Below are 57,671 nucleotides of genomic sequence, written 5' to 3' on the forward strand. Positions count from 1 at the left end.
GGTTTTTATCGTCGTAATGGTCAGGCATTACAACTAAAATTTATCACTGACAGCCTTTCAGCCGAACAAGACACCGTACTGTTAGAAATGTCTGCAGCGCCCTGGCAAAACACAGAGCAATACGACACATTAGCCACCTTGCCGACCATATCCGGTCAACGCGAATTTATTTTTGACGGAGTATTAGCACAACAAGCACTGGCAAAAATGCAGGATGGCCGTTTCCCGATCATCCGTTATCAATCTCAATCTTATAATGGCGATACCACGGTGAAGTTATCCACGGTGAAGTTCAATGATTCCTTACCCGCATTTCAACAGTGTTTAAGCAATCTATATCCAGATAGCTTTGATGAAATCAGAAAACTCACCGTTTATTTTGAATCAGAAAAAGCTAATCTGGACAAAGCCTCTATAAATGCGCTCACACGGGTAGCTGAGTATGTAAAAGTGGATGACAGTGTGAATCAAATCATCATCACCAGTCATACCGACAGCTTTGGTCGTAAACGCTTAAATGTGCCGTTATCAGAAGCACGGGCTAAAACCATTCGTGACTTTTTTGTTAGCAAATATGAAGTTCCAGCAGAGAAAATCGTACTGCGTTCCTTTGTTGATCATGATCCCGCTGCAACGAATAAAACCCCAAAAGGACGAGCCTATAATCGCCGGGCTGAAATTGAATTAGTCAGGTAAAAGTCTTTTCGACAAAGCTAATTAGTGTCACCATTACATACCGTTTATTACTGCTCCATTGAGCTAAAGGAAGAGAATGAATCAAGAAGCAGTCATGGCACTGTCAGTTATTGGAATTATCGCCATCGTATGTCAGTGGCTGGCCTGGTGGATTAAATTACCCGCCATCGTTCTGCTATTAATCGCAGGTATTATTCTTGGTCCGGTAACCGGCTGGTTAGACCCTGAAGGCTTATTTGGTGACTTACTATTCCCTACAGTGTCTCTGGCCGTTGCTGTCATTCTGTTTGAAGGAAGTTTGACACTTAAATTTGAAGAAATACGCGGTTTACAAAAAGTTGTTCGTAATATTTTAACTCTTGGTGTGCTCATCACCTGGTCCGCCATCGCGGTTGCCACACATATTCTGTTGGATTTCCCCTGGGCTCTGGCCATTTTATTTGGTGCCATTATGGTGGTAACCGGTCCTACCGTTATCGTCCCCATGCTGAGAACCGTTCGGCCAAATGCCAAAATTTCGAATGTGTTGCGTTGGGAAGGTATTGTTATTGATCCACTCGGTGCCATTCTTGCCGTTTTGGTGTTCGAAGTGCTTTTATCCATACAACTTCAAGGACATGCAGAAGTTGGTCATACCCTTTATATGTTCGCTAAAACCATTGCTGTGGGTTTGGTAATTGGTGCGACGGCAGGTTATGGTTTTGGTCTGTTACTGCGCCGACATTTATTACCTGAATACTTGCACAATGTGGCGGCTCTGGCACTAGTCTTTGGCACCTTTGCCGTATCGAACGAAATTTCGGAAGAATCGGGTTTGCTTACCGTTACCGTGCTCGGTATCTGGTTGGCCAATATGAAAAACGTGCAAGTTGAAAACATCCTCGACTTTAAAGAAGATCTGAGTATCTTTCTGATTTCCGGCTTATTTATCTTACTTGCTGCACGCCTTAACCTTGACTCATTTACCCAGCTTGGTCTGGGTGCGGTCATCCTGTTCTTATTTATTCAGTTTGTCGTACGTCCAGTGAAAGTGTTTCTCTGCTCGATTGGTTCAGACTTAACATGGCAAGAAAAAGCGATGATCAGTTGGATTGGGCCACGCGGTATTGTTGCCGCAGCGGTGACTGCATTATTTGCTCTTCGTTTACAGGACATTGGTTACGATAAGGCCGACCTGCTAGTACCGTTATCGTTTGCCATTATTATCGGTACCGTTCTTGTACAAGGTGCTACCGCTAAATTTATTGCAAAACGTCTGGGTGTTGCCGAACCTGATGACAGTGGTTTTCTTATTGTTGGTGCTAATTCAGTTGCCCGTGTGGTGGCTCAGGCATTAAACGATAATGGCTTTAGAACCCGTCTCACCGATGGTAGCTGGAGCAATGTCAAAGAAGCCCGTATGAAAGGCATGGATACTTACTATGGTAATGCGGTGTCTGAACATGCTGACCGTCACCTGGATCTTATTGGACTGGGCCAAATACTGGCACTAACGCCACAGAGCGAACTCAATGCACTGGCGTGTATGCGCTATAAATCGGAATTTGGCAGTAACCGCGTTTACTTTTTATCAACTGATAAAGAAAAAGATAAAGAACGCAGCATCGTCAAATCGCGAAAAGCTATCAGTCATGACTCGCATGTGCTCTTCGGCAATGAAATTACCTATGCCAAAATGGCCAGCCTGATTTCAAAAGGCGCCAAAATAAAACAAACCAAGTTGACTGAAAACTTTAGTTTTGCCGATTACTTGCGTGAACATGGTCGCCGCGTCACACCATTGTTTGCATTTAACCCCCGCAAACGTCTGCGCTTTTTTACCGCTGCAGAATCATTGCAACCAGAAATGGGCTGGACCATTGTCGCTCTGGTGCAAGATGAAGGCGATCTGACCCCAGCTGAAATGAGTGGACCTGAAGTCGATGGCAGTCTTGATGAAAATCGTTTGCCTTCATAACAAAAGATTTCATGATCAAAGCCGATATATCAACTAGGAATAAATGGTTGAGGTAGATGCAACACCATGGCTGAAGACAATAACGACATTATCGAAGAGGCGACTGATGAAAGCCCTAGTCCCGAACCGGAGCAAAGGTCAGAGCGCGATAACGATAGTAAAGACAAAGGCGATAGCAAACAGAAGCCAAAATTACTTGGCCTATCGACATCGCTACTGATAAAAATCGGGATTGGTCTGGCAGCTTTATCGCTCATCGGTGGTTTAGCGGCTTTTTTTCTGATGGGTTCAAATGATACTGCTGAGGAAGCCGATCCTATGCTCATTGAAGACGGTGATGCCGTTTCGGAGTCAGATGTTACAGATCCTGTCTCTGCAGATAACGAGGAAGAAACAGCCTTACCTCCCGTTGATATCGATATGGAAAGTGACGAAGAAGAAAGTGTCACACTTCCCACCGTGGTAAAAAAACAAACCGATGAAAATGGCAATATTATCCCATCGGATAACCTGATCGATCCTCTGCCAGATGTCGATAATTCAATGGCGGCCACAGATACAGCGCCCGAGTCAGCTCCGACAGTCAATGATACATCAACGGGAACCGATGCCTCGCCCACTAACAGCTCAGGAACAAATACAGCAAGTACAGATACAACTTCGCCGGACAAATTGCTAAAAGAAGTCATGGCATTACAGCAGCAATTGAATAAACAACAATCGACAAACCAGGAGCTGATTAAACAAATCCAACAATTGTCGAATGAAAATAAACATCTCAAAAATGAAGATCTGACAGCCAGTGACTATGTTGCTCCTGAGACACCCTCATTTACTGATGATAAGCAAGCCGAGTCCAGCGGCGATAAACTTATTCAGTATCAGGAATACCGCTACAGTCAGCAGCATAAACTGGATATCGGACCACAGTGGGGAGAGGTTAAACCTGATCTGGGTAAGAACTGATCTCTTGCCACAAATCCAATAATTGTCGCGTGACTTTTTTGTAATCATTCGCTTGCGTAATAGCTGTAATCATCGCGACCGAGCCGACGCCAGTGGCCTTGAGTTGCTCTGCTCGTTCAAGGGTAATGCCGCCGATAGCCACAACTGGATAGTGACTTTTTAATAAATCGACCCATTGTTGTAAGCGCTCTATGCCCTGAGGAGAAAACGGCATCTGCTTACTGGTAGTTTCATAAATGGGCCCCAAAGCAATATAGCTTGGATTCACGGCAAGAGCTCGAGCAAGCTCCCAATAAGAGTGCGTAGAAATACCCAATCTCAGTCCTGCCTCAGCCAATGTTTTTAAATTGGCATCATGCAGATCTTCCTGCCCCAGGTGCACACCATAGGCACCCAATTCGATCGCTGTTTGCCAATGGTCATTGACAAAAAACCGTACCGATTTATCGTTTAAATAAGCTAGAGCAGATACGATTTGTTGTTTTGTCGACTCATCATCCAAATCTTTTACCCGCAGTTGTATGGTATTAATCCCCTCATCAATAAGCTTTTCCACCCAATCTGCTTTATCTACCACCGGATAAATACCTAATTCCGGGCAATTGGGGAAATTAAAGGTCTGCCCAATCAGTTCAGGCTGATAACAAAGCTTAGGAAAATCCACTAAGGCAATATCTTGCTGACTATGACTGATGACCTGATACGGCCCAGCCTTTGCTGAAAGCCGTATGCCACGACTCACATAAGCCTTGGCAAGCACAACGGCATCACGTATGTCTTGTCCACAGGCAAGCTGTGAGGCCAATGCAGAGGCTAATACACAACCTGTGCCACGAACCTGGCTTACTGTTTTATCGTTATAAAGATAAAAATCCGCTAACTCAGATGAAAAATAATCTATTGCTAAGGCGCTCTCAGCATGTCCTCCTTTAATCAAACACGCTGACACACCTTTTTGACGTAATGATTTCGCCCCGTCTTCCACACTGAGATTCGTTCGTGTCAACGCCGCCAACTCAGGCAGGTTAGGTGTGACTATGGTCACTAAGGGAATAATCTCATCACGGATGAACGCTTTCACCTCATCAGGTACGGTCACACCACCACTGGTACTCGCAAGCACCGGATCTAAAATGACTGGCCCGCTAAAATCCAACAGCATTTCTTTGATGTATTGTGCTGTGATGATATGTGGAATCAGCCCGATCTTTATCGCTTTGATATCAAAATCGTTAATACAGTTTTCATACTGCGCCATCATCTTTGATGGACTCACCAGACCCAACTCTGTCAGCCCTTGTGAACTCTGCTCCGTTAACGCAGTGATTAATGGCAAAGGGTGACAACCGTGATTCTGCACCGTCATGATATCAGCGCTAATGCCAGCACAACCTTGCGGATCCAACCCTCCGATTAAAAGCACGGCAGGCTTTTGAACAGGATTATCCATGTTGTTGCCAGATTGGCTGATCTAAGGTCGGTGTACTGGGTTTGGCGTTATCACGTTTAGGCATCACCCCTGCTTCATAGGCCAAACGCCCCGCATTAATGGCATCCGCAAAAGCATAAGCCATTTTCTCTGGCTCCAGTGCTTCGGCAATTGCGGTATTGAGTAAAATTCCGTCATAACCTAACTCCAGTGCCTGAACAGCATCAGAGGGTTTGCCTATCCCCGCATCAACCAATAATGTGATGTCTGGCAAACGTTCACGAAGTGTCTTTAAGGCATAAGGGTTGAGCAATCCCTGCCCGCTACCAATAGGTGCTCCCCACGGCATCAAAACTTCACAGCCTAGATCCACCAGCTTCTGACATAACACCAGATCATCTGTGCAATAAGGAAACACTTTAAAGCCATCTTCAATCAATATTTTAGTGGCTTCAACCAAGGCAAACGGATCGGGTTGTAAGTTGTAACTGTCTCCCAATACTTCTAGTTTGACCCAGTCGGTATCAAATAACTCTCTGGCCATATATGCGGTGTTAACGGCTTCTTTTACACTGTAGCAACCTGCAGTATTCGGTAATAGGTGGCAGTTTAGCGACTCTATCATTTGCCAGAACTGGCCACCGCTTTGTTTATCTGCGGATGTTTGTCGTCGCAATGACACGGTAATCACTTCCGCCTTTGACGCTCTGATGGCGTCCACCATCACTTTCGGCGAAGGATAGAGTGCAGTCCCAATAAAGAGTCGACTACTCAGCGTTTGCCCATACACTTGCCAATTGGATGCTTTCATCTCAACCTCCACTAATCGGAGACACGATATCGATGCGATCTCCCGCTTGAATGACCACATCTTGCCAGCGTGATTTCGCTACCATTTCATCATTAATGACAATGACAAAGCGGCCACTAAAACCCTGCTTAGCTACAAATTCTGATACGGTCTGCTCGTGATTAATATCTAGCGGTTCCCCATTCAACTGAACCTGTAACATAAGGTTAGATGTCATATAACGCTCCAAACTTTATCTGTTCTTTATTCCCAGCCAGCACCTGACATAAATCATCAACGACAGCAGGTGCAAACAAATAACCATGCCGATAAAAACCATTAATGATGTAGCCCCAGTCAGTACGTTTTATGGTTGGCAGATTATCGGGAAGACCGGGTCGACAATGTGCCGCCATTTCCAGAATACGTGCTTCGGCAAAGCCTTTATGCAGGCTATACAAGGCCGACATTAACTCCAGGCCACTTCGGACAGTAAGCTGAGAACGATCATCACTTTCGATCACCGTCGCACCCAGTACATATTCATTATTTGGTCGTGGCGCCAGATAAAAAGGGTAACGTGGATGCATCAGCCGAATGGCATGTTTAAAATCGACCTCAGGTGCCTGTACTCTTATCACTTCACCACGCACACTGCGTAATTCAGCTAAGTTCGCTCTCCCGCCATTACCACGGCAATCCAGTACCGCATCAAACTCATCTGCTGAGCGCTTTAAATAAGCTTGTGTCAAACGTTCGATTTCAATGTGATTTAATTCACCAATATCAGCGGTTTTCACCCACTCAGCATGCGTTTCAATAAACGTTGTCAGCTGTTTATATAGCTGACGATTATCAATACAGGACTCTTGCTCAAACAACAGGGCTTGCTCAAAACGCTCAGCAAGCTCTGGCTCACGTTCGGCCAGCGAGGTTTTATCAAGACGCTGAAAATCTCCTGCTTCCAGCACATGATTCGCTCGCTGCTCAAAACGCCCCATTTCAGCTTTATCGCCCTGATGAGCGACCACCAACGTGCCATGATTCTGATAAAAAACCGGCTCGTCTAATTCACTCAACCACTGCGGCCAAAGCGCATACGAACGAAGCCCGATTGTTTTCACCAAAGGCTCTGATGTCACCGCTTCGGTTGCCGGTGCGACCATAGATGCTGCAATGAAACCAGCACTGTCTGTGCCGGTTTTATCGTCTTTAGATAACAAGCTTACTCGATAGCCTGCCTGAATCAGACGCCAAGCTGTCAGGCGTCCGATCAGGCCACTACCGATGATGAGATAATGGCTCATCAAACTTGGCGATAAATTTTGCTACCACCTTCCTTGAATTCCTGAGATTTCTCAGCAAAGGCGGCTTTCACATCATGCGAAATCTTCATTGAGCAGAACTTAGGTCCACACATTGAACAGAAATGCGCTACTTTCGCTTTTGGTTGCGGCAACGTTTCATCGTGGTATTCACGGGCGGTGTCAGGGTCCAAACCAAGATTAAACTGATCTTCCCAGCGGAATTCAAAACGGGCTTTAGAAATCGCATCATCTCGAATTTGTGCACCCGGATGACCTTTACCTAAGTCCGCTGCATGAGCAGCAATTTTGTAGGTAATGATGCCGGTTTTCACATCATCTTTATTCGGCAAACCCAAATGTTCTTTGGGTGTGACATAACAGAGCATTGCGGTGCCAAACCAACCAATCATCGCCGCACCAATACCGGAAGTAATGTGGTCATAACCAGGCGCGATATCCGTCACCAATGGACCTAAGGTGTAGAACGGCGCTTCATGACACCATTCCAACTGCAGATCCATATTTTCTTTGATCTTGTGCATCGGCACATGACCCGGACCTTCGATCATGACTTGCACATCATGTTTCCAGGCAATGGTCGTCAACTCACCTAAGGTTTTTAATTCAGCAAGTTGGGCTTCATCATTGGCATCCGCCTGCGAGCCTGGACGTAAACCATCACCCAGTGAGAATGACACGTCATAAGCTTTCATGATTTCGCAGATATCTTCGAAATGCGTATACAGGAAACTTTCTTCATGATGCGCCAAACACCATGCCGCCATAATCGAACCACCACGCGAAACAATACCCGTTGTACGGTTTACCGTCAGTGGAATATGCGCCAATCGTACACCGGCATGAATCGTGAAATAATCCACTCCCTGCTCAGCTTGTTCAATCAAGGTATCTCTGAACACTTCCCAAGTCAGATCTTCAGCAACACCATTCACCTTTTCCAGTGCCTGATAAATCGGCACCGTGCCTACTGGTACAGGTGAGTTACGGATGATCCATTCTCGGGTCTGATGAATATGTTTACCGGTAGATAAATCCATAATGGTGTCACCGCCCCAGCGGGTACTCCATACCATTTTTTCGACTTCTTCTTCAATCGACGAAGTGGTCGCAGAGTTACCAATATTGGCATTAATTTTTACCAGAAAATTACGGCCAATGATCATCGGCTCGGTTTCTGGATGATTGATATTGGCAGGAATAATGGCACGACCTTCAGCCACTTCTTTTCGTACAAACTCGGCTGTAATGTAGTGATCCATATTCTCAGGCAGCTCACCACGCTGTGCTAAGGCTTCGCGCCCCATACTTTCACGAATAGCAATGTATTCCATTTCTGGGGTAATGATGCCCTGACGTGCGTAATGCATTTGGCTGACATTCTTGCCCGCTTTTGCTTTACGAGGTAAACGACGGTGATTAAACAGTGGAATATCAAAATCCTGAGCATCTTGCTCACGGGTATATTCTGAACTGAACTGTGCTAACTGTTCAGTGTCATCCCGCTCATCGATCCAGTTTTGACGTATTAATGGCAGCCCTTTTTCAATATCAATGGTCGCTTTTGGATCGGTGTATAGACCCGAAGTGTCATACACAACAACAGGTTCGTTAGGAATAGCAGGCAAATCAGGATTGGCGTTGGGTGTATCGGTTAAATGAATCTGACGGAATGGCACCAGTAAATCGTCGCGGCTGCCTTTGATGTAGAACTTCTCACTCCCCGCCAAAGGCTCAGTCGTAATGCCGCTACGGTCTTTAATGTTAATAACTTTATTGGATTGTGTAGACACGTCTCTTCCCCTAAATGAAAACCACGACGGGGAAGATGAGATCGTTGCGCGAAAGCGAACAAGAAGACAGACACCAAACGAAAATGGATCTCGAGTGTAAAACAGGTGTCCTGCTTGTTTCCTACGGAGGTTCTAGCCTCTTCAGGTTCAACGGGTTTCATCTCAGCCTTTCCGGATTATTCCGGGCGGGCACCCCGACAAGTGATTCGCATGGTAAATCAAAAAGGATTTTTTGCACAAGCCTCATCTGGCACAATAGTCGCCAACTTTGACTTAAATCCTTAGGCAGCCGCACGCTCATGGCAAATAAAAATGACGATACCGATGAGGACGAATTTGCATTATTTCGCCAAGAAATGCGCGATGCTACCCGTATCCGCCAAAACCGTCTGATTCATAACAAACCCAAACCTGTTGCAAAAGCTATCCGGCAAAAAATTATTGATGATGAATATCAGGGTGAACCATTCTCTGATATGTTTTCTCCAGAAACCGTAGGCAATGAGGAATACCTCGAATACCGTGGCCCCGGTATTCAGCACAAACTATTCGGCAAGCTGCGTAATGGCAAGGTGCATATTGAAGCAGAATTAGACTTACACGGTATGACCATTGCCAAAGCCGAACCGACACTGTCCGAGTTTTTAGAGTTCTGCCAGCAGCAACAAATTCGTTGCGTGCGTATCATCCATGGTAAAGGCTGGGGCTCGCGTGATAACAAGCCTGTACTAAAGAGCAAACTCAATCACTGGTTAAGACAAAGTCAGAGCGTGCTCGCATTTTGCAGTGCGACGGTAGATGATGGCGGCACAGGTGCGTTATACGTGCTCCTTAAAAGATTATTTCATGAATAATGGCTGTTTTTATCGTTTAGGTTAGAGTTAATGAATCCAATACTGGTTAGTGTGTCCTTGCTGGTTTGCAGCAATATTTTTATGACGTTTGCCTGGTACGCTCACCTAAAAGAACTCAACAATAAACCCTGGATTATTGCCGCATTGATAAGCTGGGGAATCGCATTATTCGAATACTTATTACAAGTACCCGCCAACCGCATTGGCTTTACCATACTCAATGTGGGCCAGTTAAAAATTCTTCAGGAAGTCATCACCTTAATGGTGTTTATTCCCTTTTCCGTGTTCTACCTGAAAGACCCCCTTAAACTCGACTATCTATGGGCTGGCCTGTGTTTAGTTGGTGCGGTTTATTTTGTGTTTCGAAGTAAACTTACCTAAGTTACCGTGGCAAAAAACGGTTAAAACATATCAAGCACTCAGTCTAAATCTGTCTGGCAGCTTTAGTGCATCGTGCACGTCACGGTTGCTTAGCAACGGTGGTTTTTTGCATTTTATCTGCGGTGACCACAAAGCATGCTTGTTTGTTTTCAGCAAGATGCCGACACAAGGTTGTCGCTTCAGATTTTGCTGCGAAATTACCCAGCTGGAGGCGATAAAAATCCGGTTTTTCTGTATTTTCGACAGGTTCAGTAATCGTTGTCTCATATTTCTGAACGATAGCGGCTGATTTTTTTGTTAGCTGCGTTAATGCGATATCTACCTGCTGTCTTGACCTAAACGCCCCGACTTGTACACGGTAGACAGTAGTCATCACTGACTTTGGTTTTGTCTCTGGTTTTGTTTGTGTAGGCTTGGCAGGTTCATCAAGCTTTTCTGATAGCGGTTTTTCTCTTGTTTCTAACAACGAAGTGTCGACTGAAGATTGTTCTGCAAGAAGCTGATTTTCTTTATTTTTTACATTCACCTCATTCACTAAATCCGGCAAACCAGGTGGTTTATCCGTTATCAAATGGTTGTCGCGATTAGTCAGCATTAAGGCATTGGCTTTTTCAATCTGACTGCGGCTTAACTCGGTTTTCAGTTGTGCCTGCTTCACAATCGCCTGAGGCTGATTTTGTTCACTGGCCAGACTAAACCAGGAATAGGCAGCGACTTTATCCTGTTTAACGCCTTCACCATTCAGTAACATTTCACCCAGTTGATATTGAGCCTGAGGGTCCCCTTGTTTGGCTGCCTTTTCAAACCAATGAAAAGCCTTTTCTTTTTGATGATTAATGGCTGTTTTTGCCATTTGTTTGTCTCTGAATGCCTTAGTTAAGGTATCAGCATTCATCAATTCTTCTGCACTTAATCTGTCTCTTATGGCCATGCGGTCAATCATGGCTTGTTTGTGCTGTTTTTCGCTAGCTAACGTTAACCATGAATAGGCAGCGACTTTATCTTGTTTTACGCCCTGACCGTTTAATAACAAAATAGCTAACATCCACTGTGCTTCAGCGACATTGTTTTCTGCAGCTTGATGCCATGCCTGATAGGCGGTCTGAAAATCACCTTGTTTGTAGGCAGCAATGCCATCCTGAACGTCATCGGCAAACACATCTACAGTGAACAGAGTAAAGAAAAACAGTAAAGCGAGAATCGACAGCCATTGTATATGCAGAGATATTTTCATTATTGTGCGAACCTTTTCAACGCGCTGATGATCATCGATAGCGTAAATACTTTTTCACAAACAGAGAAGACGTTATCATTTTAAAAACACTTTTTGATATAAAAACTTATGACACCTGAACAGCTTCAGCAATATCTTTATCAACACATTCCTTTATCGGCGGCCATGGAGGTCTCTGTTGATCATGTCAGCCATGATAAAGTCGTGCTAAGAGCCCCTCTAACACCGAATATTAATTATCATGAAACCGTGTTTGGCGGCAGCGCATCAACATTGGCGATTCTGTCTGCCTGGTCATTATTAAATACTCGGTTACATCAGGCTGCTATCGAGTCTACGCTCGTCATACAACGTAATACGATGGAGTATGAAAAACCAATTAGCGGTGAATTTACCGCCACAGCGCAACTTGAATCAACACAAGACTGGGCTAAATTTCTACGCCATTTTTCACGTATGGGTAAAGCACGGACAACGGTTATCTCCATTTTGCATTACGAACAGCAACGCGCAGGATTCTTTCGCGGTGAATTTGTTGCCTTGACCAAATAATCCATTTTCAACCATCAGCAGATAGATACAGTACAATCGTCGTCTTTTTATTCATCCAGCGACGTATAAAACAGAAATTATCATGGCTGACGCAAGATCTATTGGCATATTCGACTCTGGTATTGGTGGCTTACCGATCGCTAAACAAGTCCGCTCTTTTATGCCAAATGAGAACCTTATCTACCTTGCGGATACCTTACATGCCCCCTATGGCGAGAAAACAGAAGCATATATTCTGGAGCGTTCGCTCAAAATTACTGACTATCTATTACAACGTAAGGTAAAAGCCATTGTTGTCGCCTGTAATACTGCCACTCTTGTCAGTATCAAAGCCTTACGTGAACGCTACCCTATTCCTTTTATTGGCGTAGAACCAGGCTTAAGACCGGCGGCTTTAAATACAAAAACTGGCGTGATCGGTGTACTAGCCACAGCAAAAACCCTGACCAGTCAATCGTTTCATGATCTTGCTCAACGCGTTGCCATGGGCGCAACCGTCGAAATTCAGCCTTGCCCAGACTTAGTGTTATTAGTAGAGGCCTTAAAGCTAAGTTATGAAGAAGCTTCCGCTACAGTACATGCGTATGTACAGCCGTTACTGGATAAAGGCGCCGATACCATTATTCTCGGTTGTACACATTTCACTCACCTCAAAACGGTGATCCAAAAAGTGGTTGGAGAAACCGTCAATGTCATCAGTACGGAAGAAGCCGTCGCCCGAGAAGTCAACAGACGACTTCAGCAAGAGAATTTACTCTCTGCTCAGCAGACACCTGGCTCGACCTTATTGTTAACTAACAGTGAACGAAGCAGATTCGAGCAGCAAGTTGAGACTCTTTGGGGCGAAGCCGCTATTGATACTTTCTGAACCTTTGGCCTTAAAGCTCTGGCAACGTTAGATCCGTAAAAACGGTTTCAGCTTTCGTTGTCATAAAGACCTGGGCATCATATTGCTGGACAAAACAAGCATTTAAGGTGACATCTTCATAAAGCCAATAGATAAACCCACCCTGTTCAACGCGCCGACGCCAGTTATAACGGCATTGCACCCAGCCATCAGCTAATTGAGAAATCAGCCTGGGCTCTGATTGAGCTGTTTTATATTCCAGTGTTTTGTTAGGCAAGGAAATACGGAAGCGGTCAATCATAAAATCCACTTGTTCATGGACAAGGTACTGAATCCGTTTCCCTTCAATATCATCACCGTGCTGATCAAGCAGAACTTGATTATCTAGCACCCACTCCGCAGGGGGAATATCGACCCGATATCGGTCAGGTAAATTCATACGCAACTGTTGATGCTGCTCACTTTGCTGACTTTTATCCCACTGCTTCACAATGGTTTGAACGATTAACATGGGCATTTTAAGTATTTTTGGACAAATCCATCTCCGTTAGATGCCCTTTTTGACCATGCGGTTCAGAACGCAAATACTGAGCAGGAGCTTCAACCATACCGTCCAGCTCAACTGCAGCCTGCCAGGCCCAGTGAGGGTTATATAAAATGCCTCTCGCCATAGCGATGGCATCCGCTCGTTCATCAGCCAATATTTGTTCAGCTTGATGTGGTTCAGTAATCAAGCCCACAGCAATCACTGGCATCGATATATATGGCTTAATCGCTTCAGCCAGTGGCACCTGATAACCTGCTTCGACGGGTATTTCTTGCTGTGGTGATAAACCTCCACTACTCACATGCAAGTAATGACAATTGAGCTTGTCCAGTTCAATAGCCAGTGTCGTGCTCTGCTCAACATCCCAACCACCAGGAACCCAGTCGGTCGCTGAGATTCTAACACCGACAACTATGTTCTCGGGAACACAGGCGCGTACAGCGCTAAAGACATCCAGAGTCAGACGCATTCTGTTTTCCAGACTGCCACCAAACTCATCCTGCCGTTGATTGCTCAATGGCGATAAAAACTCATGTAATAAATAACCATGAGCAGCATGAACTTCAATGACCTCAAATCCCAAATCTGCAGCACGTTTTGCAGCCTCAACAAACTGTTGCACAATGGCGGCAATATCATCCTGACTGGCAGCGAGAGGAACAGTTCCATCTTCATGAAAAGGCAATGCCGACGGAGCAATGACTTGCCAACCGTTCTTATCCTCAGGCGATATCGGTGCCCCGCCATGCCATGGTTTTTGTGTGGAAGCTTTCCTGCCAGCATGGGCCAGTTGGATACCCATAGGAATATTTGAATATTTTCTAATGGCAGTAAGCGTCTTCGCTAAGGCAGACGCTGTAGTGTCATCCCATAAACCTAAATCACCGTAGGTTATTCGACCCTCAGCGCAAACGGCTGCGGCTTCAAGGATAAGCAATCCGGCACCAGATAAAGCCAATTGCCCTAAGTGGATAGTATGCCAATCCTGGGCTTGTCCATCCTCGGCTGAATACTGACACATCGGTGCGATGATCAATCGATTCTTCAATTTCAATGGTCCGATGTCGATCGGCGAAAATAACACACTCACTCCACGTTCCCCATAAATTTATTACAACACGCCAAAAACTAAGGTTGTTCTTGTACGGATGTATCATGCAAACTTCTTGGCCAGGCGGTTATCAGCGCTTTTAATAAAGTCGCCAGCGGAATGGCAAAGAACACGCCCCATACTCCCCATATTCCACCAAAAAACAGTACGGCAAGAATGATAGAAACAGGATGCAAATTGACGGCTTCAGAAAATAAAATCGGCACCAACACATTGCCATCAAGCGCCTGGATAATGCCATAAGCAATCAGGATATAGGCAAACTGTTCTGTGAGGCCAAACTGAAAACCTGCTACCGCGGCAACAGGTAGTGTGGCCACAGCGGCGCCAATAAATGGAATTAACACTGAGAAGCCAACTAAAACGGCTAACAGTGCAGTGTATTGCAAGCCAAAGAATGTGAAAGTAGCGTAGCTGACACCACCAACGATGATAATTTCAACCACTTTGCCACGCACATAATTGGCAATCTGATCGTCCATCTCATTCCAGATACGGTTCATCAAACCTCGTTTTTCCGGCATGAACGACAGCACAAAACTCACTAGTTTTTCCCGATCTTTCAGCATAAAAAAGACAAGAATGGGCACTAACACTAGATAAATAATTAAGCCAATCACATTTCCCAGTGAGGCAATAGACAAAGAAACAGCCCGTTGACCATAGACTGTGAATTGTTTTGCGGTGCTGGAAATCCAGCTTTGTATCTCATCAGGTTTGATTAAGTTCGGGTAATGGGTATGCAGGTTCATCAACCAGTCTTCACCATTTGACAGCATTTTTGGTGTTTCCTGGACCAAATTAACCAGCTGATTCCATAATAATGGCATTAATAAAAAGCCCATGGCTAACATCAAGCTGACAAATCCAAGAAAGACAATGGCCACCGCTACCATATTGGGCACGCGGCGTCGGGTCAGCATATTCACTACACCTTGTAATAAAAACGCGATGACCAGTGCAGTAAAAAACGGCGCCAGCATTCCGCCCAGCCAGATTACAACGGCAAAACCGAGTACTAATACAATCAGCAGTATGACGGCTTCTTCATCAGAGAAATAACGTTCTGTCCATTTGCGTAGAATTGATCGCAGTGTCATTAGCCTGTTTATCCTCAGCTATAATTGATTGGCAACGCTGATATTCTGTCACATCCCATCTGTCTATGCTGATAAGAAATTACCAATAACAGTGTGAATGCTTTTATCGTAAACGAAGGAGTCGGAATGAAAAGCTTAGGGAACAATATCTGGTATGTTGATGGAGATAGTGTGCCTTTTTATAGCCTTCCATACAGCACACGTATGGTGATCGTTCGCTTAAGTGATAATACCTTATGGATTCACAGCCCAATCAAACTCACACCGGAGTTAGCGACGCAAATCGACGCTCTCGGTGAAGTACATTTTTTAATTGCACCCAATAAGTTACACCATCTGTTTCTGAAAGACTGGCAACAACATTACCCTTCAGCAGCCATTTTTGGTACAGAACAAGTCGCTGAAAAACGATCAGATATCGAATTTAACGGTATCCTCAGTTCTGATTTCATACCGCCCTGGCAAGACAACATACAACAGCGCCTATTTACTGGCTCAAAAGCGATGCAGGAATGTGTGTTTTTTCATCGTGAGAGTAGAACACTGATCGTCACTGATTTGATTGAAAACTTCCCGGCAGATGCCTTCCCACCCTTCAAACGTTTTCTGGCAAAAATAAGTGGCATACTTGCCCCAAACGGCAAAATGCCTATCGACTGGCGCCTCAGTTTTAACAAAGATACTGCCAGAGAACACATACAACACATTATTGGTTGGCAACCTGAAAAAATTGTAATGGCACATGGTTTAATTATTGATGACCAGGCCGTGTCCTTTTTAGAAAAGGCATTTAGCTGGGTAAAACTGCCACGCCGTACAGAGTGAGCAAGATGTTTTTTAGCGGTGCTTTAGCTATTTTTTTGCTGACCTCCGTCCTGCTCGCAATGACACCAGGCCCGGACAATCTATACGTACTCACACAATCTGCACTTTATGGCAGCAAAACGGGGGTGATTATTACCTTGGGATTATGTAGCGGTCTGATTGTCCATATCTTGGCAGTGGTCATAGGCATAGCAACATTATTAACGACCAGCCCCGCTGCCTTTTTATTGCTAAAAGTCATCGGCGCCAGTTATTTACTCTATTTAGCTTGGCGCGCATTTAAAGCCGCTCCTATATCAACTTTAAAAGATGGAGTGTCGTTGCATAATTCAATAGCCTTATTAAGAACCGGCTTTTTGATGAATGTCAGCAACCCCAAAGTAGCGATATTTTTTCTGGCTTTTTTACCGCAATTTGTTGAAGCCGATAAAGGCTATGTGTCAGTACAGATTTTATGTTTAGGACTTATTTTTATGGCAAGTGCGCTGTTAGTATTTTTTGTAATAGCAATGAGCGCAGCTAAGTTGGGGAAATGGTTATTACGGTCAGCCTATGCACAAAATATTCTCCATACCTTCACCGCCGTCATATTTATACTTCTGGCCAGCCGACTATTATTTATTCAACCATAGCTATCAATATGATTACCCAGTTTGCTGCGAGTATCTTCGTCGGCAATCGATATAGGCTCTGCTGGCACAACCTCTGCCACCTGGGTTTTCTGTTCTGCTTTCTCTTGCTGCCGTTTTAACGCTTCCAATTGCTGTATCTGTGCCTGCAGTAATTCGATCTGTTTTTGAATGGCTTCAGCTTGTTTTAGCGAATCTTCGCTGGGCTCCTGCCCTAGTTCTTTGAGCTTATTAAATAAATCGACCATTTTTTTCTTTAATGCAGCAATACGTGAATCAAGCGATGTGCCACTAGGCGCTTGTTGTTTTGTTGTACCGCTGCTGCGAACTGATGAGAGATCGACATTCATAATAGATATCCAAACAAGTAAGTAAGAAAGTCCTTTTCTATACACATCGTCATAGAGCCGCTTTTCTTTAATGGTTATTAGCGTCGGTTTTTTCTACTACACTATTTTTATTACAAAATCAGGACTTCATAACTTAATTTTTTTACTCTATATTGATAGCTGTCACACCTTAAATAGTTTAATAAAGACGCATATCGACCACGCAAGAATACCTTTTCCGCTGAATGTCGTGCCTTATCGAATCACCGATGATTTCATATTGATAATCAATATGTTGATATGGTTATTCTCTATTTTAGTGTTACATCAATTAAGACGATTAGATGTGCGTATCGTTATTTAGCATAGTTGCTAACCCTACCTGCGTATGCGCAAGCAATCATATTGTTTGCCACAGAGACGAATACGTTTATCAAATTAACAATTAATCATCAGCGATTAAGGGATAGAAAAATGAGTGGAAATGAATCACGTCTGCAAGCGATTTCAAACATCATAAACCGCCAGAAAACAGTCGTTCACAAACCTGAACCTCTAGATAAAATCTGGGCGACGGATGTTTTCAATCTGGCCAAAATGGAAGAAGCATTAAACAAGTCAGCCTTCAAGGCGGTTAAGCAAACTGTTCAAACAGGTGCGCCATTAGATCCCGCCGTTGCAGATGTTGTGGCTGCAGCGATGAAAAACTGGGCCTTATCAAAAGGCGTGAAGTTCTTCTCACATATTTTCTACCCCATGACCAATATCACCGCGGAAAAACACGATGGTTTTATTGTGACCAATGCTGAAGGCAATGCCATCACAGAATTCTCAGGCAGCTTATTGATTAAAGGCGAACCAGATGGCTCGTCTTTCCCTAACGGCAGTTTACGAATGACTAATGCCGCGCGTGGATATACCGCTTGGGACCCTACTAGTCCGGCTTTCATTATGCATACTGAAAATGGCTCAACACTGATGATCCCGAGTGTTTTCATGTCATGGACTGGTGAAGCACTTGATAAGAAAATCCCTTTACTGCGATCAATTTCAGCCATGGATCGTGCAGCCAAGAAAGTCCTGACCTTAATGGGCGAGACAGATATTGCCCCACTTAATTCGAGCTGTGGTGCTGAGCAAGAATACTTTTTGGTAGACAGTAATTTTGCACTGGCTCGTCCTGATTTATTGTTAGCGGGCCGTACATTATTTGGAGCAGCTCCAGCAAAAGGTCAGCAGTTTGATGATCATTATTTCGGTGCTATTCCTGAACGTGTTCAGGTCTTTATGCAGGACTTTGAAGATCAGCTTTATCGTTTAGGTATTCCTGCGAAAACACATCACAATGAAGTAGCTCCAGGCCAATTTGAAATTGCACCTTATTTCGAGTCAGCCAACATCGCTGCTGATCATCAGCAATTAATGATGACCTTGATGAAAGCTACGGCAAAAAAACATGGCTTTATGTGTTTGCTGCATGAAAAACCTTTTGCCGGTGTCAATGGTTCTGGAAAACATGTTAACTGGTCTGTTGGCAATGCCACACAAGGAAACTTGTTGGACCCAGGTAAAACACCTCATGATAATCTGAATTTCTTATTATTCTGTGGCGCCGTTATTCGTGGTGTGCATCAATATGGTCCCTTGCTTCGTGCCGTAATTGCATCTGCATCTAATGATCACCGCCTGGGAGCTAATGAAGCGCCTCCAGCCATTTTATCTGTGTATCTTGGCGACCAATTAGAAAAAGTATTTCAAGATATTAAAGCAGGCAATATTGCGACCTCGAAAAAAGGTGGCGAAATGGATCTGGGTCTATCACAAATTCTAAAATTTGAACGTGATCCAGGTGACCGTAATCGTACTTCACCTTTTGCTTTCACAGGTAATCGCTTCGAATTCCGCGCTGTAGGTTCGTCACAATCCGTTTCCGGGCCATTAGTTGCAATGAACACCATGTTGGCTGATTCCCTTGAATGGATTGCTGATAAGCTTAAAACGGAATTAGACAGTGGCAAAGACCAAACTAATGCTGTCCTTGCTGTATTAAAACAGTTAATGGAACAACACGGTAACGTCGTTTTTGGCGGCAATGGTTATTCAGAAGAATGGCATAAAGCTGCTGTGGAAGAACGTGGTTTGAAAAACCTGCCTACTTCTGCTGACGCTCTTCCGTATCTTCGTGATGACGCCATTCGTGAATTATTTGCTCGTACCGGCGTGTTCACACCTGTTGAACTGGAAAGCCGCTTTGAGGTCTATGCCGAGCAATATATTCTTTCTATTGAGGTGGAAGCCAAGCTTGTCATTGAGATGGCAAAAACGTTGATTTACCCATCTGCCTCACAATATCTAGCAGAACTATCTGTCACGCACACCAGCATGGCGGATCTAGGTATTGAGATGAATAATGCCGTTGTCAGTACTATCGCTCAAGAAACTAATGCAATGTTAACCACCGTAGCTGATCTTCAAGCTGCGATAGAAAAACATGACTTTGACTCCATTGAAGCGCATATGAAGTTCTGTGCGAACGATATTCGCAGCCTGATGGATAAGGTACGCAGTCATGTTGATATGCTGGAAGGTGAGGTTGCCGATGATTTATGGCCATTGCCTAAATATCGTGAGATGTTATTTATAAAATAAGCCGTTTTGACGACGATAAAAAGGCCGCTATCAGCGGCCTTTTTTCTTACTGATATTGGGGAGAAATAGCTTTGCCACATTGTATTATTGAACATTCCGCATCGACTGCCGACATCACCAATGATGCCGCTTTAGTGTCGACTGTGCATCAAGCAGCTGTCGACGCTTTACTGTTTGAGCCAGCTCATATCAAAACACGCAGTATTGCTTACCCAACATTTCAACTGGGTGATCATCATAGCCACTTTATACATGTCACCGTCAGGCTTCATCGGGGACGAACAGAAGAACAGAAAAAACGCTTAACGAATCTGATTGTAGAACGTCTCTGTACTACCTTGCCTTTGGCCGATATCACCATTACCGCAGAAACTGTTGAGATTGATACTCCAACCTATGCAAAAGCAACATTGGTATAAATATCAATATCACTGCTTAAGTTACGTTTAAGTAATCCATAGAACAATAACGCTGTCGTCCTATTAACAATAGGTCACTCATCGAAATAGAGGCTTCAACTCTAATAGATTTAAAACAGTGAGGCAGCAGTGAAAACAGAACATCATGAGATTGTAAGCAAGGTACCGGAAGTCACCCTAATATTTTGGATAATCAAGATATTTGCTACCACCGTGGGTGAAACAGCTGGCGATTTAGTTTCAATGGCAATGAATATTGGCTATCTCATCAGTAGCATCATTTTTGCTGTTATTTTTCTTACTGTAGTGTCGTTCCAAATCAATGCCCGAACATTTAACGTGTTCATCTACTGGTCCACTATTATTGCAACCACTACACTGGGTACAACGATTGCTGACTTTACTGATCGCTCACTAGGGATTGGTTATGCCGGTGGTTCTACACTGTTGTTAGTATTATTGATGTTATCGTTATTTATCTGGCGCAACAGTCTAGGCTCAGTTTCCATTCAACAGATACGTTCGCCCAAAGCCGAAATGTTTTATTGGATTACCATTTTATTTTCACAAACATTAGGAACCGCTTTGGGTGATTGGGTTGCAGATACTGAAGGACTGGGTTACGCAACTAGCGCGTTGTTATTTAGCGCAGTGCTTATCAGCATTGCCATTGTCTATTTCACTACCGCTGTTTCACACACTGTTTTGTTCTGGGCGGCATTTATTTTCACCCGACCATTAGGTGCGGTAGTAGGTGACTTCCTTGATAAACCCGTGGCTGAAGGTGGTCTGGCACTGAGTCATTTGGGCATAACCAGCTTATTGCTGACGCTCATGTTAATTCTGATATTCAGTTTTAAACAGCGGGCGGCAAGACTATCGCATTGACTCTTCGGCGATGTATCCCCCCTGTTTGAAAACGGATAGACTTCATTGATAAATATATTTTGGCTGGATGTCTGGCATGGATATTAATCTTAGGCTAAGAAACGACAGTCATGTATCATTATTTAATAAGTATTCCCTACTCTTAACAAGATCATTTCAGGTAAACAGTAAGCGTGTCATATGAATCAACAACCCAATAACCCATTACATGGCATTACGCTTGAAACGATTGTTACTGAACTGGTCGAACATTTCGGCTGGGATGGCTTTGCTCAGCGTATCAACTTGAACTGTTTCAAGAACGATCCTTCCGTTAAATCCTCGTTGAAATTTCTGCGCAGAACAGACTGGGCCAGAAAAAAAGTCGAGCAACTTTACATCAGTACATTCAGCCGCTAGCACGATGCCACATTGGATATATTTAGCTATCGCTATCGTTGCTGAGGTCATTGCAACCTCAGCCCTGAAAGCAAGCCATGAATTTACCCGACTTGTTCCCACGATAATTGTCGTTACCGGCTATCTGACCGCCTTTTACTTTCTTACTCTTTCCCTGCGAGTCATTCCTGTTGGTATTGCCTATGCCATCTGGGCCGGGCTTGGAATTGTGCTTATCGCCATCATCTCCTGGATACTTTACGGGCAAAAACTCGATTTGCCTGCCCTGCTTGGCATGGGCTTAATTATCTCAGGCGTGCTGGTAATCAACCTATTTTCCAAAACAGGTGGACATTAACCACACTCTTTATTTATTAGATAAACATACCACCTGAAGCTTCAATTCGCTGACCGTTAACCCATGCACTATCGTCACTAATCAGCATTGCCATCGCCTTAGCAATATCATCTGGCAAGCCGACTCTGCCTAAAGCAGTCTGATTAGCGAGACTGCGATTCAGCTCTGCATTATCTCGAACAACGCCACCACCAAAATCAGTTTCAATGGCTCCCGGTGCCAGAGTATTGACTCGAATCTGCCTTGTACCGAGTTCCTTTGCCAAATAACGTGTTAATACTTCAACACCACCTTTCATCATTGCATAAGCGGCATAGCCAGGCAGAGAGAAACGCGCTAAACCTGATGAGATATGAATAATCTGACCTTGAGGCGCGATCATGGCTAACAACGATTGGGTAAGAAAGAACGGTGCTTTCAAGTGAATGTTCATTAAGGTATCAAAATCAGACTCGGTAGTATCTTCAAATGACTTATGTATACCGATCCCCGCATTATGAATAATGACATCCAGCTGGTTGGATTCAAACGCCGTTCCAAGTTGAGTTTTAACTGCATCGGCAAAGCTATTGAAAGTAGACGCTTGACTGACATCCAATGCTATCGCTGTTGCGGCCTGCCCTTTTTCGTGAATGGCGTCTACCACCTCGTCTGCTGCAGTCTTGTTTTGGTTATAGGTAATAATCACGTCACAACCTTTGTCTGCTATATAAAGCGCAGTTTCGCGTCCCAACCCTCGACTACCACCTGTAATCAATACTAGTTTTTTCATCTTAATTATCTCTTCTGGTGAATTAACTGAAATCATAAAGACCAATTAATTCATGATAAACAGACAAAAACCGATATCATTGTTTGGATATAACAAACAGTAGATAAGATTAGTATGGATAAATTGGAAAACATGAAACGGTTTGTTGCTGTCGTACAATCCGGCAGTTTTACCCGAGCTGCAGATGTGCTTGGTTTACCTAAATCCAGCGTCTCTGAAGCAGTTAAGTCACTTGAGCAACAGATTAAAACCAGGCTTTTACAACGAAGTACCCGCCAGATTAATCTCACCCATGATGGCAAAATTTATCTTGAAAAATGTCTATCCATACTTGAGCAAGTAGACATGCTTGACACGCATTTCTTACATCCCTCACAGCTATCTGGCACATTACATATCGATATGCCTAGTCGCTTTGCCGCCAATATTGTTCTTCCAAACCTGCATGACTGGTATGACAGTTATCCAAATATCAATATCAAACTCAGCTGCCATGACCAACGCACAGATTTAATTAAAGACGGTATTGATTGTGTTATCCGTGCCGGCCAACTTGAAGATAGCAGCTTAATTGCACGGCCATTACTCACCTTATCAACGATTAATTGTGTCAGTACGATCTATGCAGATAAATATGGTGTACCCATGTCTATCGAAGATCTAACTCACCATGTATTAATTGATTACGCGCAAAATCTGCAAACACAAACACCCGTATTTGAGTATGTAAAAGATGAAGTTGTCCATCATTTACCAATGACAAGCAAACTCCAGGTTAACAGTACAGATGCCTATTTATTCTCTTGCCTGTCTGGTCTGGGAATTGCTCAGATTCCGGACTTAAGTGCCCGAAGCTATATAGATAGTGGTGAGTTGATCGAAGTATTGCCAGACTTAAAAGCACCTGCTATTCCAATTTCCATCGTATATCCATCGCGCAGACAAATCCCTAAACGACTGAGCTTATTTATGGATTGGTTGGAAGCACAGACCAAAAAGGTTCGGCCAGATTAATCCAAACAAGGTCTAAAAGTAATTAGGCCACAACAAAATAGACAGCATATTTTTTCTGTGCTAAAACCATTTTAAACGTAGGTATTTAGCATAGCTTGCTAAAGCCATTTAAATATACGTTTCATCTGTGGTTTAAGCAGAAAAAGGATACTTCCGTTTGGACGCCAAAGCAGCCGCTGAGAGACCCATTCAACAAGATGAGAAAACGGCATTACAAGCCGAGATCATCAACATGTTGTTCGGTAGCAACCTCAAATCTTTTATCGTTGCTAGCCTTGTTGCTATCACATTGGCCTATGTGGAATACGATCAAGTCAACAACATCATATTATTCAGCTGGTGCGTCATTTTTTGCTTCGTTTATGGCCTTCGCTTCTATACCACGCTCTATTTTCAACGACACTCAGCTGATTACCCCACAGATTATTGGTTAAATATCTTCCGGTTATCAACTCTAGCGTGTGGAATGGCGTGGGGATTTGCTGGGTATTACTTTCTTTCAGAAACCAATGAAGTTGCTCATAAAGCTTTCATCACTCTCGTTATTGTCGGCGTAACAGGGGGGGCAATGGTGGTATATGCTGTAGATGCCATCACATCAAAATTATTCTCTGGCAGTATCTACCTGGTGTCTTTGCCCGGCTTTTTTACCAACGAGACAGAACTGTCACTGGCAATGGCCGTTCTGTTAGCCGTTTATATTGTCTATATTTCAATAGCATCGACTAATTTGGGTAAAAAGCTTCATGAAAACATCTTGCTACATCATGCTGCTATCAAACAACAGGAAGAAATCGAAAAATTATCTCAACATCAACGTATCCATTTAGACCATACCCCAATGGGCGTGATCGAATGGGATCTCAATCTATGTGTTGTTTCATGGAATGCGGCCGCGCAAGAGATTTTTGGCTATAGTCAAGATGAAGCACTTCATCAACATGCCAGTTTTATTTTGCCATTAGATATTCAACATCAAGTGCTTCAAAAAATGCACAAACTCATTTCAGAAGGCAATTCGACACATTGTCAAAATGAAAACCTGACCAAAGAGCATGAGATTATTTACTGTGAGTGGACCTATACCGCTTTACGTGACAGTGAGAATCAAGTCGTGGTTTTAGCCACGCTGGTGCAGAACAAAACGGAATTCAAAAAAAATCAGGATGAAATCCAATACCTTGCTTATTACGATACATTAACTGACTTGCCTAATCGACGCTTATTAACAGACCGTGTCACGCATGCAATGCATTCAAGCAGTCGAAACAAATCTTATTGCGCTGTTTTCTTCATTGACTTGGATAACTTTAAAAATATTAATGACTTACATGGACATTCTGCTGGCGACATGTTGCTAAAATCGGTGTCAACACGACTTAAAACACTGCTAAGAGAAGAAGATACCATTGCCCGTTTTGGTGGCGATGAATTCGTGATCTTAGTCGAGAATATTGGTGAAACACTCGGCAAAAGCAAAAAAATAGCAGAATTAATCTCCAATAAAATCATTAATGGAATCAGTGACATATACAACATTGGCAATGTTCAGTATCGAACTTCGTGCAGCATTGGCATTTGCAACTTTCTCGGCGATACTCTATCCGTTAATGAAATCTTTAAACGCGCTGATAATGCCATGTTTCAGGCTAAGTCAGATGGTCGTAGTTGTTTTCGCTTTTTTGATGAAAAACTGCAACCAAGTATTGAATTCAAAGCCAGCCTGGAAAATGACCTCCGCGATGCTATTTTTAATCGCGATATCATTCCCTACTTTCAGCCTCAGGTGAATCATCGTCATGAATTGATCGGAGCAGAAATTTTACTGCGTTGGCAACATCCTAAACATGGCATGATTTCACCGGCAGAGTTTATTCCGATTGCTGAAGACTCTGATATTATTCACCGTATTGGTACGGAAGTATTGCAGAGTGCCTGTAAACAATTAGCGATTTGGCAGAATAATCCCGAGACAGCCCATTTAGTATTATCCGTTAACATCAGTGCACGACAGTTTATGCAAAAGAACTTTGTTGAAACTGTTTTATCAAGCATTGAGACATATCACTGTTCTGGCTCGCGTTTGCGACTGGAAATAACTGAGAGCCTGATGTTAAAAAATATCAATGAACTAGCGACAAAAATTGAAAAACTACGGTCTTATGGCATCACTTTATCGCTAGATGACTTTGGCACGGGCTACTCTTCTCTATCCATACTACGTAGCTTTCCGCTGGATGAAATCAAGATCGATAAAAGTTTTGTCGATCACATGCTGGAAAATGCAAATGATGCTCATATCATTCGCACAGTCATTAATATGAGTAATCATATGGGCATGACAGTGATTGCTGAAGGTGTGGAAACTGAAGCTCAGGAAGCCTTCCTGGCTGAAAACGGCTGTTTGAATTATCAAGGGTATTTATTTGGCAAACCTATGCCTTTAGACGACTTTAGCGATTACATCAAAAAGCCCCTATCTCTTCATTAAGCCACTGCCTTTATCACATTCGATTAAGTAGTGATTTGAGGCTATAATTCTTTCCTTGCGATCGTAGCCCGTCACACCTCACTCAATTGCTGCTCGCTACTGCTGTAATCACTTTTTAGCTATATAAATCCCTTATCTATGAAATCAATCTTAAAATTATTAACTTTATTATTTATCGTTATCACTATTCAATCTCCTGTCTTTGCCGCTGATACCGCCTCCGGCTGGCAAGACGAGGTAACACAGCTAGAAACGGTTTATGGTGGACGTATTGGTGTATCGGCATGGAATGCAAATGATGGTCAACAACTTCACTACCGTGAAAATGAACGGTTTGCCATGTGCAGTACCTTCAAATTATTACTCGTCGCTAATGTGTTACAGCGTATTGACCAAAAGCAAGAAAAGCTTGAACGATTAATAAGTTATGATAAATCTGAGATTCTTGAATATGCGCCAGTGACATCACAACATCTTGATAAAGGATCAATGACGGTAGCAGACTTGAGTAAAGCCGCATTGCAATTAAGTGATAATACTGCTGCCAATTTACTGCTTAATACATTGGGAGGTCCACAAGGACTAACTGATTATCTCCGTAGCTTAGGCGATAACACCACTCGCTTAGATAGAATTGAGCCAAATCTGAATACTAACTTAGCTGAAGATCCTAGAGATACCACCACCCCCAAGGCGATGCTGTTAACCTTAAAAACCCTCTTACTTGGTGACACTTTATCTGAAGCATCCAAACAACGTCTTATTCACTGGTTAATTGGCAACCAAACAGGAGATGACAAAATACGTGCTGGTGTTCCCGCAACATGGCTTGTCGGTGATAAAACCGGATCAGGTGCTAATGGTGCCAATAATGATGTTGCTATTATCTGGCCGGAGGCTGGCCACCCCTATCTATTGATCGTGTATTACTCTGGCTCAGAACGCTCAAAAAATAAAAAAAATGCGGTCATCGCAAAAATCAGCCAATCGGTAAGCAAAGTGTTTTACCCTGAGTAAACACGATGCAAAATATATCTATTAATCAGATGATGTATTGATTACCCCCCAAACGTTTTGCTTCATACATAGCATGATCAGCATGCTGCAATAATGTTTTTTCGACATCACCATGAACGGGTAATAAAGCAATACCAATACTGCTAGACAAATGAATCTCACAGCCGCCGACGATAAATACCTTTGCCATCGTCTGCCTTATTTTTTCTGCAATAGATTTTGCATCTTGCTGATGACTTATCGTTTCGAGTAATACGACAAATTCATCACCACCGAAGCGGGCTACCGTATCAGAACTTCGAACACACGACTGTATTCGCTCAGCAGCTTGTTGTAATAAGGCATCCCCGACATCATGGCCAAAATTATCATTCGCCTGCTTAAAGTTGTCCAAATCAAGATAAAACAAAGCCAATTCAGTTTTTTGTCTTAGCGCCCTTGAGATGGCAAGCTGCATGCGGTCATGGAACAACTCACGGTTTGCCAGGCCGGTTAAATGATCATACATCGCCAGAAAGCGTAAACGGTCATGCAGTTGTTTCCGCGTAATTGCAGCAGCAACTTGCGTTGAAATATATTCAAGTAAATGTTGGCTATCTTCGGTATTGATATGCTGAGCCTCAACTCTGGCAATCAGACTACCTATAACACGTTCTGCTGTGCACAGTGGTACCTTGATCCAACCATTATCAGTATCGAAGCATACCTTTCTTGAATCAATCCAGGATGTCAGGTTCTGGCTGAGATGCGCATGCAGCAATTCACCATCGACATCACTACTAGTATAAGCAAACGTCAGAAGTTGAGTTTGCTGGTCATACAATGCAATAACAAAATCACTGATCGGTAATAGTGTCTCCATGATTTGATGAATACGCTTATACAATGATGACAAACTTTCTTCATGATGTGCCGCTTCAGAGATCGCATACATAGCAGACTGAATCGCTTCAGCGCGTTTATGCCGGGATATATCTCTGGCAACGGCTATACGAAAGGCCTCATTGCTCGCCCACTTAGCCGACCAGAGTAAATAAACAATCTGTCCATCTTTACGTATATAGCGGTTCTCAAAGTCTGTTTTTTCCAGACCATTCATAATGTCATCAACCGCATTGAGTGTAGCTTCACGATCGTCAGGATGGACCATTTCCAGCATTTGTTTGCCCAATAATTCCTCCCGTGAGTAACCGAATATGCGTTCAGCACCGGCACTGAGAAAAAGGAAATGGCCTTCTTTATCAACGATACAGATCGCATCAAGTAACATATCAATGTAGTGACTTAATGATTCGAGTTTTTTCTGATCTAGTAAATAATTTGGATCTAACGACATAGAGTGTCCAACAACAAAAAGCTAAAATGTAATTAAATTGTATGCAAGTTAGTTTAAATATACAGGTCAACAGCATAAAGCAGCCTAGTATTTTATTATTACCTGATGAATTAGACTGCTCCTGTTTATAAGAAATCGCCTGAATTGGATTCATAATACGCGCTTGCTTAGAGCAATGACCTAATGCGCTGAAAAGCGAAAATAAATAGAAATAAGCTGAAATATTCCTCTGTTCTAGACATAACTATATACAAACAATGTAATGATTTATGCCAGTAATAATGAGTATCAGGAGAAGAAATTTTATCTGTAACTTACCATAATAAATCCTGGTTTAGTTGTTATGCCTGAGCTGGAGCTGTTTTTTTGATAGACATAAAAAAAACCGGCAATGCCGGTTTTTTTTACGATAAAGCCAACTCAGAATTACATTGATTCAGCTTCTTGAATCGCTTTTTTAACGATACGACCTACGCCACCTGAGGCATCTTGTGCTTTGATAGCATCTAAGTTTGTTGGGTTACCAACGATTACTGCACCGCCCATTCCCGCTCCAATGTGAGGTGTGCATTTATAGATATAAATACCTTCTTTATCAAAAGTATGAGTCACATCCTGGCTCATCTCTGATTTGAACAGCTCAGCACCCTCGGGAACCAGGCCTTCAATCATTTCCACATTATGGGTACTCATATTAGTCCAGCTGACACTATCACCAGGAGCAATCTTAACGACCAGAGGACTGAATTTTAAGCCTTGCGTAGTGACAGTATGCTCTGCAGCAAACACATTCATTGTCATCAACACAGTTGAAGCAGCAACACCTATTACAGCAGTTTTCAACATTTTCATAACTTCTCCTTTTTGTTTACCAAATTATTTCAACAATTCGGGCGTGAAAATCATGCGAATTTTATAGTGACAAAAAAATCATCCGATATTCTTAAACGATGATTATATTTGAACACTTTCTACACGATTTCTTCCTAATTGTTTGGCTTTGTATAACGCCTTATCAGCTTCGCTTAGCAACTGCTCCGAATGGAGGCTGTGAAGAGAAAGATTCGCAACCCCAATGGAGATCGTAATGTGACCGAGATATTCGCCATTAAACTCAATACTTTTCTTTGCTATGGTATTTCTTAACGCTTCGGCTTTGTCTACCGCATTAGCTAATGTCGCACTTGGCATAATCACCACAAATTCTTCACCACCATAACGACAAGGAATATCTGTCTCCCGGAAAAACTCATGCATCAAATGAGCAAGTGTTTTGAGCACATAATCTCCCGCTTCATGACCGTATTCATCATTAAAGCGTTTAAAATGATCAATATCACAAATTAATAGTGACAAAGTCTGTTGCTGACGGTTCGATAGCTGCGTCTCACGATAAAGAGCATCGTCGAAATAACGACGATTGCGTAAGCCGGTTAATGCATCTTCAAAGGAAAATCGTTGTAGTTCCTCTCTAAGTTTAATACTGCTGAGAGTGACACCCAGCCTTAATTTTACCCGGCTAATCAAGTCATCCAGATTCTCACGAGGTATTAATAATTTTGAGCTGGAATTAGCCAGTAAAATGTGGACGAAGACACTATACGAGCCATCGACTTCCTGCAGCTCGATTTGTGCAAGTACTGAATCAAACGGCTGATTTTCAATCGATGCTGCCACTTTTATTTCAACAGGCAAGAAAACTTCAGGTAATTTACGCACCAGAATTTTTCTTGCTTCGTTGAGATCGTGACATCCTTGTAAACGGCTGTTTAATTCTTCTAACTTAGCACCAAGCATATTAAGTCTGTGTAGTTGCTCTGCTCTTTCCTGTTCAGCTTCAGCATAAGCATGAAGAGTGGCAGTTCGTTCAGACACCTTTATTTCCAGGTGCTCGTTGAGTTCTTTTAATGCTTTTTGTACATGAGAATAGTGCCGAAGTGAAATCAGCATTAATACCAAAGCAAAAATCAAAGCCGCTATTGAAATATCCAGATTAATCCAGGGTAGAACACTATTGGCAATTCCCATATCCAGTAACAGAAAAATGCCATACACCGTGAATGACAACATCACAAATTGCTGATCTGATCCTGGTGAGGGTCGCAGGCTTAGCCCCAAGCCAATAATAAGAATAATTGAAATTGCGAATAAAGCATCAAAAACAGGAAAGGTCGGCGCCAGTTCTATTACACCTAGCATTGATAATATGATAGCAATGACTAGATAACTGGCATGAAAGTAAGCAATTTTTTTCAGCCAATTTTTTTGCCAAGCTGATGACCATGAAGATAATAATAAACAGATAAAAACTGGCAGTGCATAATAGGAAATCGCCAGAAGATAGACGCGAAATAAAGGATAATTAAAAACAAACTGCACAGCATGATTTTCGGAAAGCAGCATCAGCGCCGAAGTCAGGGAAAATGCAGACAAATAAAGGAAATGACGGTCATTTTTCTGCATCATCGAAAAGGCAAAGGTGATGATAGTGACAAACAATGAAAATAACGCCACCAGAACTTCAAAATACGCATTTTTCAAGACATAAAACAGTAAGCTTGATTGTTCAAATAGCTTCACTTCACCCCACAAACCAATATCACGATAGTTAGAATACACCCTGAAATATATGGTTTTACCAGCATAATCTGTTGGCAAACTTATCGAATGCCATGGCCAGCCATAAAATGTTTTTTTATCTTTTTGATCAAAATCACCGAATTGATAGATTTTCTTATTGTCCAGATAAACTTCAGCCATTAAGTCAATACTGGTTATATATAACACTGGATGCAGGTACTGATGCCCGGAATCTGGCAATTTAGCTTTAAACCAAACTGTATTATGTTCATTCCGGTTTGGTGGTTTGACAGGAGAATTGATATTTGTCCAGTCTGCACTAACATTTTGCGGCGCGGATATCCATTGTGGCAATCCATTAACAAAGGGGGAATCGCCCCATCGATATTGCCAGTCTGAGACGTCTTCACTTTCATATTCATGCATAGCAAAGGCGGGAGACAATAGAGTTAACAGTAATAACAGCAAGATATATCGGGTCATACTCACATTACGATAATGTGTAATTAAATCCTTTATCACTCCAATCACTCACTGTCTAACTAAAGAAAAAACTCAAACAGCTAGACTTCCTTTCCAGCTCGATGCAGATAGGGTCAATCCTCGACCTGATGTTTAAAAATCGTACTAATCCTTTTACGGCAGTATACAAAGTAACTTAAATCAGTTTTTCTAACTCTGCTTAGGACGTCTCAGGTCCACTTATATTGTTTGTGAAAAGAAAAGTTCTCATAAAAGAATAATAAAAACAATAAAAATTGAAACAGCACAACAAGCTTTCTCCAACTTGCCATAGCTGAGCGCCAGCCATCTGTGAACTATATTAAAGAAAACAATAGATATGCCAATAAGATAGGTAAACTTGATACCTTCTGGGGAGGCGAAAATGATGAGCGTAGCGATTAACTTAATGAACTCACTTAGCTACCCAAAAAAAATGACGCTTATCACCAGTGTGTTGCTCATTCCTATTCTAGTTAGCTTTTTTCTACTGATTTATCATCTCAATAAGGTTGTCAATGAAAGTCATCATGAGCAAAAAGGGCTGGAATATCTAAAAGCATTGAAGCCTTTTTATCAGCAACTTCCCCAACATCGGGGAATGACTAATGCATACCTCAATGGTGCTGCAGAATTTAAAGAAAAAATCCTCAGCAAACGTCAGGATATCCAACAAAGCATCGAAAAAATTGACGTTATAGATCAGCAATACGGTTCAGAATTTCAAACCTCATCCTTATTGAATGAAATCAAGAAGGACTGGTTACTCCTATCTAATGAAGATAGTGGGACAGACTCAAATGCTATTTTTACAGCACACACTCAACTGATCACAAAAGTACGACGCTTGATGAATGTTGTTAACCATAATTCCGGGCTGATTGTGGATCCTGAGCTTGAAACCACATTCATCATTGAAACCATTGTCAGTTATATTCCCCTGCTTGCTGAGAATATTGGCCAAACACGAGGATTAGCCTCTGGTATCGTAGCTAATAATGAGATCACCACAGAACAACGTATCAAACTCACAGCAGCACTCAGCAAAGTTCAAAATGAAGCTGACAACACTCAGCAAGCGATAACACATATCATTGAACACAATCCCAAGCTGAAAGAATCGATAGGAAAACTGGAACAGGATCGAGAAAACATTCTTGCACAGTTTATTCATATCATTCAGCAAGATATTCTGGAGACTAACAGCATTAAAGCTGATGCCGACTCTATTTTTAATCTGGGTAGTCAGGCTATTTCAGCAAACTATGTGATGTATGACTATTTGGCTGATACTTTAACCACATTACTTGATGAACGGTTATCGAGCCTGCAATTTGAGAAAAACCTAGTCATCACTATTATCGTAATTGCACTTGTAGTAGCGCTTTATCTGTTTATTGGTTTTTATCAGGCGACAGTGAATATGATCAGGCATATTACTCAGGCCTCTCAGCGTATTGCTATGGGTGATCTCACCATACAAATTGATAGCCCTGCTAAAGATGAAACTGCGGATATATTTAAAGCGCTCAGTGACATGACACATAATTTAAATAATATCGTCAATCAATTAAGGCTCAACGCAAATGAGTTAGCTGCCGCTTCTGAAGAGTTATCAGCAAATACCCTTCAGTCAAAGTCTAACTCGCAGGAACAACAAAACCAGTCTGAACAAATCGCCACAGCAATGAATGAAATGTCCAGCACGATTAGAGAAATCGCTCAGAATGCTGAATTATTAGCGGAAGAAGTCCGTACAGCAAATAATGAATCACAGTCAGGGCAAGCGGTCATCACTGAAACAGTTAAATCTATTCATTCTCTCACCGAAGATGTTGGTAGAGCTGCCATGACCATTGCTGAACTGAGTCAAAGTAGTGAGCAGATTGGCTCGGTATTAACCGTGATTAAAGGCGTTGCAGAACAAACCAATTTGTTGGCTTTGAATGCTGCAATTGAAGCAGCAAGAGCCGGTGACCACGGTCGAGGTTTTGCTGTTGTTGCCGATGAGGTTCGCTCCCTCGCCAACAGAACACAAGAGTCTGCTGAGCAGATTCAAGTCATGGTTGATAATTTACAGCAAAAAACCAAACAAGCAGTGCTGGTAATGGATAAAGAAAAATCCAATGCTGCAGGCATGGTCCAATACACTGAGTCGGCGACGCAGTCCATTTTGAATATTGTTAATTCCATGACTCAAATTTCTGACATGAGTACCCATGTAGCCAGCGCAGCTGAAGAACAAGGTTTAGTCTCAGAAGAAATTAATCGCAATATCACCCGGGTTTCTGATTTATCTGAAGACAACTTGCACGGCAGTGAACAAATTTCTATCGCCAGCCAAAACCTGGCAAGTCTTGCATCACAACTCAATACCATTGTGCAGCGATTTAAAGTCTGAATCTTGCAGTCATAAAAAAGGGCCTGAAGGCCCTTTTTTATTAAAATAGTAGATTTAGTTAACCCAACACCGGGCATTCTGGAACAGTCTTGCCCATGGACCGTCCTTACCCCAGTCATCTGGATGCCAGGAGTGCTGAACTGTACGGGTGACGCGCTCAGGATGAGGCATCATAATCGTTACCCGACCATCATCTGTTGTCAGAGCAGTCACACCACCGACCGAACCATTCGGATTCATTGGATAACTCTCCGTTGGCTGACCATAATGATCCACATAACGCATGGCAACGATTGCCTGCTGTTCTGAGCCTGTCTCACTGTAATCCACACGGCCTTCACCATGAGCAACGGCGATTGGCATAACTGAACCAGCCATACCTTTCAGCAGTATAGAAGGTGACTCAACAATTTCTACCAGAGAAAAGCGTGCTTCAAATTGTTCAGATGTATTGCGTGAGAAACGCGGCCAGTGATCACTACCAGGAATCAGCTCTTTTAACTGCGATAACATCTGACAGCCATTACATACGCCCAATGCAAAGGTATCAGGACGATGGAAGAAATCTGTGAACTGTTGACGTGCACGATCGTTATGCAAAATCGTACTAGCCCAACCACGACCAGCACCAAGCACATCACCATAAGAGAAACCACCACAGGCCACTAAACCAACAAAGTCAGTCAGTTCAATACGCCCTTCCAGTACATCGCTCATATGTACATCAATCGCATTAAAACCAGCATGATCAAATGAGGCAGCCATTTCTACCTGACCATTAACCCCCTGCTCACGCAGAATGGCGACTTTTGGACGATGTCCACTAACGATAAGTGAACTGGCGATATTTTCTGCTGGGTTAAATGATGGCTTGGTGAATAAGCCCGGATCATTCTCATCCAATAAGGCATCAAACTCTTGTCTTGCACAGTCTGGGTTATCACGTAATGCCTGCATTTGATAGCTGGTTTCAGCCCAGAAACGCTGCAATGTCACACGTGATTCATCAATCACCAGTTCTTTTTCAACATGAATACGAATCTGCTGCTGTTCTGTCACTTTACCGATAGCAAATGACATTGAGGTCAAATTGTAATCTTTAAGAATATTCATTACGTGGTTCAAATCGGCATGAGGCACTTGAATCACCGCACCTAATTCTTCATTGAACAAGACTGACAGCGCATCCCCTAAACCATTAAGATGAATGTCCAGACCACAGTGGCCAGCAAAAGCCATTTCAGCAAGCGTGACAGCAAGGCCGCCATCACCTCTATCGTGATAAGACAATAACAATTCTTCATTCTTCAAGCGTTGAATGGCATTAAAGAAGTTTTTCAAATGTACCGCATCATCGATATCAGGCGCTGTAGTGCCGACCTGACTGAATACCTGAGCAAGTGCAGAACCACCTAAACGGTTTTTATTTTGTCCCAAATCGATATAAATCAGATCTGTTTCGCCTAGATCTGTTCTTAATTGCGGTGTGCTGGTGCAGCTGGCATCAGTAACCGGTGCAAAGGCACTGATAATCAACGATAAAGGTGATGTGACCGCTTTGGTTTGACCTTTTTCATCCCACACTGTTTTCATCGACAATGAATCTTTGCCGACCGGAATCGCTATGCCCAGCTCAGGACACAGTTCCATCCCAATCGCTTTAACTGTGTCATACAGCAGAGCATCTTCACCAGGGTGACCACATGCGGCCATCCAGTTAGCAGACAGTTTAATGTCGCCTAATTTATCAATTTTTGCCGCTGCAATATTGGTAATCGCTTCACCCACTGCGATCCGACCTGATGCCGCCGCATTAATCAGAGCAATTGGGGCACGCTCGCCCATAGACATGGCTTCACCTAACACATCATGATGATCAGCCAATGTCACAGCACAATCAGCGACAGGTACTTGCCACGGGCCGACCATCTGGTCACGTGCAACCAGACCGGTGACACTTCTGTCACCAATGGTAATCAAGAAATTCTTACTGGCTACAGTAGGCAGTTTAAGTACACGTTCCAAAGCGTCACGGGCAGAGACACCTTCAAAATCAAGCTCAGGATAGCTCTGTTTAATATGTTTCACTTCACGCAGCATTTTGGGTGGTTTACCCAATAGCAGTGATAACGGCATATCAATCGGTGATGTTTCATTATCTGCATCACCCAGTAATAAATGTTCTTCTTCTGTCGTTTCCCCTACCACGGCCCATGGACAACGTTCACGTTCACAGATCGCTTTGAATTCATCTATACGATCAGGATGAACGCCAAGCACATAACGTTCCTGAGATTCATTACACCAAATTTCCATGGGTGACATACTGGGTTCGTCATTAGGAATGACTCGCAGCTCAAAACGTCCGCCACGGCCACTATCATCGACTAATTCAGGAAAAGCATTAGACAGACCACCTGCGCCTACATCATGAATCGCAATAATAGGGTTTTGCTCACCTAATGCCACACAGCGATCAATGACTTCCTGACAGCGACGTTCCATTTCAGGATTACCACGCTGAACAGACGCAAAGTCGAGGCCTTCATCACTGGCACCGGAATTAACTGAAGAAGCCGCGCTACCACCGAGACCAATTAACATGGCGGGACCACCCAGCACGATTAACTGTACACCAGGATCCATAATGCCTTTTTCAACATGCTGTGGACGGATAGAGCCCATTCCACCGGCAACCATAATCGGTTTATGGTACCCACGTACTTCAAAACCATTATCCGTCGGCACCTGCACTTCATAAGTACGGAAGTAACCGCACAGATTGGGACGACCAAATTCATTATTAAAGGCGGCCCCACCCAAAGGACCATCAATCATGATTTCACGAGCAGAGGCCATACGAGCCGGTTTACCGTAAGGTGTTTCCCAAGGTTGTTCAAAACCAGGAATTTCCAGATTGGAAACAGAAAACCCGGTTAAGCCTGCTTTCGGTTTTGATCCACGTCCTGTTGCACCTTCGTCACGGATTTCACCACCTGCACCAGTGGATGCACCAGGGAATGGAGAGATGGCCGTAGGATGGTTATGCGTTTCCACTTTCATCAGGATGTGCTGAACTTCACCTTCATAATGATAATGGCCAGTCGCCATGTCCACCTGAAACCGATGACTTCTTGGGCCTTCAATTACAGATGAGTTGTCACTATAGGCTTTCACAACCCCTTCCGGATGAAGATCATGGGTGTTGCGGATCATATTGAATAAGGTATGAGGCTGGGTCTCGCCATCAATGATCCAGTCAGCACGGAAAATTTTATGACGACAATGCTCTGAGTTCGCCTGAGCAAACATCATTAATTCAATATCGTTGGGATTACGGTCTAATAAGGTGAAGTTTTCAAAAAGATAATCAATTTCATCTTCGGCTAAAGCCAGGCCCATTTGCTGATTAGCCAGCACCAATGCTTCACGGCCACCATTGAGAATATCGACACTGACTAATGAACGTGACTCACCATGCATGAATAAACGATCGGTTTCATCCACACTTTCAAACACCGTCTCGATCATACGGTCATGTAAGAAACTAGCAACGCGATTTTTCTGGTGTTGACTGAGTGTTTCGGAAGCTTCAATAAAAAAGGCAACACCCCGCTCCACTCGTTCAACATTTTTCACACCACTATTGATGGTGATATCGGTGGCTTTGCTCGACCAGGGTGAAATTGTGCCAGGTCTCGGCGTCACCAGAAAAAAGCTTTCATTGTCTTTTGCTTCGCTTTCGCGCGCTTCTGCTTCAAGCAGTGTTTCAAGAATCTGATGCTCCGCCGAAGGCAAAATACATTCATCATCAATTTCAATAAAATAACGAAACTCTGTTCTAACAGCCGTAACAACAGGCACTTCAGCCTGAATGCTGTTTAGTAATTTCTCCAGACGGAAAGCAGAAAAAGCCGGGCGGCCAATCAATTGCAGCATGCGGATCCCAATTCAAGATAAACTAAAGCGATAATGATACTTTATGTAAGGTTTAACGCCCAAATAAAATCCGCTGGAAATCATAATGAGTGTAGCTGTTCACAATCGACCGGGGCCAATTCGTCAATTAATGGCGATGGTATACGACTTCTTACTTTTACTATCCGCCTTATTATTCGCTGCTATTATTCCGGTTGCGCTAAATGGTGGTGAGGCTATTACACCGGGCAATGTGTTTTTTTTAATATATTTACTGTCAGTGTGTTTTTTATTCTATGGCTGGTTCTGGACTCATGGAGGACAAACCCTCGGTATGCGAGCATGGAAAATAAAACTTATTAGCTTGACTACACCGTCAATCTCCTGGAAACAGGCAGCCATACGTTTTAGTTTAGGAGTTCTATCCTGGCTCTGTCTGGGCTTGGGATTCTGGTGGCAATGGCTAAGTAAAGATAAACAAAGCTGGTATAACCAAGTAGCGAAAACCTCTCTTATTTTTATCAAAGAATGAGTTGAACAACATAAAGTTGTTTTTAGCATGGCTTTTTTTTGTATTCATGCCTAGAATTGGGTTCAACACAGCTTAAGGAACAAGGCTGATGACATGGATAAGCATCAGAATCCTCATCACTTTATTGTTTCTGGTATCGCAAGATCTACCAGCTCAAAATGTTATTGCCAACGTTCAGGTTGAGACCAAGCAATTAAGCAAAACCACTGCTCGCTCGATCTTTGCCATGCGAGTTCATCAATGGCCTGATGGCACACCAATCAAAGTCTTCGTTTTTCAAGATCAAAACCCCACGCATAATGAGTTTTGTAAGTCTATATTGGGCATGTTTCCATACCAGCTCAGACGAATTTGGGATCGGCAGGTTTTTTCAGGAACAGGCGCTGCTCCCGTAGTCGTTAACTCCGAACAGGAAATGCTTAATGCTGTTGCCAGTACGGAAGGGGCAATTGGCTATATCAGTCTGGACAGCGCTGATACACACGAAGGTATTCAAATGATTAAGGTGGACTTATGAGAGTAATACTACTATCCATCTTTCTCAGCATATCAACAGCTGCGTTTGCTGATGATGATACACCTTGGTTTGAACGGATCGTGTTACACGGTTTTGCATCGCAAGGGTACATACATACTACCGACAATCATTTTTTTGGTCCGAGTGATGAGGGTAGTTTTGAATTCACTGAAGTCGGCATCAATGGCAGCTTGAGTCTCAATCCCAAACTCAGGCTATCTGCCCAACTATTATCCAGACAAGCAGGTAGATTTGATAACGGCTCACCACGACTTGATTATGGCTTAATTGATATTTCCCTGTATTCCAATACTACCTACTCTTCTGGACTCTACATCGGCAGAATCAAAAACGAAATTGGTTTGTATAACGAAACGCGAGATGTCGCTCATACAAGAAGCGCTATATTTCTTCCTCAAGTGATCTATTTCGATAAAGTCAGAAACACCATTATGGCAGCCGATGGCGTGCACTTTTATAACAACCTTGATCTAGATAGCGGTACACTTTTTATGGAAGTAGGCACAGGCTATACCTTGGCAGATAAAAATGTTGAATATGCCTATATGGGTGATGACTGGGCAGGCTCTATCCACAACGATAAATTGGGTATCTTCGGAAAACTCCTTTATGAGCATAATGGCGGGCAATGGATATATTCAATCACTGGGACAAGAGTCACGCTCGATTTTGATGCTGGTGCGAGTGACCGTGTGCCCTTTCCTTCTGGTCCGGGAATGAATTCAGGCGAAATTGAAATCGATTATACCGTTCTCTCAGGTCAATATAACGGTGAGAAATGGCAGTTTACCAGTGAGGTTGCCTTTGAAAATGTTGATTATATTGATATCGGTGGTCCAGTATCACAGATGAATATTAATTCCATTGGTTATTACTTACAGGCAAATTACAACTTTACGCCTGCATGGCAAGCATTCATCCGTTATGAAGAATTCCAGCTAAACAAACACGACTGGAACGGGAAAAAAGCAGCAAGACAAAACCGCATAAATAGTCAGCAACTGGCTGCAAATGGGATCAATCGCGCGCCCGTTCCAGCTCATGAATATTATTCAAAAAGTTGGGTGTTAGGTGGACGCTGGCATATTTCACAAAACTTAATGCTTCGGACCGAGTATCACATTGTGGAGGGCGTAGCGACACTATCACCGCGAGAAAACGACGTGACAGATACCCATAAGAGCTGGGATATGTTTGCTGTATCTCTGTCATATCGGTTCTAGTGCTACTGATGAATACTAGTAATACATTTTTAAGTATTCGGTGGAAAGCTGGTCTATTTTTCAGTTCTATTCTATTGATTTTTCTGTTGATTTTTCATGTCATTATTTACTGGAATGTTCAGCAAAAATTTGTTTTTTTTCGTTCTCAGTTACAGGAGCAATATCATCAACAGCTACTCGGACAAATCACGACCACACGAGATCAGCTACAACGACTTGCTGAGTTGCTTATTTCACCTGATACCACGCAACAAGCAGCATCAGGAAAACACAAAGATATTTTAGAGCGTATTCAGCGTTACCGGAGTGACCTTGAATTGAACTGGGATGTTTCCCAAGTACAATTGTTTGACAGTACTGGCCGAAACTTAGGTGGATGGGGTCCGCCCACACCAAAATTCATAAAATCGATTATTACACTCACCGCAGAAACTGAACTCGCTCAGAATCAACTCAACTGCGAAGTCAGTTGCAAACAATACCTTTTATTACCTATTCTGGCGGATAACACGACTAATCATGTCTTAGTGCTGGGCTATAATCTGACGCAATCATTGTTAGATTTTCAGGCACAAACGGGTGCCGATATTGCCATTATTTCTGATCAGTCCAACACACAGGAGTTACGTCAAGCTGATACATCGCTCTGGGAGCGTCATCTCAATGTACTCACTTCCTTCAATAGCAATATCGCTTATTTAAGATATCTAGCAAAACATTATCGTTATCAAGACATTGATCACGATAAATTGATCTTACGCGATTCGAATTTACCGGTTGAATTTCAATTTGTTAAGCTCAAACAAGTGAGCAATGTTGTACTGGTGATAATCGATAATATCGCTAATCAGCAACATGAGCTTAGCAGCCTTACTTATAGGACCATTGCCTGGTCACTTATTGGCTTAATCGCCATTGGTGGCAGTCTATTCTTACTATTATCAGCGCCACTGAGGCGATTATCAGCAGTCTCCAAAGCCCTGCCTCTTCTCGCCGAGAAGAAATACCTTGAAGTCAGAAATATGCTGAATCATACATTGCCAAGACGTTACATTGATGAGCTGAATATCCTTGAACAGTCTGCCGTAGTACTTTCAGAACAACTGGAAGATCTGGAAAGCTCTGTTAACAAGCAGACAGATTCACTCAATAAGCGGACGCAAGAGCTGATACAAGAAAGGGACTTTGTCAGTAATCTGATAGACACAGCCCAGTTAATTATTATTACATTGGATAAAAATCACTGTATCTCGAGCTTCAATGAACTTGCGACCCGCATCACCGGCTATCAAGCAAGTGACGTATTAAATCAGTCATTTGAACAATTTTTTCATCCCTCTGATTGGCAGAGGGTCGATCAATCACTTAAGCAACTGTCCGATCACGGTGAAAAGATAGTTCACATGGAATCCGACATTCTCTCAACTGATGGACAGAGCCATACTATCTCTTGGATACATTCCAATTTTCGAGTGCCCACAAATAATGCTGTGATTCTCTCAGTAGGCATCGATATAACAGAAAAAAAACAAAATGAGACTGAGTTACGCTGGCTTGCAACTCATGACCCACTAACTGAACTCTATAATCGAAAAAAACTTAAGAATCAGTTTGAACATATTCTCAAACAAGCTATTTTCAATGAGCAACAAGGTATTTTGCTGGTGCTTGATTTGGATCATTTCAAAGATATCAATGACAGTTGTGGTCATAATATTGGTGACCAATTACTCAAGAATGTAGCAAGAGCACTGACAGAGGTCAGTCGTGATAAAGATGTATTAGCGCGATTAGGCGGTGATGAATTTGCCATCATTTTGCCTGAAACTGATTTAAATACTGCTATTATTCTGTGTGAACAAATCAGTGCAAGATTACATACTCTACACTTTGAATTTGAACAAGTTCGCTATAGCATTTCTTCCAGTATCGGCATCGTGCCTTTTCCACTCAATGAGTTCAATGTGGATCGTCTCTTAAGCAGTGCAGATTTGGCGATGTATCAAGCAAAGTCACATGGTAAAGATACATGGCGGCTGTTTACCCATGACGACATGCTAGGAAAACAACTCCAGGAACGTATGCGTTGGAAACAGAAAATTGAAGATGCATTGTCAGACGACCGTTTTATACTCTATTTCCAACCTATCATGCAGATTCAAACCCAAGCGGTGAGCCATTATGAAGTGCTGCTACGCATGTTAGATGAGGATGGTGAAGTACACAGTCCAGGCATGTTTATTGAAATTGCTGAACAATCAGGCTTAATCCACCGAATCGATCACTATGTATTAGAAAAAGGCATTGCCAAACTAGCGGATCTGGAACATCAAGGCATAAACATCACTTTATCATTGAACTTATCTGCCCACGCAATGCTTGATGCTGATCTTATACCGCTGCTAAAACACCTTTTAGGACAATATAATGCCAGTCCAGATCATTTATTATTTGAATTGACAGAAACGGCAGCCGTCGCTGATATTAATCAAGCAAGACTATTGATGAGCGAAATGCGTGATTTAGGTTGTCGATTCTCTATAGATGACTTCGGCTCTGGCTTTGCCTCATTCCGTTATTTGCGAGAACTACCTGTTGATATGGTGAAAATTGATGGCATGTTTATCACCCATATCACAGAAAATAATGATGACAAGCTATTTGTCGAAGCCTTGGTTTCTGTAGCTAAAGGCATGGGCAAAAATACGGTGGCTGAGTTTGTTGAGAGTGCTGAGATTCTTGAAGTTTTGGCTGAACTTGGTGTCGATTATGCTCAGGGATATTACATTGGTAAGCCCCAGCCAACGTTACTTGATGGCCCGATAACATTCATTCAGTGAGTCAAGCGTGTTATACCTATCAGTTTATTATTGTCGTCAAACTCCATGGAAAACAAACCATTCACGCCTCTGCTATCAACGAACTGACGAATATGTTCAGCAGGGAAACTTAATCTTTGTCCCGTTTCAGCTGTAACGATCACCGCTTTGGCCATACCTTGATAATAACGAAGCGCTTGTTCAGGAGTAAGATTCATTCGAAAGCGTAATCTGGTCATCGCTATTTTCTTCTAGAATAAATAGTCACCTAAAGCCTGCGTCAATTGTGACAACATAGCTTTCTTTGCAATCTCAGAATAGGGCTCTGCCTGGCCTATACCCCAGACAGGCTTCGGCCAAGTGGCATCCGTTTTAAAGCGAGCAATATGATGAATATGCAGTTGTTCAACCATGTTCCCTAAAGCTGCAATATTCATTTTAGCGGCTGAAAATAAACCCGACATCGCCTTGCTCACAAAACTGGATTCGATCAACAAACGCTGCTGCTCTTGCTCAGTAAGCTGATAAATCTCAGCTTTATTTTCACGTTTTGGCACCAGTATCAACCATGGATAGCGCATATCGTTCATTAACAACACTTCGCACAGTTCAAACTCACCAATCCGGATAGTATCTTGTTTTAATTGTGGATGAAGCTCATACATTATTATGCTGCCAGATATTTTGTGACGATTTCATAAACATCGGCTGATAAGTCTTTTTGCGTAGCAATCTGTTCTAATGACGCTTTCATTAATTCTTGACGCTCAAGATCATAACGACGCCATGAATTTAACGCGCCGAGCATTCTTGCTGCAACTTGAGGATTGAGCTTATCTAACACTAATATTTGCTCTGCCAGGAATCGATAGCCAGAACCATCTTTCGCGTGAAAATGGACAGGGTTATTGCGGCAAAACTGGCCAATTAACGCACGAACATTATTTGGATTTTTAATATTAAATGCTTCATGCTTCATCAACGCTTTAACACGTAACAAGGTATCAGGTAGTTTCGATACAGCTTGCACCGATAACCATTTATCAACTACTTGACGATCATGTTTCCATTGCTCATAAAACGCACGTAATGCGTGTTCGCGTTCTGGTCCAGCCTGATCGACCATCAAACGTAAGCCAGCCAATAATTCTGTCATATTGTCAGTCACTTTCATCTGACGCAGACAGCGTTGCATTTGTAGCGGATCATCGGTGGCGGCCAAATAGGATAAACATAGATTTTTAAGACTACGTGCAGCCATATCTTCTGCATTGAACTGATATTTTTTCTGTTTACTCAGACTTTCATAACGTGCATTGAATAATGGTTTCAGTGATATGGCAATCTGTCGTTTTGCAAATTCTCTAGCCTGATGAATGCCATCTACATCAGCTACAGGCATCTGTGCAGCCAAATAGTTTTCCGTTGGCAGAGTCAACATTTTTGCCACAAGTGCTGGATCTAACTGTTCGTCATTCAAGACGGCTTCAAGCTGTGACAGCAATAATGGTGATAAGGCTAATGTATTCTGCTTTTGGATATCATCAACAATTTCCAACAACACATTAATCATTAATTGCTGACCAGCATCCCAACGATTAAAGCTGTCGGTGTCACGGCCCATTAAGAAGGCTAATTGCTTATTTGTTAAGTCATACTTGAGTTTTACCGGAGCCGAAAATCCGCGTAACACTGATGCAACAGGCTCTTCAGAAACATGGATAAACTCAAACGTCTGCTCTGTTTCTGTCAATGACAAAACACGCGTATCACCATCATAGGGGGTTACCTCTTCCGCTAACTGCATTGGCATATTATTGCCATCACTATCCAGTAAGCCCACAGCAACAGGAATATGGAAATTTAACTTATTCTCTTGCCCTGGTGTAGCTGGGCAGGATTGGCGGAGGATAAGGCTGAAACGTTGTTGCACAGGATCGTAGTGTGTCTTGACCGATAGCTCAGGCGTACCAGCTTGTTCATACCAGCGTTTAAACTGACTTAAATCAACACTATTGGCGTCTTCAATCGCTTTGACAAAATCATCGGTGGTGACGGCTTGACCATCATGTCTATCAAAGTAAAGATCTGTTCCTTTTCTAAAACCTTCGTCGCCAACCAATGTTTTAATCATACGGACGACTTCAGCGCCTTTCTCATAAATCGTCACCGTATAAAAGTTACTGATTTCAATGTATGAATCAGGTCTTACAGGGTGTGCCATTGGGCCAGCATCTTCAGCAAACTGCATACTGCGTAGGCCATTCACATCATCAATACGCTGTACCGCCGCTGAGTTCAAATCAGCACTAAAACTCTGATCACGCATGACAGTAAAGCCTTCTTTCAGACTTAACTGAAACCAATCCCGACAAGTAACACGATTGCCAGACCAGTTATGGAAATATTCATGGGCAACGATACTCTGAATCGTATAAAAATCATCATCTGTCGCTGTTTCTGGTGTGGCTAATACACAAGCGGCATTGAAGATATTCAAGCCTTTGTTTTCCATAGCCCCCATATTGAAGTCGTTAACGGCCACAATCATGAATACATCTAGATCATATTCACGGCCATAGACCTCTTCATCCCATTTCATTGATTGTTTTAACGACACTAATGCATGGTCACATTTATGTTTATTCTCAGGATCAACGTAGATGCGTAATGTGACATCGCGACCGTTCATGGTTCTGAAGTGATCTTGCTGACAATATAAGTCACCAGCAACCAGCGCAAATAAATAACTCGGCTTGGGATGAGGATCATGCCAGCGCACCCAATGACGACCATCATTAAACTGGCCCTGTTCTTCCAGGTTACCGTTCGATAACATCACCGGCCACTGTTTTGCATCGGCAACAATCGTCACTGTAAATACCGTCATTACATCCGGACGATCAGGGTAATAGGTAATCCGTCTAAACCCTTCCGCCTCACACTGAGTGCACAATAAACGTCCAGAATGATATAAGCCTTCCAACGCAGTGTTCTGATCGGGATGTATCTCGGTAATAATTTCTAATTCAAACTGTTCAGGCACCTCTGCAATAGTCAGTGACTTGCTGTTGACCTCATACTCACTATCAGAAAGTAATTTTCCATCCAATTTTATACTAATCAAATCCAGTGACTCACCATCGAGCACACACTCACCAGCAGATGATTCCGGGTTAAGCCGCATTTTTAACGTGCTGATAACCCTTGTTTTTGATTTATCCAAATCAAAATGAAGTAATGCCTCATCCACCAGATAACGAGGCACCTGATAGTTGGCTAATAAGGTCATTTTTGGTGACTGTTCCACGTTAGAAAGATCCATCATATTTCTCTATTAAAAGTCGTCTAGTGTTTTTACAGACCAGACTTCGTACGCCGGGGTTTCATAAGGATGTGCAGAAATTAAGGCTTGCAATATAGGCTTTATCTTTTGGCTGGGACAAACGGTTTCTATCCGGAACTCAGGTACATATTCCACCTGACCTTGTTGGCCGATATAAGGTTGGCTTCCAGCTAGAGGACGAAACTGCCCCATTCCTTGCGATTCCCAGCAACAGGAATCATAACCATCATATTGTCCGGCTCCCACAGCAAAAATTGCCTGTTTAACCACTTCTTTGTGAGATTCAGGGACAAAAAAAACCAGTTTTAATAATGTGTCCGCCATCAATTATCGAATACGCCATTTCTGTGCGAGACCATTGCCAAGCTCACTATATACTGAGCGGCCATCTGGGCTAAAAGCCAGCGCTTGAATTACCACACCCGGTTTTAAAGCGTCTTTGCGTGGTGTAAACCAACAGCCCAAGGCTTGACCATTTTGTGCTCGCCAGACACAAATTTCACGATTTGGGTGACCCGTAGCAACATATTTACCATCAGGTGAATAAGCTATTGCCGTGGTCGTCGTTTTAAAAACTGGGAAGTCACCCCATATACCATCTACATCCACCGGTGATGTAGTCAACACAGCGACTTGCTTACCACTTTTTACACTCCAGATACGAGTTTGAGCATTACCTGCTGAACTAATGACATTGCCACCTCTCGGGTCAAACGAGACAAAACTCACATCATTCTTATGTTGCCAGATGCGTAATTGCTGACCAGTTTCTAAATTCCACATTCTTGCTGTGTGATCATCACCACCTGTTAACCCATACTTACCATTGGGTGAAATATCCACTGTATTAATAAGCTGATCAATCGGTGAGTTCACGGCTTTGCCATCGTGTTTAAAGATTTGCACCACGCGATTTCTGATGACATCAAAATAAACGGCGGTTCTGTCTTGTAATGCCAAAAGCAGATGATCTCCTCTTGGCGATAAAGCAATGTCTTTAATAGTGACAGGAAACTCAAGCCGAATCATCGGCTCACCATTTTCCATATTCCATAACACAATGACTTTAGACTCTACGGTGGCAGCGACTTTACTGTCATCAGAAAAAGCCACATCCGTGGTAGTGCCGCTATCACTTGGCGTATTTTGCCAAGTGTATTTCACCTTATTCGTTTCAAGGTCCCAAAGCTTGGCCGGTAAATCAATGTCTCCCACCAGAACATAACGACCATCGGGAGAGAAACTCGACGCATAACTGCCATTTTCACTGTGCTTCCAGGATTCTGTCGGTGTTCTTTCTTCTGTACAGGCTGACACTGAAAGCAGTATCAGTGCAGCACTGCTGAGGGTTCGTATTACATTCTGAGTAAAAAAAGACATCGGCATCAGGAACGAGGAAGGGTCACACCAGACTGGCCTTGATATTTACCACCGCGGTCGGCATAAGATGTTTCACAGACTTCATCAGATTCGAAAAATAACATCTGCGCCACGCCTTCATTAGCATAAATCTTGGCAGGCAATGGGGTCGTGTTAGAAAACTCTAATGTTACCTGCCCTTCCCACTCTGGTTCCAGCGGGGTGACATTCACAATGATGCCGCAGCGTGCATAAGTAGATTTACCCAAACATACGGTCAAAACATTACGCGGAATTTTGAAGGTTTCAACGGTTCTGGCCAGTGCAAATGAATTCGGTGGGATGATACAAACATCAGATGTCACATCCACAAAACTGCTTTCATCAAAGTTTTTTGGATCAACAATCGCAGAGTTGATATTGGTGAAAATTTTAAACTCGTTTGAACAACGAACATCATAACCATAGCTGGAGGTGCCATAAGAGATAATACGGTTATCATCACGATATCGAACCTGACCTGGCTCAAAAGGCGAAATCATTCCCTGCGCCGCCATACGACGGATCCATTTATCTGACTTAATCATAGTTGCTTGGTTATACCTTTATAAATGTCCAATCATAAGCCTATTAAAACATATCTTAAACAGGCTTTATCGTGTCTTAGCTAAACATTAGTCATTTTTAATCACAATGTTTGGAAACGCTGCTGAGTAATCTTTGCCCTGCATTGCCAGTCTGGCACCAACGCGACGGGCAATCTGTCGATACGCCATTGAAATCTCAGCGTCAGGTTCGGTCACTACACTAGGTTTACCCGAGTCAGCATCTTCACGGATTCGAATATCCAAAGGTAAACTGCCGAGTAAATTGAGATGGTACTGTTCGGCCATACGCTGACCGCCACCGTCACCAAAAATGTGTTCTTCATGGCCACACTGACTACAGATATGGGTGCTCATATTTTCAACAATACCCAGTACCGGTACTTTGACCTTTTCAAACATCTTGTATGCTTTACGAGCATCAAGCAACGAAATATCTTGAGGTGTGGTGACAATCACCGCACCACTGACAGGGACTTTTTGCGACAAGGTTAATTGAATATCACCTGTGCCCGGTGGCAGATCGATAATCAGATAATCCAGATCTTTCCAGTTTGTCTCGCCCAATAATTGTTGCAGGGCTTGAGTCACCATCGGCCCACGCCAGATCATGGGTTCTTCTTCATCAATGAGGAAACCAATCGACATGGTTTGAATACCGTAACTTTCGACGGGATTCATCGACTTGCCATCTGGAGATTCGGGACGACGATTGGCACCCAGCATTCGAGGTTGGCTTGGCCCGTAAATATCGGCATCCAGCACACCGACGGTTGCGCCTTCTGCAGCGAGTGCCAGGGCGAGGTTGGCTGACGTGGTTGATTTACCGACGCCACCTTTACCAGAACCAACAGCAATGATGTTTTTAATATTATCCAGTGCCTGAACGCCCTGTTGCACTTTATGCTTGATGATTTCGCTTGAGACGACAACACTGACATTGTCAGCTCCTGCTTGTTGTAAAGCAGATGTTAATGCTGTATTGAGTTGTTCAATATAGCCTTTGACTGGATAACGCAGAACGACAGAAACAGTTTGTTTAGCTGCATTCTCTGCCACCATAATCGCTGGGTTAGTCTCTCCGAGTTTTATTTCGGTCGAGGGGTCCTGAAAGTCGTTAATAATCTGCTTTATCTGAGCATTATCTAACATGGAGCACTCCTGTCTATTTCATGCGATCGCCTGAAGACACGCATCTATTCTATTTTTATTGGCATGCCAGACGCTAAATCTGAAGGTTTGGCTAAAACGGCTATCTAAAAAAAACGCCATCTTTAAGACGGCGTTTAATATCAATCTAATCTGGGGCCACGTAGTTCATTTTGCAAGGGCCAATCACGATAATTAAATACCTGTCCTTGCTGACGTACACGGGCAATCTCATTTACATCCAAATCGGCATAGACCCACTGTGCAGTATCGGCAGAACCTTCCGCCAGAATACCATTATCTGGGAAGCCATAATCTACGGGTGTGTAGATGCTGGCACGTCCTGTATTCACATCGACGGCTTCTGACCACAATGCTTCACCAAATGTCGGTGATTGTAATACATAACACTGGTTTTCAAGCGCACGTGCCTGGCAACCGATTCTGACCCGATAAAAACCTGCTTGAGTGTCAGTACAGCTCGGTACCAGTACCACATCAGCGCCAGCCTGAACTTGCTGATGCGCGATTAACGGAAATTCACTGTCATAACAAATATTGATAGCAAGGCGACCAATATCTGTATCGATAACTTTAATGTCTTGTCCGGCATGAATTAACCATTGTTCATTTTCAAACCGTGTCATGATGAGTTTGTCCTGATAGTCAATAAGACCATCAACACCATACAGATTAGCGCGGTTACGAAAGCTACCATCAGACTGCAGTACAGGGAAAGAACTGGCCAATATCATCACATCAAACTGCTTGGCTAACTGAGCATAAAGCGCCTCATAATCGGCATAGACTTCTTGCATCGAATGCAGTTGTTTTCCCAAATCTTTGTAAACGGACTCACCAAACAGCGAAGCCAGTTCCATACTGCCATACTCAGGGAAAACCAGTAACTTAGCCCCATTGTTAGCTGCCTGGCTTACCCATTGTGTTAATTTATCTTCAAATTCAAACCATTGCGCGAAAAAGCCAATATCATATTGGGCAACTGCCGCTTTTACTTTGCTCATTCATGTTCCAGAGAATTAGGTATAACGTCGCTTGAGTGTTAAAAGCCAGACGCTAAAGAGATTTAAATTTTTTTCATCCAGAAAGTCATCGGCTTAGGTGATTCAATCGTCTCGCCAACTTCTTTCCAGCTGAATGTGGTATTGAGTTCAGGGTGTTTTTCATAACCGCGTTTACACCAGAAATTATCTAATGGCTGATAGTCAGCGGGTCGCTGTGGATGATCCTCTGGACGTTGAACACCACAAAAACAGCTGTATTCAAATCCACCGACTTCATGCGCATGGGCTTCCCTTTCATCGAAAAACGCAACACCGGCACCTTGTCCACGGTACTGAGACAGTAATACCGATTCACCACAATAAAATATCTTATCGATATCATAACCAGCAGCGATAAATGGGGCTTTGACTTCGTCTGTTTCGTATTTGAGTGGAATGCCAGTAGACGCACCAACAACATGCTCACCGTCAAAGGCCAATACAATGACGCTGTCAGGCGCTTCGATATATGTCTTAAGATATTTTTCTTCGTAAGTCAGGTCCCCATCATAAAGATAAGGGAAGTCACGAAAAACACGAATCCGGAGCTCAGCGAGCTCCGGAATGTATTGATTGAGTTTATCGCCAGACAGTCTTTCCAGTCTTAACATCGCACACCTCTTAGCCTGCGACTTGGGCGATCCAGTCTTCTAAGTTGTAGTAGTTAGTAATACGAGCGACTTTACCATCACGAATCACAAAGAATGCACCTGCTGGTAAACGATATGTTTGACCTGCTGCTTCTGGTAAACCTTCATCAGTTGACAAGTATTCACCTAATACAGTGAATTCAACCGCAGCACGGTCACCAGCATCATTGGTTGTGATCGAAATATCAACGATATTTTCTTTATAGTGAGCATTCATACGATCCATGAATTTTTTGAATGCTTCTTTACCGATTTCACGACCACCTTGGTTTACATCATGAATGACATCGTCTGTCAGCATATTAAGAAATGCATCCATGTCACCGCGGTTAAATGCATTGTAGTAGTCTTCCAACAGTTTTACTGTAGCTTGATTCATGATGAAAAAATCCCAAAGATTAGAAAAAGGCCGAATTTTATCTGTTTCAAGGAATGAGGAAAAGACTTAATTTGTTAATTGCCTCATATCCTTAGCCTATAACCAGGCTTTCTGATTCATTCGTTTTTGAGTCGCGCACAAGCCCTATTAATTAATGACGATTTCTTTGCACGATACCCATCAATTTATAGGTCAGCAAAGAAGCAGAAAAATCATAGGCATGGAAACCCTCAATAGGGGCAAATTCCATAATGTCAAAACCAATGATTTCGCGCTGTTTTGCAACCGACTCAAATAAGTTGAGTGTCTGATACCAATCAAGGCCACCAGGCACTGGTGTGCCAGTTGATGGAAAAACGGAAGGATCCATGCCATCAATATCCAGTGTAAAAAACACTTTTTGTGGAAAATCGTCAGGTAGCTCGATGGACTGAATCCGATTAGGCACTAACTCGTCGGCATCCTGATATAACACGCCAAATTCTTCGCGGAAGGCCATTTCTTCTTCACAGTAAGCGCGAATACCCAGCTGATAAAGTGGAATACCCATATCCACAGCACGTTTCATCACTGAGGCATGGCTCAGAAAGTCACCTTCGTAGGCATGACGTAAATCGGCATGTGCATCGATCTGCACAATGCCAAAATCCTCTATACCAGCATCACGCAAGCCTTTTATTACACCATACGTGACTGTATGTTCACCACCTAGTACAACCGGCATTCCACCGCTCTTTACGATATCAGCTGTTGCTTTAGCGATATTGTCGATGACTTGTTGTGGCGCAACACTACAATCCACTGGCTCACAAGTATAAATTCCCTCGTCGCAGGGTTTGCTCTTACCATCCCATTCTTCTAACTGCCATGACGCTTGTAAAATAGCATTAGGCCCCAAAGCTGTACCACCACCGTAGGACACACTTTTTTCATAAGGCACAGGCAAAACATGAAATAGTGCTTGTTCGGGTTCTGGCTGTTCAATTTCTGAACCGAGAAAAATTGGATAATCTTCCATTTGCATCAACTCAAGATAATCTGTGTTTAAAATCGTCGTAGCCGAACTCTTTCACAATGCGTAAGGCATCGGTTTCTGAGTTCCACAACGCAATGGCTGGTAATTTTGTGCCATTAAATGTGGTGGTTTTGACCATCGTGTAATGCGCCATATCTTCGAAAATCAGCCGCTGACCGACTTCAAGCGGTGCTTTGAAGCTGTAATCATCAATCACATCACCCGCCAGACAGGTTAAGCCCCCCAGTCTATACGTATATTCGAACTCATCTGCCTCACCAGCACCACGAATATCAGGGCGATATGGCATTTCCAGCGTATCCGGCATATGACAGGTGGCGGAGGTATCAAGAATGGCTTGATTCAGTTTATTCCAGGTAATATCCAACACTTCACAGCTCAGAATGCCTGTGCCGATGGCCATTGCTTCACCCGGCTCAAGATAGACTTGTACCTGATGGCGTGCTTGAAATGCCTGTATTAACTCCACCAACCCATTAATATCATAGCCATCAGCAGTAATATGATGACCGCCACCAAAGTTGACCCATTTCATTTGCGGCAAGATATGACCGAACTTTGATTCAACCGCTGCTACGGTACGTTGAAGTGGTTCAAAACCTTGTTCACACAGGGTATGAAAATGCAGACCACTAATTCCTTCCAATGCGGTTTCATCTAACTGCGATAAGGTTATCCCTAAACGCGATCCAGGCGAACACGGATCATAAATGGGCACGGCCCCTTCAGAATGTTCAGGATTGATTCGTAAACCAAACTCCAGATCAGGTCGTTGCTTTTGGGCCGCTAAACACTGCTCTCTAAATCGCAGCCACTGGCTGCATGAATTAAACACAATATGGTTCGCAAACGTTAACAGCTCATCTATATCTGCCTGACTGAAAGCAGCAGCGAACACATGCACTTCACCACCATATTCTTCATAACCCAGGCGAGCTTCATGCAAACCACTGGCACAGGTGCCATTCAGATATTGGCGGGTTAAATCACCCAGTGACCACATTGAAAAGGCTTTTAAGGCACCCAGCACTTTTGCACCGCTGGCTACCGCTACACCATGCAGAATACGTAAGTTACGCTCTACCGCGACTTCATCAACCACAAAACAAGGTGATGGCAAACGGGATAAATCCAGTTTGCCAAAATCAGTAAACTGCATGGATATTAGTTGTCCAGATTAAAGTTATCAAGTTCAATCACATTCCATGGCAAGCCATATTTATTCATGTCTTCCATGAAGGGATCAGGATCGAACTGTTCAATATTCCAAACACCAGGTTGTTTCCATTTGCCTTCTAACATCATTTTGGCACCAATCATGGCTGGCACACCTGTGGTGTATGAAATCGCCTGAGACTGCACTTCTTTATAACAATCCTGATGATCTTTGATGTTATAGAGGTAAACAATTTTTTCTTTACCGTCTTTAATACCTTTCACCACACAACCGATGCAGGTTTTGCCTTTGGTTCGTGGTCCTAAGGTAGAAGGATCAGGCAACAAGGCTTTCAAGAACTGAATCGGTACGATTTTCTGACCGTTATAGTCAATCGGCTCGATGCCTGTCATGCCCACATTTCCAAGCACTTCCAGGTGTTTCAGGTAACTTTCACCAAAACTCATCCAGAACTGAGCGCGTTTCAACGTCGGGAAATTTTTAGTTAATGATTCCAGCTCTTCATGATACATACGGTAAATATTGTAGGTACCGACTTCTTCTGGGCAGGTAAATGTCGCTTTTTTCGACATCGCTGGGGTTTCAACAAACTCACCATTTTCCCAGTGACGACATTCAGCAGTCACTTCGCGGATATTAATTTCCGGGTTAAAGTTGGTTGCAAACGGATAACCGTGATCACCACCATTGACATCGATAATGTCCAGTTCATGGATTTCATCAAAATAATGTTTAGCAATATAGGCGGTGAAGACATTGGTGGCACCGGGATCAAAACCACTTCCCAGCAATGCTGTTAAACCAGCCTCTTTAAACTTATCTTGATAAGCCCACTGCCATTTATATTCAAACTTGGCAGTATCCAAAGGTTCATAGTTGGCTGTGTCAAGATAATCCACTCCTGCTGCCAGACAGGCATCCATGATCGTCAGATCCTGGTATGGCAAAGCGACATTAATCACTAAGTCCGGTTTTTCCTGTTCAAGCAATGCCGTTAACTCAGCGACATTATCTGCATCCACTTTCGCTGTTTTAATCGGGCGATCCAATTGGGCAGCGATAGCTTTGCATTTTTCTTCTGTTCGGCTTGCCAAAACAATTTCAGAGAATACTTCTGGTAACTGTGCACATTTATGTGTGACTACGCCACCGACACCGCCGGCACCAATAATCAGGACTTTAGACATTGCTGAATTCCTTTAACTCGTCTCAATTAACGTTCAAAAAAAGTATAGCCATGCATACTTTCTTTAAAAGCATGCAACATTTGTTGGCGCATCGGCACCGAAATTCGTCCATCACGCACCGCTTCTTCTGCGATACGACGGAATTGTTCTAACATGTGTTTAGGATCGTACTCAACGTAGCTTAATACGTCGGCGATGCTGTCACCATGGAATTCACGACGGAAATCAAAACCACCTTCCTCGTTGATATGCACGCTGACGACATTGGTATCACCAAACAGATTGTGTAAGTCACCCAAGGTTTCCTGATACGCACCGACCAGGAAAACACTTAAATAATATTCCTCACCATGTTTCAGTTCGTGTAGCGGTAGTGTTTTTTTCACTCCGGTTGGTGAGATGAAGTTATCGATCTTACCGTCACAGTCACAGGTCATATCCGCTAAAACTGCATCTCTGACCGGCGCTTCGTTTAATCGATGGATTGGCATGATCGGGAAAAGCTGATCAATTGCCCAGATATCCGGTAATGACTGGAATAAGCTGAAATTGCCATAGTAAATATCAGACAGCAATTCGGGTAACGCTTCCAGCTCCTGAGACACGCGTCTTGCCTGTGGCAGCAGATTAGAAATCTTTTCCAGAATAGCGAGTGCCAGGTTTTCTGCTAATGCTCGTTCACGAATGGTCGCTTGTCCATGGTGAAATAATTCACGCATCTCATCACGGTAATAGAGAGAGTCGTTGTAACACTCCTGCAAATTTTCCGGACTGACGTAATCAAGCACACTAAATAGATTGATAATGTGGTCATGACTATCTTCTGGAGCTTCGGCAGGGATCGGTTCAGCTTTATGCTCACGTACTTCAAGCACATTGAATAATAACATTGAAGAATAGGCCACCAGCGCACGACCAGACTCAGAAATAATCACTGGGTGTGGGATATCCAATGGGTCCAGACTTTCCTGTAAGGCTTCTACAATGTTGTAGCAATATTCGTCCAAACCATAGTTCATACTATGCGTGCTGTTACTTCTGGCCCCCTCATAGTCAACAGCCAAACCACCGCCCATATCGATATACCCCATTGGAGCGCCTTCTTCGATAAGGCCAGCGTAAAATCGGCAGGCTTCCATCACACCAGTACGGATATTACGGATATTAGGAATTTGAGATCCCAGATGGCTGTGAAGCAACTGCAAACAGTGCAGCATGTTGGTTTGTTTAAGCTTATCAACCACGCCTAATAGAGCACTGGTAGATAAACCGAAGATCGAGCGATCGCCACTGTCTTCATTCCAGTGACCTTCCACCATAGAAGCCAGACGAATACGCACGCCAATTAAGGGATCAACACCCAGAGCACGGCTACGCTCAAGAATAATGTCCAGCTCCATGGCGGTTTCCAGCACAAAGAAGCACTTGATTCCCATTTGACGGGCATAAAGACCAAGATCGATAAATTCTTCATCTTTGTAGCCATTACAGACAATCAGACTGTCATGATCACGTAGCTGTGACAGAGCAATAATTAATTCCGCTTTACTGCCCGCTTCCAGACCATGATGGTAACGACTGCCGTAGTCAGCAATCTCTTCAATAACATGACACTGCTGATTAACTTTGATAGGAAATACGCCACGGTAATGATTTTTATAACCTGCTTCATCAATCGCCCGTGAGAATGCTTCATTAAGTTGAGTGATGCGCTGATCTAGCAGATTTTCAATGCGTAACACAGCTGGCATATCCAGTCCACGCTCACGCATGCCATTGACGATGTCAATGATAGGTACCTGTATGGTTTTCTCACCAAACTGGACGGTGACAACAGCATTACCATCTTCTGACACATCAAAGTAGTCGCTTCCCCAGTCCCTGACACCATATAAGCGAGCACTATGTTCAGCACTCCATTCAGTACTTAAATCCAGCTCGTTATCGATAGGAGGAAAAGGCGTTTTCTGCATTGACGATTATTCCCGTCTTGGTTAGTTAAAGGGCGCGATTTTCACTAGTTTGCAGTGAAAAAGCAAAGAATTATTTCAATTATTACATTACCGAGATGACACCACAGTGACATCGGCTCAAATTATGGGTAATTCATCAGGCACTGCAGTGTCTGTCGCTGGATCCAAGTCCGTATGAAAAGCCAGCAGACTATCAGCGACTTCGTCCGGTTTATTAAACCTTGCGATATGAAACAAGGCTTCCCCTTCATTGACCAAAGGGATATTTGTGCGACCAATGACGATACCAGAACTGCTTGCCAGCACCTCAGTTTCCGAATCTCCCTTACCATAGGGTGCGGCCACCATGCCTAGTAGATCGCCTTTATTGACACTGGCCCCCATAGGCACCAGCATTCTGAAAATACCACTTTCAGGTGCTCTGACCCAAACACTACTGCGTGCTACAAAGGGTTCGTGAGGACGCTTTTTTTGTCTTGTGACGGCTAGCATCCCAATGTGACGCATGACGGCTAACACGCCTTTAACACCTGCACGAATAGCCATT

At 43.1% G+C, this 57,671-nt stretch carries 52 protein-coding genes and 1 riboswitch (2 of these 53 only partly in view); of the genes, 22 read left to right on the forward strand and 30 right to left on the reverse strand.

Annotated features, from left to right (window positions below; genetic code table 11):
• From QQL60_RS06530 to QQL60_RS06540, 3 genes are all read left to right on the forward strand, one after another.
• Positions 1-696, forward strand: the 3' portion of a protein-coding gene (locus tag QQL60_RS06530; RefSeq protein WP_284451289.1) for a flagellar protein MotY. Its footprint begins 150 nt before the window's first position; the window shows 696 of its 846 coding nt (coding positions 151-846); its start codon lies beyond the left edge, outside the window; it ends in the stop codon at positions 694-696.
• Positions 697-772: 76 nt separating this feature from the next.
• Positions 773-2,653, forward strand: coding sequence for a cation:proton antiporter (locus QQL60_RS06535; RefSeq protein ID WP_007144881.1), 1,881 nt, complete (start codon positions 773-775; stop codon positions 2,651-2,653).
• A gap of 66 nt (positions 2,654-2,719) precedes the next feature.
• Positions 2,720-3,619, forward strand: coding sequence for a hypothetical protein (locus QQL60_RS06540; RefSeq protein WP_284722799.1), 900 nt, complete (start codon positions 2,720-2,722; stop codon positions 3,617-3,619).
• On the opposite strand, the gene thiE is transcribed toward QQL60_RS06540, so the two are convergent.
• The 5 genes from thiE to thiC are packed head-to-tail and all read right to left on the reverse strand — an operon-like array spanning position 3,594 to position 8,956.
• Positions 3,594-5,069, reverse strand: coding sequence for a thiamine phosphate synthase (gene thiE / locus QQL60_RS06545; RefSeq protein ID WP_284722800.1), 1,476 nt, complete (start codon positions 5,067-5,069; stop codon positions 3,594-3,596). The genes QQL60_RS06540 and thiE overlap by 26 nt on opposite strands.
• A complete protein-coding gene (locus tag QQL60_RS06550; RefSeq protein WP_284722801.1) occupies positions 5,062-5,859 on the reverse strand; it encodes a thiazole synthase in 798 nt (265 codons plus the stop codon). The genes thiE and QQL60_RS06550 overlap by 8 nt, the downstream gene beginning before the upstream one ends.
• 1 nt (position 5,860) lies before the next feature.
• On the reverse strand, positions 5,861-6,076 hold the full coding sequence (gene thiS / locus QQL60_RS06555; RefSeq protein ID WP_284722802.1) for a sulfur carrier protein ThiS: 216 nt from the start codon (positions 6,074-6,076) through the stop codon (positions 5,861-5,863).
• On the reverse strand, positions 6,066-7,145 hold the full coding sequence (locus tag QQL60_RS06560) for an FAD-dependent oxidoreductase (RefSeq protein WP_284722803.1): 1,080 nt from the start codon (positions 7,143-7,145) through the stop codon (positions 6,066-6,068). The genes thiS and QQL60_RS06560 overlap by 11 nt, the downstream gene beginning before the upstream one ends.
• A complete protein-coding gene (thiC, locus tag QQL60_RS06565; protein WP_284722804.1) occupies positions 7,145-8,956 on the reverse strand; it encodes a phosphomethylpyrimidine synthase ThiC in 1,812 nt (603 codons plus the stop codon). Before thiC ends, QQL60_RS06560 begins: the two co-directional genes overlap by 1 nt.
• Before the next feature lie 101 nt (positions 8,957-9,057).
• Positions 9,058-9,163, reverse strand: a riboswitch (TPP riboswitch).
• A 92-nt stretch (positions 9,164-9,255) separates the two neighbouring features.
• On the opposite strand from thiC, the gene QQL60_RS06570 reads away from it, so the two are divergent.
• Together QQL60_RS06570 and QQL60_RS06575 are read left to right on the forward strand one after the other, a co-directional pair.
• Positions 9,256-9,810 carry a Smr/MutS family protein gene (locus QQL60_RS06570; RefSeq protein ID WP_284451296.1) on the forward strand — a complete coding sequence of 185 codons (555 nt, stop codon included), beginning with the start codon at positions 9,256-9,258 and terminating at the stop codon, positions 9,808-9,810.
• A 30-nt stretch (positions 9,811-9,840) separates the two neighbouring features.
• Positions 9,841-10,191, forward strand: a complete 351-nt coding sequence (locus tag QQL60_RS06575; RefSeq protein WP_284722805.1) for a DMT family protein — start codon at positions 9,841-9,843, stop codon at positions 10,189-10,191.
• A 79-nt stretch (positions 10,192-10,270) separates the two neighbouring features.
• On the opposite strand, the gene QQL60_RS06580 is transcribed toward QQL60_RS06575, so the two are convergent.
• A complete protein-coding gene (locus QQL60_RS06580) occupies positions 10,271-11,425 on the reverse strand; it encodes an SPOR domain-containing protein (RefSeq protein WP_284722806.1) in 1,155 nt (384 codons plus the stop codon).
• A 108-nt stretch (positions 11,426-11,533) separates the two neighbouring features.
• Between QQL60_RS06580 and QQL60_RS06585 the strand changes: the two genes are divergently transcribed.
• On the forward strand, positions 11,534-11,977 hold the full coding sequence (locus tag QQL60_RS06585; RefSeq protein ID WP_007144871.1) for a YiiD C-terminal domain-containing protein: 444 nt from the start codon (positions 11,534-11,536) through the stop codon (positions 11,975-11,977).
• Between the two features lie 82 nt (positions 11,978-12,059).
• On the forward strand, positions 12,060-12,845 hold the full coding sequence (gene murI / locus QQL60_RS06590) for a glutamate racemase (protein WP_284722807.1): 786 nt from the start codon (positions 12,060-12,062) through the stop codon (positions 12,843-12,845).
• A gap of 10 nt (positions 12,846-12,855) precedes the next feature.
• On the opposite strand, the gene QQL60_RS06595 is transcribed toward murI, so the two are convergent.
• Genes QQL60_RS06595 through QQL60_RS06605 form a run of 3 tightly spaced genes read right to left on the reverse strand, consistent with a single transcriptional unit; the run spans position 12,856 to position 15,582 of the window.
• Positions 12,856-13,341 (reverse strand): hypothetical protein, encoded by a 486-nt coding sequence (locus QQL60_RS06595; protein WP_284722808.1) that lies wholly within the window; start codon positions 13,339-13,341, stop codon positions 12,856-12,858.
• Between the two features lies 1 nt (position 13,342).
• Positions 13,343-14,461, reverse strand: coding sequence for an NADH:flavin oxidoreductase/NADH oxidase (locus QQL60_RS06600; protein ID WP_284722809.1), 1,119 nt, complete (start codon positions 14,459-14,461; stop codon positions 13,343-13,345).
• 38 nt (positions 14,462-14,499) lie between these two features.
• The gene (locus QQL60_RS06605; RefSeq protein WP_284722810.1) at positions 14,500-15,582 is read right to left on the reverse strand and encodes an AI-2E family transporter; all 1,083 of its coding nucleotides are present in this window, start codon (positions 15,580-15,582) and stop codon (positions 14,500-14,502) included.
• 126 nt (positions 15,583-15,708) lie between these two features.
• Here QQL60_RS06605 and QQL60_RS06610 point away from each other — a divergent pair, with 126 nt between their 5' ends.
• Both QQL60_RS06610 and QQL60_RS06615 read left to right on the forward strand, forming a co-directional pair.
• Positions 15,709-16,407, forward strand: coding sequence for a DUF4336 domain-containing protein (locus QQL60_RS06610; RefSeq protein WP_284722811.1), 699 nt, complete (start codon positions 15,709-15,711; stop codon positions 16,405-16,407).
• Between the two features lie 5 nt (positions 16,408-16,412).
• The gene (locus QQL60_RS06615; RefSeq protein WP_284722812.1) at positions 16,413-17,039 is read left to right on the forward strand and encodes a LysE family translocator; all 627 of its coding nucleotides are present in this window, start codon (positions 16,413-16,415) and stop codon (positions 17,037-17,039) included.
• Here QQL60_RS06615 and QQL60_RS06620 read toward each other — a convergent pair.
• Complete coding sequence (locus QQL60_RS06620) at positions 17,030-17,386, reverse strand: FlxA-like family protein (protein ID WP_284722813.1); 357 nt, start codon at positions 17,384-17,386, stop codon at positions 17,030-17,032. The genes QQL60_RS06615 and QQL60_RS06620 overlap by 10 nt on opposite strands.
• A gap of 453 nt (positions 17,387-17,839) precedes the next feature.
• On the opposite strand from QQL60_RS06620, the gene QQL60_RS06625 reads away from it, so the two are divergent.
• The 5 genes from QQL60_RS06625 (at position 17,840) to QQL60_RS06645 (ending at position 22,057) form a co-directional block, all read left to right on the forward strand.
• The gene (locus QQL60_RS06625) at positions 17,840-20,014 is read left to right on the forward strand and encodes a glutamine synthetase III family protein (protein ID WP_284722814.1); all 2,175 of its coding nucleotides are present in this window, start codon (positions 17,840-17,842) and stop codon (positions 20,012-20,014) included.
• A gap of 71 nt (positions 20,015-20,085) precedes the next feature.
• Positions 20,086-20,433 (forward strand): 5-carboxymethyl-2-hydroxymuconate Delta-isomerase, encoded by a 348-nt coding sequence (locus QQL60_RS06630; protein ID WP_284722815.1) that lies wholly within the window; start codon positions 20,086-20,088, stop codon positions 20,431-20,433.
• 129 nt (positions 20,434-20,562) lie between these two features.
• Complete coding sequence (locus QQL60_RS06635) at positions 20,563-21,321, forward strand: COG4705 family protein (RefSeq protein WP_284722816.1); 759 nt, start codon at positions 20,563-20,565, stop codon at positions 21,319-21,321.
• Positions 21,322-21,501: 180 nt separating this feature from the next.
• Positions 21,502-21,720: a VF530 family protein gene (locus QQL60_RS06640; RefSeq protein ID WP_284722817.1), complete on the forward strand. Its 219-nt coding sequence runs from the start codon at positions 21,502-21,504 to the stop codon at positions 21,718-21,720.
• Positions 21,721-21,724: 4 nt separating this feature from the next.
• The gene (locus tag QQL60_RS06645) at positions 21,725-22,057 is read left to right on the forward strand and encodes a DMT family transporter (RefSeq protein WP_284722818.1); all 333 of its coding nucleotides are present in this window, start codon (positions 21,725-21,727) and stop codon (positions 22,055-22,057) included.
• A 16-nt stretch (positions 22,058-22,073) separates the two neighbouring features.
• Here QQL60_RS06645 and QQL60_RS06650 read toward each other — a convergent pair whose 3' ends face one another.
• Positions 22,074-22,829 carry an SDR family NAD(P)-dependent oxidoreductase gene (locus QQL60_RS06650; RefSeq protein WP_284722819.1) on the reverse strand — a complete coding sequence of 252 codons (756 nt, stop codon included), beginning with the start codon at positions 22,827-22,829 and terminating at the stop codon, positions 22,074-22,076.
• 114 nt (positions 22,830-22,943) lie between these two features.
• Between QQL60_RS06650 and QQL60_RS06655 the strand changes: the two genes are divergently transcribed.
• The 3 genes from QQL60_RS06655 to bla all read left to right on the forward strand — a co-directional run bounded on the left by QQL60_RS06655 (position 22,944) and on the right by bla (position 27,351).
• Positions 22,944-23,843: a LysR family transcriptional regulator gene (locus tag QQL60_RS06655; protein WP_284722820.1), complete on the forward strand. Its 900-nt coding sequence runs from the start codon at positions 22,944-22,946 to the stop codon at positions 23,841-23,843.
• Positions 23,844-24,000: 157 nt separating this feature from the next.
• Positions 24,001-26,334, forward strand: coding sequence for a putative bifunctional diguanylate cyclase/phosphodiesterase (locus QQL60_RS06660; RefSeq protein WP_284722821.1), 2,334 nt, complete (start codon positions 24,001-24,003; stop codon positions 26,332-26,334).
• Positions 26,335-26,472: 138 nt separating this feature from the next.
• The gene (gene bla / locus QQL60_RS06665) at positions 26,473-27,351 is read left to right on the forward strand and encodes a class A beta-lactamase (RefSeq protein WP_284722822.1); all 879 of its coding nucleotides are present in this window, start codon (positions 26,473-26,475) and stop codon (positions 27,349-27,351) included.
• A 25-nt stretch (positions 27,352-27,376) separates the two neighbouring features.
• Here bla and QQL60_RS06670 read toward each other — a convergent pair whose 3' ends face one another.
• The 3 genes from QQL60_RS06670 to QQL60_RS06680 all read right to left on the reverse strand — a co-directional run bounded on the left by QQL60_RS06670 (position 27,377) and on the right by QQL60_RS06680 (position 31,789).
• Positions 27,377-28,687, reverse strand: coding sequence for a sensor domain-containing diguanylate cyclase (locus QQL60_RS06670; protein ID WP_284722823.1), 1,311 nt, complete (start codon positions 28,685-28,687; stop codon positions 27,377-27,379).
• 426 nt (positions 28,688-29,113) lie between these two features.
• The gene (locus QQL60_RS06675) at positions 29,114-29,539 is read right to left on the reverse strand and encodes a plastocyanin/azurin family copper-binding protein (protein WP_284722824.1); all 426 of its coding nucleotides are present in this window, start codon (positions 29,537-29,539) and stop codon (positions 29,114-29,116) included.
• A 102-nt stretch (positions 29,540-29,641) separates the two neighbouring features.
• Positions 29,642-31,789: a GGDEF domain-containing protein gene (locus QQL60_RS06680; RefSeq protein ID WP_284722825.1), complete on the reverse strand. Its 2,148-nt coding sequence runs from the start codon at positions 31,787-31,789 to the stop codon at positions 29,642-29,644.
• Positions 31,790-32,153: 364 nt separating this feature from the next.
• Here QQL60_RS06680 and QQL60_RS06685 point away from each other — a divergent pair, with 364 nt between their 5' ends.
• Positions 32,154-34,169 (forward strand): methyl-accepting chemotaxis protein, encoded by a 2,016-nt coding sequence (locus QQL60_RS06685; protein ID WP_284722826.1) that lies wholly within the window; start codon positions 32,154-32,156, stop codon positions 34,167-34,169.
• A 54-nt stretch (positions 34,170-34,223) separates the two neighbouring features.
• Here the strand turns inward: QQL60_RS06685 and purL are convergent, their stop codons facing one another.
• Positions 34,224-38,108, reverse strand: coding sequence for a phosphoribosylformylglycinamidine synthase (gene purL / locus QQL60_RS06690; RefSeq protein WP_284722827.1), 3,885 nt, complete (start codon positions 38,106-38,108; stop codon positions 34,224-34,226).
• An 85-nt stretch (positions 38,109-38,193) separates the two neighbouring features.
• Between purL and QQL60_RS06695 the strand changes: the two genes are divergently transcribed.
• From QQL60_RS06695 to QQL60_RS06710, 4 genes are all read left to right on the forward strand, one after another.
• Entirely contained in the window at positions 38,194-38,619 is a 426-nt protein-coding gene (locus tag QQL60_RS06695) for an RDD family protein (RefSeq protein ID WP_284722828.1), read from the forward strand.
• Positions 38,620-38,707: 88 nt separating this feature from the next.
• Positions 38,708-39,136, forward strand: a complete 429-nt coding sequence (locus QQL60_RS06700) for a type 2 periplasmic-binding domain-containing protein (protein WP_284722829.1) — start codon at positions 38,708-38,710, stop codon at positions 39,134-39,136.
• The gene (locus QQL60_RS06705) at positions 39,133-40,380 is read left to right on the forward strand and encodes a porin (RefSeq protein ID WP_284722830.1); all 1,248 of its coding nucleotides are present in this window, start codon (positions 39,133-39,135) and stop codon (positions 40,378-40,380) included. The genes QQL60_RS06700 and QQL60_RS06705 overlap by 4 nt, the downstream gene beginning before the upstream one ends.
• Positions 40,381-40,388: 8 nt before the next feature.
• Entirely contained in the window at positions 40,389-43,220 is a 2,832-nt protein-coding gene (locus QQL60_RS06710; protein ID WP_284722831.1) for a bifunctional diguanylate cyclase/phosphodiesterase, read from the forward strand.
• On the opposite strand, the gene QQL60_RS06715 is transcribed toward QQL60_RS06710, so the two are convergent.
• From QQL60_RS06715 to QQL60_RS06785, 15 genes are all read right to left on the reverse strand, one after another.
• Positions 43,214-43,438: a DUF2835 domain-containing protein gene (locus QQL60_RS06715; RefSeq protein ID WP_284722832.1), complete on the reverse strand. Its 225-nt coding sequence runs from the start codon at positions 43,436-43,438 to the stop codon at positions 43,214-43,216. The genes QQL60_RS06710 and QQL60_RS06715 overlap by 7 nt on opposite strands.
• 12 nt (positions 43,439-43,450) lie before the next feature.
• Positions 43,451-43,864 carry an HIT domain-containing protein gene (locus QQL60_RS06720; RefSeq protein ID WP_284722833.1) on the reverse strand — a complete coding sequence of 138 codons (414 nt, stop codon included), beginning with the start codon at positions 43,862-43,864 and terminating at the stop codon, positions 43,451-43,453.
• Between the two features lie 2 nt (positions 43,865-43,866).
• Complete coding sequence (pepN, locus tag QQL60_RS06725; RefSeq protein ID WP_284722901.1) at positions 43,867-46,524, reverse strand: aminopeptidase N; 2,658 nt, start codon at positions 46,522-46,524, stop codon at positions 43,867-43,869.
• 12 nt (positions 46,525-46,536) lie between these two features.
• Positions 46,537-46,869, reverse strand: coding sequence for a YqfO family protein (locus QQL60_RS06730; RefSeq protein ID WP_284722834.1), 333 nt, complete (start codon positions 46,867-46,869; stop codon positions 46,537-46,539).
• A gap of 3 nt (positions 46,870-46,872) precedes the next feature.
• The gene (locus QQL60_RS06735) at positions 46,873-47,925 is read right to left on the reverse strand and encodes a WD40 repeat domain-containing protein (protein WP_284722835.1); all 1,053 of its coding nucleotides are present in this window, start codon (positions 47,923-47,925) and stop codon (positions 46,873-46,875) included.
• Between the two features lie 5 nt (positions 47,926-47,930).
• Positions 47,931-48,491: a dCTP deaminase gene (dcd, locus tag QQL60_RS06740; protein ID WP_284722836.1), complete on the reverse strand. Its 561-nt coding sequence runs from the start codon at positions 48,489-48,491 to the stop codon at positions 47,931-47,933.
• 87 nt (positions 48,492-48,578) lie between these two features.
• Positions 48,579-49,661, reverse strand: coding sequence for an iron-sulfur cluster carrier protein ApbC (gene apbC / locus QQL60_RS06745; RefSeq protein ID WP_284722837.1), 1,083 nt, complete (start codon positions 49,659-49,661; stop codon positions 48,579-48,581).
• A gap of 140 nt (positions 49,662-49,801) precedes the next feature.
• Positions 49,802-50,683 carry a carbon-nitrogen hydrolase family protein gene (locus QQL60_RS06750; RefSeq protein WP_007144836.1) on the reverse strand — a complete coding sequence of 294 codons (882 nt, stop codon included), beginning with the start codon at positions 50,681-50,683 and terminating at the stop codon, positions 49,802-49,804.
• A gap of 62 nt (positions 50,684-50,745) precedes the next feature.
• Complete coding sequence (locus QQL60_RS06755; RefSeq protein WP_284722838.1) at positions 50,746-51,333, reverse strand: GNAT family N-acetyltransferase; 588 nt, start codon at positions 51,331-51,333, stop codon at positions 50,746-50,748.
• Positions 51,334-51,343: 10 nt separating this feature from the next.
• Complete coding sequence (locus tag QQL60_RS06760; protein WP_007144834.1) at positions 51,344-51,751, reverse strand: ketosteroid isomerase-related protein; 408 nt, start codon at positions 51,749-51,751, stop codon at positions 51,344-51,346.
• 151 nt (positions 51,752-51,902) lie between these two features.
• On the reverse strand, positions 51,903-52,769 hold the full coding sequence (speB, locus tag QQL60_RS06765; protein ID WP_284722839.1) for an agmatinase: 867 nt from the start codon (positions 52,767-52,769) through the stop codon (positions 51,903-51,905).
• A 10-nt stretch (positions 52,770-52,779) separates the two neighbouring features.
• The gene (gene nspC, locus QQL60_RS06770; protein WP_007144832.1) at positions 52,780-53,946 is read right to left on the reverse strand and encodes a carboxynorspermidine decarboxylase; all 1,167 of its coding nucleotides are present in this window, start codon (positions 53,944-53,946) and stop codon (positions 52,780-52,782) included.
• Positions 53,947-53,951: 5 nt separating this feature from the next.
• On the reverse strand, positions 53,952-55,151 hold the full coding sequence (locus QQL60_RS06775; protein ID WP_007144831.1) for a saccharopine dehydrogenase family protein: 1,200 nt from the start codon (positions 55,149-55,151) through the stop codon (positions 53,952-53,954).
• A 26-nt stretch (positions 55,152-55,177) separates the two neighbouring features.
• The gene (gene speA, locus QQL60_RS06780; RefSeq protein WP_007144830.1) at positions 55,178-57,124 is read right to left on the reverse strand and encodes a biosynthetic arginine decarboxylase; all 1,947 of its coding nucleotides are present in this window, start codon (positions 57,122-57,124) and stop codon (positions 55,178-55,180) included.
• Positions 57,125-57,241: 117 nt separating this feature from the next.
• Positions 57,242-57,671, reverse strand: partial view of a succinylglutamate desuccinylase/aspartoacylase family protein gene (locus tag QQL60_RS06785; protein ID WP_007144829.1) — the 3' end only. 623 nt of this gene lie beyond the right edge of the window; 430 of the gene's 1,053 nt are visible here — the last part of the coding sequence; its start codon lies off the right edge, out of view; it ends in the stop codon at positions 57,242-57,244.

Source organism: Methylophaga thalassica (assembly GCF_030159795.1).
Taxonomy (GTDB): domain Bacteria; phylum Pseudomonadota; class Gammaproteobacteria; order Nitrosococcales; family Methylophagaceae; genus Methylophaga; species Methylophaga thalassica.

Bases quoted from the DNA above. Each gene is read 5' to 3' on its own strand.
- QQL60_RS06670 (WP_284722823.1), bottom strand. From the start codon at position 28,687: ATGTCGTTAGATCCAAATTATTTACTAGATCAGAAAAAACTCGAATCA.
- QQL60_RS06775 (WP_007144831.1), bottom strand. From the start codon at position 55,151: ATGTCTAAAGTCCTGATTATTGGTGCCGGCGGTGTCGGTGGCGTAGTC.
- pepN (WP_284722901.1), bottom strand. From the start codon at position 46,524: ATGGATCTTTCTAACGTGGAACAGTCACCAAAAATGACCTTATTAGCC.
- QQL60_RS06610 (WP_284722811.1), top strand. From the start codon at position 15,709: ATGAAAAGCTTAGGGAACAATATCTGGTATGTTGATGGAGATAGTGTG.
- QQL60_RS06640 (WP_284722817.1), top strand. From the start codon at position 21,502: ATGAATCAACAACCCAATAACCCATTACATGGCATTACGCTTGAAACG.
- QQL60_RS06645 (WP_284722818.1), top strand. From the start codon at position 21,725: ATGCCACATTGGATATATTTAGCTATCGCTATCGTTGCTGAGGTCATT.
- QQL60_RS06655 (WP_284722820.1), top strand. From the start codon at position 22,944: ATGGATAAATTGGAAAACATGAAACGGTTTGTTGCTGTCGTACAATCC.
- QQL60_RS06580 (WP_284722806.1), bottom strand. From the start codon at position 11,425: ATGAAAATATCTCTGCATATACAATGGCTGTCGATTCTCGCTTTACTG.
- QQL60_RS06730 (WP_284722834.1), bottom strand. From the start codon at position 46,869: ATGGCGGACACATTATTAAAACTGGTTTTTTTTGTCCCTGAATCTCAC.
- speB (WP_284722839.1), bottom strand. From the start codon at position 52,769: ATGGAAGATTATCCAATTTTTCTCGGTTCAGAAATTGAACAGCCAGAA.
- QQL60_RS06605 (WP_284722810.1), bottom strand. From the start codon at position 15,582: ATGACACTGCGATCAATTCTACGCAAATGGACAGAACGTTATTTCTCT.
- thiS (WP_284722802.1), bottom strand. From the start codon at position 6,076: ATGACATCTAACCTTATGTTACAGGTTCAGTTGAATGGGGAACCGCTA.
- QQL60_RS06755 (WP_284722838.1), bottom strand. From the start codon at position 51,333: ATGTTAAGACTGGAAAGACTGTCTGGCGATAAACTCAATCAATACATT.
- QQL60_RS06550 (WP_284722801.1), bottom strand. From the start codon at position 5,859: ATGAAAGCATCCAATTGGCAAGTGTATGGGCAAACGCTGAGTAGTCGA.
- QQL60_RS06575 (WP_284722805.1), top strand. From the start codon at position 9,841: ATGAATCCAATACTGGTTAGTGTGTCCTTGCTGGTTTGCAGCAATATT.
- purL (WP_284722827.1), bottom strand. From the start codon at position 38,108: ATGCTGCAATTGATTGGCCGCCCGGCTTTTTCTGCTTTCCGTCTGGAG.
- QQL60_RS06715 (WP_284722832.1), bottom strand. From the start codon at position 43,438: ATGACCAGATTACGCTTTCGAATGAATCTTACTCCTGAACAAGCGCTT.
- QQL60_RS06585 (WP_007144871.1), top strand. From the start codon at position 11,534: ATGACACCTGAACAGCTTCAGCAATATCTTTATCAACACATTCCTTTA.
- thiE (WP_284722800.1), bottom strand. From the start codon at position 5,069: ATGGATAATCCTGTTCAAAAGCCTGCCGTGCTTTTAATCGGAGGGTTG.
- QQL60_RS06560 (WP_284722803.1), bottom strand. From the start codon at position 7,145: ATGAGCCATTATCTCATCATCGGTAGTGGCCTGATCGGACGCCTGACA.
- QQL60_RS06710 (WP_284722831.1), top strand. From the start codon at position 40,389: ATGAATACTAGTAATACATTTTTAAGTATTCGGTGGAAAGCTGGTCTA.
- QQL60_RS06695 (WP_284722828.1), top strand. From the start codon at position 38,194: ATGAGTGTAGCTGTTCACAATCGACCGGGGCCAATTCGTCAATTAATG.
- QQL60_RS06625 (WP_284722814.1), top strand. From the start codon at position 17,840: ATGAGTGGAAATGAATCACGTCTGCAAGCGATTTCAAACATCATAAAC.
- speA (WP_007144830.1), bottom strand. From the start codon at position 57,124: ATGCAGAAAACGCCTTTTCCTCCTATCGATAACGAGCTGGATTTAAGT.
- QQL60_RS06720 (WP_284722833.1), bottom strand. From the start codon at position 43,864: ATGTATGAGCTTCATCCACAATTAAAACAAGATACTATCCGGATTGGT.
- dcd (WP_284722836.1), bottom strand. From the start codon at position 48,491: ATGATTAAGTCAGATAAATGGATCCGTCGTATGGCGGCGCAGGGAATG.
- QQL60_RS06620 (WP_284722813.1), bottom strand. From the start codon at position 17,386: ATGAATGTCGATCTCTCATCAGTTCGCAGCAGCGGTACAACAAAACAA.
- QQL60_RS06735 (WP_284722835.1), bottom strand. From the start codon at position 47,925: ATGTCTTTTTTTACTCAGAATGTAATACGAACCCTCAGCAGTGCTGCA.
- murI (WP_284722807.1), top strand. From the start codon at position 12,060: ATGGCTGACGCAAGATCTATTGGCATATTCGACTCTGGTATTGGTGGC.
- nspC (WP_007144832.1), bottom strand. From the start codon at position 53,946: ATGCAGTTTACTGATTTTGGCAAACTGGATTTATCCCGTTTGCCATCA.
- QQL60_RS06595 (WP_284722808.1), bottom strand. From the start codon at position 13,341: ATGCCCATGTTAATCGTTCAAACCATTGTGAAGCAGTGGGATAAAAGT.
- QQL60_RS06705 (WP_284722830.1), top strand. From the start codon at position 39,133: ATGAGAGTAATACTACTATCCATCTTTCTCAGCATATCAACAGCTGCG.
- QQL60_RS06750 (WP_007144836.1), bottom strand. From the start codon at position 50,683: ATGAGCAAAGTAAAAGCGGCAGTTGCCCAATATGATATTGGCTTTTTC.
- QQL60_RS06650 (WP_284722819.1), bottom strand. From the start codon at position 22,829: ATGAAAAAACTAGTATTGATTACAGGTGGTAGTCGAGGGTTGGGACGC.
- QQL60_RS06615 (WP_284722812.1), top strand. From the start codon at position 16,413: ATGTTTTTTAGCGGTGCTTTAGCTATTTTTTTGCTGACCTCCGTCCTG.
- apbC (WP_284722837.1), bottom strand. From the start codon at position 49,661: ATGTTAGATAATGCTCAGATAAAGCAGATTATTAACGACTTTCAGGAC.
- QQL60_RS06760 (WP_007144834.1), bottom strand. From the start codon at position 51,751: ATGAATCAAGCTACAGTAAAACTGTTGGAAGACTACTACAATGCATTT.
- QQL60_RS06700 (WP_284722829.1), top strand. From the start codon at position 38,708: ATGACATGGATAAGCATCAGAATCCTCATCACTTTATTGTTTCTGGTA.
- QQL60_RS06535 (WP_007144881.1), top strand. From the start codon at position 773: ATGAATCAAGAAGCAGTCATGGCACTGTCAGTTATTGGAATTATCGCC.
- QQL60_RS06675 (WP_284722824.1), bottom strand. From the start codon at position 29,539: ATGAAAATGTTGAAAACTGCTGTAATAGGTGTTGCTGCTTCAACTGTG.
- QQL60_RS06685 (WP_284722826.1), top strand. From the start codon at position 32,154: ATGATGAGCGTAGCGATTAACTTAATGAACTCACTTAGCTACCCAAAA.
- QQL60_RS06570 (WP_284451296.1), top strand. From the start codon at position 9,256: ATGGCAAATAAAAATGACGATACCGATGAGGACGAATTTGCATTATTT.
- QQL60_RS06540 (WP_284722799.1), top strand. From the start codon at position 2,720: ATGGCTGAAGACAATAACGACATTATCGAAGAGGCGACTGATGAAAGC.
- bla (WP_284722822.1), top strand. From the start codon at position 26,473: ATGAAATCAATCTTAAAATTATTAACTTTATTATTTATCGTTATCACT.